The following is a 56261-nucleotide window of genomic DNA, read 5'->3' on the forward strand; positions in this document are numbered from 1 at the left end:
CGGATCGCACCGCTGACGCGCAGGGAGACGGAGATCGCGCACCTTGTCGCCGAGGGACTGAGCAACAAGGACATCGCAGGGAGACTGGTGATCTCTCAGCGCACCGCGGAGGGCCACATCGAGCACATCCTCGACAAGCTCGGGTTCAAGTCGCGCGCCCAGGTCGCCGCCTGGGTGAAGGAACGGCTGAGCGAGCCCGCGGACGGCCGGGTCGCGGACGGCGTGAGCGGCACGAAGAACCGGCCGGTCAGCGGAGGGCGTAAGCCGGCAGCTCGAACCAAGTGATCTTGCCCTGGCGGGTGCGCTCCGCGCCCCAGCAACAGGCCAGCGTGTCGATCAGCCGGAGTCCGCGCCCGTGCTCCTCGCCCGAGGAGGGCGCGGCCATCTCGGGCATCGTGCCGTCGCTGTCCTCCACCTCGCAGCGCAGCAGCCCCTCGACGGCGGACAGCCGTACGACGAGGTCGCCGCAGCAGGTGTGGCAGACCACGTTCGTGACCAGCTCGGTCACGAGGAGCTGGGTCACGTCGGACAGGTTCTCCATGCCCCAGGTGGTGAGGCGCTCGTGGACCAGCCGCCGGGCCAGCCCGGCGGAAGCGGCGTCGGCGGGCAGTCGCCAGGACGCCATCTCCACGTCGGGTTCCTCCACAAGCTGGATCGCGAGGTCGCCGATCCGCTTCCGCAGCGTCTCCCAGCGGTGGCGGATCGCGGAGTGCCGGCGCTGCCGGGCGGCCTGCGTCTCGCCGCTCTGGGCTGACGGTGACACAGATGACAACGAATCGTCCTGAACAGGAATGAGCAGACTCATGCGGCACACCCCAAAGAAGCGCGAGCCGGGATGCTACGGCCGTCCGGCATGAGCTCACCGCTGTCGTCGAAGAGCACAACGCCGTTGCAGAGCAGGCCCCATCCCTGCTCCGGGTGGAAAGCGATCAGACAGGCCGCGTCGCGGTCGGGTGCGTCCGCTGACGGGCACTGCGGGTGGTGCTGGCACATGATCGGTCCCCCTGACTCTCATGCACTCTTTAGGACGTTTTCAGACTGCCTTCTTGCCCCTTGGTGCGAGGAGGGGGAAAACACCCGTATCGATACCTGTTCGAGGCATACGTACGTAGTGGGTGCTGGTCGGGTAGAGGACAGGTAAAGAGCCGCGGGTCCCTCACCCGTCCAGGGAGATCACTTCCTTTGCACGATCAACGGACCGGCTCGGAGGCCCCACGGCCCGGCTCGGGGTCGCCGCCGAGCGCCATCCCGGGCTCGGGACGCTACCCGGCCTTCGCCTCCGGATGGTCACTAAAGTGACGGGCATGAGTGAGCGGAGCGAGCGAATCAATAGGCACAGCGTCTGGCTCATGCCGCTCCGAGCCGGAGGCGAGGAGAGCGCATGAGTGAGCGGAGCGAGCGAATCAAAAGGCACAGCGTCTGGCTCATGCCACTCCGAGCCGGAGGCGAGGAGAGCGCATGAGTGAGCGGAGCGAGCGAATCAATAGGCACAGCGTCTGGCTCATGCCGCTCCGAGCCGGAGGCGAGGAGAGCGCATGAGCCCCAGGATCGCGACCGCAGACAAGGTTTCCCGTGAGGAGTTGCTCGACTTCATCCGTGGTCGCCACCGGGCGATCCTGATCACGACGAGGCGCGACGGCGGCCCCCAGGCGTCCCCGGTGACGTGCGGAGTCGACGCCGAGGGCCGCATCGTCGTGTCCACCTATCCCGAGCGCGCCAAGACCCGCAACGCGCGCCGTGACCCGCGCGCGAGCGTCGTGGTGCTGTCGGACGACTTCGACGGGCCGTGGGTGCAGGTGGACGGCACCGCCGAGGTGCTCGACCTGCCGGAGGCCCTGGAGCCGCTGGTCGAGTATTACCGCTCGATCTCCGGGGAGCACCCCGACTGGGAGGAGTATCGCGCGGCCATGGTCCGCCAGGGCAAGTCGCTGGTGCGGATCACCCCGACGTCCTGGGGACCGGTGGCCACCGGCGGTTTCCCGCCGCGCCTGGCGTGATGGGCCGTTCCCGCACCGGCCCGTGAGCCGCGCGCGCCTGTGGCCCCTGTATGCCGCGGGGTTCACCACCGCCTTCGGCGCGCACGGCATCGCGGCCAATCTCGGCGTGGCCGGCGACGGCGCGGGAGCGTCCCTGCTCCGGCTCGGCCTGCTGCTCGCCCTGTATGACGGCGCCGAGGTCGTGCTCAAACCGGCGTTCGGCACGCTGGCCGACCGGATCGGCCCGCGCCCGGTGCTCGTGGGCGGCCTCGTCGCGTTCGTCCTCGCTTCGGGCGGCTACGTGGTGGCGGCGCGGCTCGATGGTCTTTCGGACACCGGGTGGCTCCTGGCGGCGCGGCTGGGGCAGGGCGCGGCGGCCTCGGCGTTCTCGCCCGCGGCGTCCGCGCTGGTCGCGCGGCTGACACCGGAGACCGCGCGCGGCCGGGCCTTCGGCTCGTACGGCTTCTACAAGAGCATCGGCTACACGCTCGGCCCCTTCCTCGGCGGAGCGGTCGTGGCGGCGGGTGGACTGCGCTCGCTGTTCGCGGTCATGGCCGTGCTGGCCGCCGCGGTGGCCTGCTGGGCGGCCTTCGCGGTGCCCCGGGTGCCGCCGCTGCCGCGCACCAGGCAGACCGTGGGGGACCTCGTCCGGCGTGTCGCCGATCCCGGGTTCCTGAGGCCGGTGACGGCCCTGGCGGCGGGGACGGCGGCGCTGTCGGTGGGGGTCGGCTTCCTGCCGGTGTCCGGCCGGGCGGACGGGCTCGGGCCGATCACGACCGGTGCCGCCGTTTCCGTGCTGGCGGCGTGCGCCGCCGTCGCCCAGCCGCTCGCGGGCTGGGCGCTCGACGCGAGGAGGATCAGCGCGGTCCAGGGCCTGGCCACCGGGCTGCTGCTCTGCGCGGCGGCCTTCGTGATCGCCGCCGTGCCGGGCGTGGTCCCGCTCGTCCTGGCGGCGGCGACGGCGGGCGCGGGGATCGGCCTGGTCACTCCGCTCGGGTTCGCCGTTCTGGCCGAGGCCACGCCTCCCGAGCGCATGGGCCAGACCATGGGAAGCGCCGAGGTGGGCCGGGAGATCGGCGACGCGGGCGGCCCGCTCCTCGTCGGGGCGGTCGCGACCGCGCTGTCCCTGACCTCGGGTTATCTGCTGCTGGCCGGGCTGCTCGCGGGTGCCGCCGCGTATGCGGGCAGGCGCGGGCGCTGGGCGGCGTGAATCAGGCCGCCGCGGCCGCCTGGTAGTTCCCCGGGCTGATGCCGTAACAGCGGACGAACCACCGGGTGAGGTGGCTCTGGTCGGCGAACCCCGCCTCGGCCGCCGCCTCGCTCAGGGAACGGCCCTGCGCGATCAGCCGCCGGGCCGTACGCAACCGGAGCAGACGCTGGTAGTCGCTGGGCGCCATGCCGTACACGGCACGGAAGGCGCGATAGACGGCGAACCTGCTGCGCCCGGTCACGGCGGCGAGGTCGTCGGCGGTGACGTCGGCGAGCGGGGCGTCCTGGAGGTGGCCGCGCACCCGCTCGGCGATGCGGCGGGCGTCCGCGGAGGTGGCCTCCCGCGCCGGCACCGGCCGGCTGGCGGCCCGCCGGACGATCGAGGAGACGACGGCGGTCAGCAACTCGTCCCGGCGGAGGGCGCCGGCGCCGCCGAGCAGGGCCGTGTGCAGTGCCCTGAGCCCGGCCGCGAGCGCCGGGTCGCGTACGACGGGGTGGGGGAACAACGGCGGGCTCGTCTCCCGCCCGGCCACGTCGCCGAGCACGCCGGTGACCAGCTCCGGCGCGATGTGGACGATCCGATAGGTGAACCCGAGGGCGTCGGCGGCGTGCCCGTCGTGCGGGTCGTCCGGGTTGAACGCCATGACCATGCCCGTCACGCTCGTGTGCGCGGCTCCACGGCAGGTGAACGCCTGGTGGCCCTCCTCGGTGACGCCGAAGGAGTAGGTCTCGTGGCTGTGCCGGTGATAGACGTGCTGCGCGAAGTGGGCGTGCATGGCCTCCAGCGACCGGTCGGGAGAGCGCCAGTAGCGGGACCAATCCTGTGCCACCCCACCATTGTGCGGGGGCGCACGAGCGTACAAGACCGCCCGGGTGCGTGCGGGCAGGCTGGAGCGCATGCGTTTCGACACCAAGATCGGGATCGTGGTCCGGGAGGACCTCGCCGTGTGGCAGAAGCTGAACGTGACGGCGTTCCTGGCGAGCGCGGTCGCGGGGGGAGCCCCCGAGGTGATCGGGGAGCGATACGAGGACGGCTCGGGCACCTCCTATCTGCCGATGTTCCGCCAGCCCGTGCTCGTCTACGCCGCGGATCTCGCCGGGCTGGCCCGTGTGCGCGAGCGCGCCGTCGAACGGGGGCTCGCCGTGGCCGTCTACATCGAGGAGATGTTCAAGACCGGCAACGACGTGGACAACCGGGCCGCCGTACGGGCCGTCACGGCCGAGGAGATGCCGCTCGTCGGGCTGGCCGTCTATGGCCCCAAGAACGCGGTGGACAAGACGCTCAAGGGGCTTCCCCTGCATCCGTGATCCCCTCCGTGGCTCCGAACAGGGGGAGGCAGGGTTCGAGGTTGTGGATCTCGAACCCGTCCGGCGTCTTCCACTCCTCGCGTGACAGGCGCACCCGCTGCTGGACGACGGCCTCGCCCCCGCGGTCGAAGACCCCGATCCCGTCCTCCCGATAGCCGAGCTTGCGGGAGACCGCCAGCGAGGCGGCGTTGTCGACGAAGGCGGACGACCGGGCGTACCGCGCGCCGAGCCCGGCGAAGGCGAGGTGCAGGACGGCCGCGCGCATCTCGGTGCCGATGCCCTTGCCGTGGTAGCGCCTGCCGAGCCACGAGCCGGTGGCGACCTCCCGGGTGACGGCGAAGCCGACGGCCCGCATCTCCTGCACGCCGACCACCTGGCCCTCCCACACCGTCACGAACGAGCACGCCCAGTTGCCGGGAGACCAGGTGCCCCACTGCCGGAAGTGCACCTGGACGGTGGCGCGGGCGCGTTCGTGCGGCGGGGCGTCCGTCCACGGCTCGCCGAACGGCATCTCGCCCGAGTCGTGCACCCCCTCGGCGGCCCGGTCGGCGAGCGCGTCCAGGTCGTCGAGGCCGGGCAGGCGCAGCTCCAGCCGGGGGGTCGTCAGTCGCAGTGCCAGGAGCGGCCAGTGTCGCATGGCACGATCGTGGCAAGATCGGCCGCCCGCCGGACAGTGGTTTTTCCCGGAATAATCGGTTTCCGCTGGATCGGGGGTGCGGCTAGCGTCGGGTGCGGCCACGAGCGCCGGAGCCGACGAGCCCGGCGCCGACCAAGAACGCGGACGAAGAACGCGGACAGAGAACGGGGACAAGAAACCGCATGCCCGACCCGCTCACCACGCCGGCCGCCGAGCTTCCCGTACGCCGGCTCGGACCCGGGGACCTGGATCGATGCGTCGCCCTGAGCGAGGACAGGGCCTGGGCCCGGGAGGAGCGCAAGTGGCTGTTCCTCCTGGAGAACGCCGAGGTCTACGCGATCGACGCCCCTTCGGGAGATCTCGCGGGCACGGTCACGCTCACCCGATATGGCACGACCGCGGCGGGCATCGGCATGATGCTCGTCGCCACCCGGTATGGCGGACGCGGGCTGGGCCGCCGGCTGATGACGCACGTGCTCGGCACGGCCGGTGACGCGACCGTCTTCCTTTGGGCCACCGAGTTCGGCAGGCCGCTCTACGAGAAGCTCGGCTTCGAGACCTTGGGCGTGACCGAGGCGCGCGTGGGGCGTCTGCGCGTCGGGGACGATCCCGTCCGGACGAGGCCGGCCGACCTCGACGCCGATCTCGGCGCCCTGCTGGCGCTGGACGGGGAGGTCTTCGGCGCCGACCGGGCCGGGCTGCTGGCGCGGCTGTTCGCCTTCGCCGAGGAGATCAGGGTCACCGAGGACGAGAAGGGGCCGACCGGATACGCCGTGTCGTGGCGCAACGGCGACACCCTGTTCATCGGGCCGGTGGTCGCCGACGACGAGGAGGCCGCCCGCGCGCTCGTGATCGACCTCGCGCGCCGGGCCGAAGGGCTGGTGCGGATCGAGGCCGACCGCGCCCGGCCGAGCCTGCTGGGGTGGCTCGGCGAGCGGGGCCTGTCGCAGGCGTTCTCGACGTCCTTCATGGTGCAGGGCGGCAGGCCGATGCCCGGCGACCGGGCCCGCATGTTCGCCCCGATGATGCTCGCGATGGGCTGAGCTCGGTCGATCCCACCGGGTCGCTCCCACCGCCGTTCCCATTGGGACCGCTCCTGCCGGGCCGCTGGGCCGCTCCTATATCCGGGCCGATCCCGGCGGGGGCTCGCGGGCGCGCGTTCTGACACGGCTCTGATCGGGCTCTGATCCGGCTCTGATCCGGCTCTGATCTGGGCCGCCTACCGTCGCGACAGCCGGTGGGAGACCGGCGCCCGCGCCGCGGCCGGTCGTGTCGTCGCCGCGGGCGGGTGCCTCGCGAGACGAAGGAGCCGGACATGAACGACCCCGTCATCCACGCCACGCACCACGAACGCGCCGTGCCGCACACCCCGCCGCACACCCCGCCAGACACCCCGCCACGCACCACGCCGGACGCCGCGCCGCACACTGCGCTCGAGCCGCACACCGCGCCACACACCGCGCCGCCGGACTCCGGCGGGCCGTACGAGCAGGCCGTGGACGCGTTCCCGCACCTGCTGCTGGAGGCGCTGCGCGGCGCGCCCGGCACCCCCGCGTTCGAGCAGGGCGACAGGATCGTCTCCCGGGGCGAGCTGCTGGAGCTCATCGGGCGCATGGCCGGCGCGATGCGTGAGGCGGGACTCGGCCCCGGCACGGGCGTCGCGATCCGCACCGGGCTGTCGCCGGAGGCGTTCGCCGCCCAGATGGCCGCGCACGTGCTGGGCTGCCGCGTCGTGAGCGTACGGCCCGGGTATACGCCCCGTCAGCTCGCCGACGTCCTCGGCGTGGACGTTGACGCCGTGGTCCTCGACCGGTCGACGGCGACGCCGGACCTGCTCGAGGCCGCCCGACCGGCCACGGTGCTGTCACTTGGGCCCGTTCCCGGCGCAGACGACCTGCTGGCCCATAGTCCCGGCGACGACCGCCTCCCCGACGTGGCGGCACGTCCGGACGACGTGGCCCTGCTGACCTTCACCAGCGGCAGCACGGGCCGGCCGAAGGGCTGCGTGCTCACCTATGGAGCGATGGCGGCGCACTGGTGCAGTTATCGCGGCTGGTCGTCGATCGCGCCCGGCTTCGCGGACTCCTTCGAGCGCTACCTGCTCTTCGGCACCCTGTCGAGCCTGGTGGTGCTGGAGTTCCTGGCGCCGTGCCTGCTCGGCGGCGGCACCGCGGTGATCCCCGAGGAGGACGGCCGTCCCCTGTTCCCGTACGCGATCGAGCGGCACCGGATCACCGGCGCGATCGTGACCGTGCCCCGCGTGTGCCGGATGCTCGACCTGCTTCGCGAGGAGCGGGTCGACGTCGGCAGCCTGCGCGCGCTGACGGTCTCCGGGTCGCCCCTCAGCCCGCATCGGCTGCTGGAGGCGCTCGACCGGCTGGGCCCCGTCCACGTCGCGTACGGCGCGACCGAGGCCGGGATCATCTCCCTGCTCACGCCCGGGGAAGGCCGCGACACGCCCACCTCGGTCGGCCGCCCGCACCCCAGGGTGGAGATCAGCGTGCGCGACGAGGAGGGCCGCCCGGTCGGCACGGGACGCACCGGCGAGATCCACGTGCGCGGTCCCTTCCTGATGGCGGGCTACTGGAACCAGCCGGAGGAGACCGGCGACGTGCTGCGGGACGGCTGGCTGCGCACCCGCGACCTCGGGCACCTCGACGAGACCGGCCTGCTGCACCTGGCCGGCCGTACCAGGGACGTGATCATGGTGAACGCCATCGTCGTCCCCGCAGGTCCCATCGAGCGGACGTTGACCGGTCACCCCGACGTGGCCGAGGCGTACGTGACCGGTGCGCCGGACGAGCGGACCGGGGAGGCCGTCCACGCGTTCGTCGTGCCCGCTCCGGGGCGCACTCCGGACCACGCCGCCCTGACGGAGCTGGTGCGCGCCGAGCTCGGCGCGGACAGCGTGCCCCGGACGATCACGACGGTGTCCTCCGTGCCGGTCGCGCCGAGCGGAAAACCGGACAAGCGTGCCCTGCTGGAACGGCATCTGTCCTCGGTGCTCTGATCCGTCTCTGAGAATCACCCGCCAACACTGGTGAAACTTCAAGCACTCCAGTGAGGGAGGCGTCAGTGCCGGACAACATCCTGGACTACCTGGTGATCGGTGCCGGACCGGCGGGCCTGCAGATGGGCCACTTCCTGCACCGGGCGGGGCGCAGCTACCGGATTCTCGAGGCCGCGCCCGAGCCCGGCGCGTTCTTCCGGACCTTTCCCCGCCATCGCACGCTCATCTCCATCAACAAGAAGTACACCGGATGGGACGACCCGGAGCTCAACCTCCGGATGGACTGGAACTCGCTGCTGTCGGACGACCCCCGTCTCCTGTTCACCCGCTACAGCGACCGTTATTTCCCCGCCGCCGAGGACTTCGTCCGCTATCTGGAGGACTTCGCCGCCTTCCACGGCCTGCACGTCACCTACGACGCGCGGGTCGCGGAGATCGCGCGCCCGGACGCCGCGGGCCCGTTCACGGTGACCGACGAGCGTGGCCGGACCTACCGGGCACGGCAGGTGATCGTCGCGACGGGGGTCACCCGGCCCAACGTCCCGCCCATCCCCGGCATCGAGACGGCCGAGCAGTACAGCACCCACTCGACCGACCCCGCGGACTACACGAACAAGCGGGTGCTCATCATCGGCAAGGCCAACTCGGCCTTCGAGACCGCCGACAACCTCGTCGAGACGGCCGCGGTCATCCACGTGGCCGGGCCGCGCTCGGTGCGCCTGGCCTGGCGGACCCACTTCGTGGGGCACCTGCGCGCCTTCAACGCCAACTTCCTCGACACCTATCAGCTCAAGTTGCAGAACGCCGTGCTGGACGGCGACATCAGGCGCATCGAGCGCCGGGCCGACGGCTCCTACCTGGTCACGGTGGCCTTCGTCCGGGCCGACGAGATCACCAAGGACATCCCGTACGACAAGGTGATCGTCTGCACCGGATTCCGGTTCGACGCCTCCATCTTCTCGCCCGAGTGCCGTCCCGAGCTGACGATCGGGGACAGGTTCCCCGCCCTGACCCCGGCGTACGAGTCGGTCAACGTGCCCGGCCTCCACTTCGCCGGGACGCTCACCCAGTCGCTCGACTTCAAGCGCGGCACCAACGGGTTCATCCACGGTTTCCGCTATGGCGTGCGCGCCCTGCACCGCATGCTGGAGCACAGGCATCACGGCGTCCCCTGGCCGGGCCGCGACCTGCCCGCCGACCCGGACGCGCTCGCGGCGGCCGTGCTCGAACGGGTCAACCGCAGCTCGGCGCTGTGGCAGCAGTTCGGGGTGCTCGCCGACATGATCGTCCCGGACGGGAACGGCGGCATGCGCTACCTGGAGGAGCTGCCGCTCGGCCTGCAGGGCCCGCCGCTCGGCGACGCGGGCCACTACGCGATCACCCTGGAATATGGCCCGCACCACGACCAGATCGACCCCTTCGACATCAGTGTGGGACGGATCAGGCAGAGCGACGCGGAGCGGGCGGACGAGGGCCACTACCTCCACCCGGTCGTACGCCGCTACAGAGGCGGCGTGGTGGAGGCCGTCCACCACGTCACCGAGAACCTGGAGAACGACTGGACCTCCGACGAGGTGCACCTGCGCCCGCTCCGGGACTTCTTCCAGCGCCAGAGCCTCCCGGTGACGGTGTGACGGCCGTGCTGCCGACGATCCGGGACTTCGAGGCGGCGGCCCGCGCCCGGCTCGACCCCGCCCACTACGACTACTTCGCCGGCGGGGCCGGCGACGAGATCACGGTGAAGGCCAACGAGGCGGCGTTCGCGCGGCTCGCGCTGCTGCCGCGGGTCCTGCGCGGCGCGGGGACCCCGAACATCGGGGTCACCCTCCTGGGTGGCCGCGTGGCCATGCCGGTGCTGGTGGCGCCGACCGCGTTCCACCGGCTCGCCGACCCGGAGGGGGAGAAGGCCACGGCCCGCGCGGCGGCCGCCGCCGAAACCGTGATGATCGTGAGCATGGCCGCCACGGTCGCCGTCGAGGACGTCGCGGCCGCGGCGCCGGGCGCCACCCTGTGGTTCCAGCTTTACGTGCAGCCCGACATGGACTTCACCGAGTCGATCGTCCGGCGCGCCGAGAAGGCAGGCTGCGCCGCGCTGGTCGTCACCGCGGACTCGCCCGCCCGGGGACGCCGGGACCAGGACGTGCGCAACGGCTTCGACGACCTGCCCGAGGGCATGTGCTGCGAGAACCTGCGCGACGGCGACGGCGACGGCGACGGTGACGGCGACGGCGACGGTGACGGCGACGGCGACGGCGACCGCGGGCCGGTGCGGCCGATCGTCATGTCACCGGTGATCTCCTGGGAGCACGTCGATCTGCTGCGGCGGATGACCCGGCTGCCGATCGTGCTCAAGGGCGTCACGCACCCCGCCGACGCGCGCCTCGCCCTCGACCACGGCGTCTCGGCGCTGTACGTCTCCAACCACGGCGGACGGCAGCTCGACGGCGTTCCCGCCGCCGTCGACCTGCTGCCGGAGATCGTGGCCGCCGTCGGCGGGGCCATACCGGTGCTGATGGACGGCGGCATCCGGCGCGGCACCGACGTGGTCAAGGCGATGGCGCTGGGCGCGTCCGCCGTCGCGGTCGGCCGTCCGGTGATCTGGGGTCTTGCGGCAGGCGGCGAGCGCGGCGTGGCCCACGTGCTCGAACTGCTGCGCGACGAGGTCGAGCACGCGCTCACGCTGTGCGGCCTCGCCTCGATCCGTGACCTGGAGCCGGGGCTGGTGCGGCGATGCTGACGGCGGTGTGGGTGACGCTGTGGGCGGCCGCGGCCGTCGTCGTGATCAGCCTGCCCCGGTGGCTTCCCGCCCGCGTCGTCGCGCTGCGCGGGTGGGTGTTCACGAGGATCAACGGCGAGGAGAGCATCACGGTGCCCGGCGAGCTCGTCGGCGTGGACCGGTTCAGGGAGGTCTACTCCCATCCGGCGGCCTCCGGCCGGAGCGAGGGCGCCGCCCTGTCGGACCTGTTCTGGTATTGGCTGTCGCCGGGGCCCGAGATGCACCAGGAACACCTGGAGGCCGGGGAGCGGTACGACGCCGTCGCCCTGACCACCCGCCGCATCCTGTCCGTGCCGCGGGCACGGGTGGAGGAGCTCACCCGATCGTGCGTCGTACGGGCACTGGAGGACGGGCACCGGAGCAGGCCCGGGGGCGGACACGGGATCAGGCACGGCGTGGTCCGGCTGCGCGACCTGATGATGCCGGTCTGGGCCGAGTTCTCCTATGAGCTCGTCTTCGGCGAGGCGTGCCCGCCGCACGCACGTGATCTCATCGTCGGCAACGCGGACGACGTCGTGACCGCGCTCAAGTGCTGCGGCCTGCGGCACATGGACCGGCGCGACCGGCTCACCGCCTATCTCGTCGAGTCGCTGCCCCGGGTGAAGCACGAGCTGCCCGCGGGCCTGACCACCCGGGAGCGGGCGCTGTATCTCCAGGGCGCCTTCTTCAACACGGCGGTCGTGCAGATGTCGGAGGCCGCTGCCCACGTGCTGATGGCGCTCGCCCGGCACCCCGGCGTACAGGCCAGGGCGCGCGCCGGAGACGACCGCTACCTCGACCAGGTGATCGCGGAGACGCTGCGGCTCCATCCGCTCTTCGGCATCGCCCACCGCATCACCACGGGCGACATCCCCCTCGGCGAGGGCGTCGTCATCCCGGCCCGCTCTGTGCTGTGCTTCGACTACCCCGCCTTCCACCGCGCGGGCTTCCCCGACCCCGGGCGTTTCGATCCCGGCCGCTTCGCCCCCGGGCACGCCCCGGTCAGGGAGCTCAACCACATCCCGTTCGGCATGCCGGCGAACCGTCCCTGCCCGGCGTGGCGGCTCGCGCCGCTCGCCCTGCGGGTCGCGGTGCGGGAGGTCCTGCGGGCGTACGAGCTCGACTCCACCGCCGCGCACACCCGGTCGCTGCCCAACCGGGGGCCGTGCCTGCTCACCCCGCTTGATCAAGGAGGCTCCGCGGTGGCGCGGCGCGGGCCGGGGCGACGCCTGACGTTGCTGTTCATGCGGCTCAGGGACGGCTGGGAGGACGTCTGGCGCAGCCTGGTCCAGCTCGTCCTCGGCACGTACATGGTGTGGGACGCGCGGCGGCTGCGGCTGTGCGAGCGCCACTTCTCCGGCCACGCCCGCCCCGAGGGCACGTAGACGACCCGCCGATCTCAGGCTCCGACACGAGCCTCGGATTCCGACATGAGTCTCAGGTTCCGGCCACGAGTTTCCGACCACGAGCGGAGGCACTTGCCATGCCCGTTCCGGCCCTTCTCCCCGTTTCCGCCCCTGCTTCTCTGCCCGCCCTCGCCGCCCTTGCCGAGCAGGCCCGAGCGGCCGATCCCAACCTGGAGCTGGCCCTCAGGGTGCTGCCGGCCCTGGCCGTCATCCTGCTGGCCGCCGCGGTGTGCGGCCGGCTGGCCAATCTAGTGATGCAGCCGCGCGTCGTCGGCGAGATGGTCGCCGGCGTCCTGCTCGGGCCCACGCTGCTCGGCGCGGTGTTCCCCGACGCCCAGGAGGCCCTGTTCCCCGACGAGGTCAGGCCGGTCCTGTACGTGCTCAGCACCCTCGGCCTGACGTTGTACATGTTCCTGGTCGGGGCGGGGATCGACCACGACGCCCGGGAGCCGGGCGAGCTGCGCAAGGCGAGCGTGCTCGCGGCGTCGGGCATCCTCTCTCCGCTGGTGCTCGGCGGCGCCGCCGGTCTCGCCCTGTGGGACAGCCTCTCCCGCCCGGACGTCGGCCGGATCGAGTTCGCCCTGTTCCTCGGGGGAGCGCTGTCGCTGACCGCGTTCCCCATGCTCGCCAGGATCCTGTACGAGCGCGGGCTGCAGAACTCCCGCATCGGCCGGGTCGCCCTGCTGGCCGCCTCGATCGACGACGCCGCGGCGTGGTGCCTGCTCGCGGCCCTGTCGGCGGTGCACCTGGGCGGCGGCAGCGGAGACACGCTGCGCACCATCGCCCTGGCGGCGGTGTTCGCGGTGGTGATGCTCGGGGTGGTGGCTCCGCTGCTGCGCCCCCTCGGCCGCCGCGTCGCGCGCACCGGGCACCTCGGCGCCGGCGCCGTGTACGTGATCGTGCTGGTGCCGCTCACGGCCGGATGGATCACCGACGCGATCGGCGTCTACTCGGTCTTCGGCGGATTCGTCGCCGGGTTGTCGATGCCGCGCGATCCGGCGTTCCGGGCCGCCCTGCACGGCCGGATGATGGACGTCATATCGACCCTGCTGCTGCCCGTCTTCTTCGCGTTCTCGGGGCTGAACACCCATCTCGGCGGCATCGCCGGCGGCGCCGCGCTCCTGACGTTCGCGCTGATCCTGGCCCTGGCCTTCTCCGGGAAGTATTTCGGGTGTTCGCTGGCGACGCGGGCGCTGGGATTCGGCTGGCGTGAATCCTGGGCCATGGGCGCGATGATGAACGCCCGCGGACTGATGATCCTCATTTTCATCAACATCGGCCTGGCACAGGGCATGATCACGCAGGAGCTCTTCGCGATGCTCGTCCTCGTGGCGGTGCTCACCACCGCGGGAGCCCTGCCGCTGTACAAGCTCGCGCTGCCCGAGCGCCACGAGCGGGCAGGCGCGGGAACCACGGGGACCGCGACCCCGGTGGGCGCGACCGTCGGCGAAACCGGTTTCAACTAATTTCATGTGTGAATTCGGACATTCGCAGAACAGGGAGGGAGGTTTCGCAGGGAGGCCATTCGAACTCTGGAAATTTCCCAATTGCGGTGCCACGGTGGTCCGGTGGCACGGATATCGGGGACATCCGAACCGCGCTCCATGCGCCTGCTGCTCGTGGAGGACGACCGCGAGCTGGGAGACATGCTGGTCGAGGTGTTCGCCGACCAGGGCTACACGGTCGACCTGGCGCTGGAGGGCCAGCGGGGCCTGCATCTGGCGCTGAGCCGCGGCTACGACGCCATGATCATCGACCGTGGGCTGCCCGTGGTCGACGGGCTCGATCTGCTGCGGCGGCTGCGCAAGCAGGCGGTCACCGCGCCGGTGCTGATGCTCACCGCCTTCGGCGCCCTCGCCGACCGGGTCACCGGACTCGACGCGGGCGCCGAGGACTACCTGGTCAAGCCGTTCGAGATCGAGGAACTGCTGGCCCGGGTGCGCGCCCTGCACCGCAGAAACCTGGACCAGGCCGCGCTGCTGCCGCTCGGCGACGGCTGGCTCGACTCCGCGTCCAGCACCGTACGGCTGCCGTCCGGCGAGCAGGTGACGCTGTCCGGCCGGGAGTGCCGCCTGCTCCACGCGCTGGCCGCCCGGCCCCGGCAGGTGCACACCCGCACCTCGCTGCGGCAACGGATCTTCGACGGCGCCAGGACCGAGGCCATCGTGGACACCTACGTCTACTACCTGCGCGCCAAACTGGGGCCCGGCGTCGTACGGACCGTGCGGGGCGTGGGGTATCGCCTGGGTGAGCTGTGACGGCCATCCGGTCCTACGACCCCGAGCGGCGCCTGCTGACGCGGACCCGCCGGCGGATCACCGCGCAGGTGGCGGCCGTGTTCTCGCTGGCGGTCGCCCTCCTGGGCACGCTGGTCTACTGCGTGGTGGTGGACGAGCAGGACGCCACCGCCAGGCGTGATCTCGCCGTGGCCGCGATGTCGGCCCCGATGGACCACCCGCCGCCCTGCGTATGGCTGTTCGAGCTCCGGGCGGACACCCTGCGGAGCACCCCGCGGGCGCCGGAGAACCTCCCGGTGCGCGAGGAGCTCGACCGGGTCGCCGCCGACGGCCGCACGCGGGTCGAGGTCGCGGAGATCGGCGGCGCCACCTACCTGGTCCGTACGCAGCGGCGCGGCGACGTGCTGCAGCAGGCGGTGATGGACCTGTACTACCCCGTCACGGAGCGGCAGCGGCTGCTGCGCACGCTCTGGGCGGCCGAGATCGCGGCCCTGCTGGCGGCGCTGCTGATCGGCCAGGTCCTCGCCCGCCGGGCGATCGCGCCGCTGGGCGAGGCCCTCGACCGGCAGCGCCGGTTCACCTCCGACGTCAGTCACGAACTGCGCAGCCCGCTTGCCCGGCTGCACGTCCGCGCGCAGCTCGCCGCCCGGCGCCTGCGGCGGGAGCCCGATCCTCATCTCGCCGTGGGCGACGTCGACCGGTTGGTCACCGGCATCGGGCAACTCGGCGAGGTGATCGACGACCTGTTGCTGTCGGCCCAGCTCAGGCAGCGCCGCCGGCCGTTCGGGCCCGTGGACCTGGGCGCGCTGGCCGAGGAGTCGGCCGACGCCGAGGCGGTTCGCGCCGGACAGCGCGGGGTGACGATCGACGTGCGGCGGGATCCGGGTGACCACGTCGTGCGCGGAGCGGCGCCCGCGCTGCGCCGGGTGATCTCCGCGCTCCTCGACAACGCGCTCCGCCACACCTCGGCGGGCGGCCACATCCGGGTGACCGTGTCGTCGGGTGCGCAGACCGTACGGCTCAGCGTCCGGGACGACGGTGTGGGGCTGGACCCGCGTGACGGCGAGCGCCTCTTCGGCAGGCACACCGGCGCGCCCCACGCCGGAGGTCTCGGCATCGGCCTGGCCCTGGTGAGCGAGGTGATGGACGCGCACGGCGGCACGATCGAGGTGGACGGGCGGCCGGGATCCGGGGCCACCTTCACCATCCGTCTCCCCCGGGCGGAGCCGGACCCCGCACCGCGTCCCGCCCGGATCCTCCTGCCCCAGCACGCGGGCGGCGAGACGAACCGAACGCCCGAGGCGACCACCTCCGCCCCCGGCGACGCCTCCCTGTAGCCCGTTGCCTTTTGCAGACCTGTAGTTCTCGGGCATGGGCCGAAACGAACGCGGTCGGCTCCGAGATCCGGCCCGGGATCCGGCCCGAGATCCGGCCCGAGATCCGGCCCGGGATCCGGCCTGTGATCCGGCTCCGAGATCCGGGGCCGGGACGAGTCAGCTGCGGTGACGGGGTCAGCCGCCGGATGGGGCAGACTGGCGGGCGGCCGACAGCAGGGCCAGCGCCGCGGACCGGGCCCGCTCGGCGGGGCCGGTGGCCGTGCCCATGGCGGCGGCGACGATGGCCCCCTCCACCAGCAGCAGGAGCTGGTCGGCGAGCGCGTCCGGGTCGGCGGCGCCGGCCTCCGCCGCGAGCGTGCCCAGCCGTTCCCGCAGCCCGCTCTTGTGCGCCCGCGCCGCCGCGGCCACAGGCGGTGATGTCGGACCGAGCTCGCCGAAGGCGTTGATGAACGAGCAGCCGCGGAAGTCCGCCGTGCCGAACCACTCGGCGAGGAAGCCGAAGACGGCCGTCACCCGGTCGCGGGGTGCGGCGGCGTGGGCGACGTGCTCGTCCAGAGACCGCATCCACCGCCGGTCGCGATGCTCCAGGTATGCCTCCACCAGCGCGTCCTTCGAGGGGTAGCTCTGGTAGAGCCGCTTGAGCGAGACCCCGGCGGCGTCGCGGATCTGGTCCATGCCCACCGCCTGGATGCCCTGGGCGTAGAACAGCCGCTCGGCGGCGTCGAGGATGCGGCGGCGCGCCTCGTCGCCGTCGATCCGCCCGCGCCGAGTGGTGTCCGCGCCGCAGGTGTCCGCGTTGTGGGTGTCGGCGCTGTGGGTGTCCACGGACCCGCGCCGAGTGGTGTCCGCGCTCTGTGTTGCCACCGACCCCTCCTCGCCCGCGAAAACGGTCGTTCTCTAGGATACGAATGGAGAACGATCGTTCTCCGCTTGGGAAGGAGAGCATGATGAGCACACGTCCCCCGCTTCCGCCGTTCACCGAGGAGACCGCCAGGCAGAAGGTGCAGGCCGCCGAGGACGCCTGGAACACCAGAGATCCCGAACGCGTCGCGCTCGCGTACACGGAGGACTCGGTGTGGCGCAACCGCTCGGAGTTCGTGACCGGGCGAGAGGAGATCGTCGCCTTCCTGCGCCGCAAGTGGGAGCGCGAGCGCGACTACGCCCTGCGCAAGGACCTGTGGACCTTCGGCGGCGACCGCATCGCCGTACGGTTCCAGTACGAGTGGCACGACGCCGAGGGCCGGTGGTGGCGCAGCTACGGCAACGAATTGTGGGAGTTCACCGCCGACGGCCTGATGAGCCGCAGGGAGGCGAGCATCAACGACGTGCCGATCGAGGAGAGCGAGCGGCGCATCCACGGCCCGCGCCCCGAATCGGAACGCGGGGCCGGCATCCCGCTCGCTTGACCGGCCGGGAGGCACGGTTCGCCTGAGCGGGGGGCGCGGTCGTCGGATCGGGGCGTTGTCGCGTGATCGGCCAGGGTGGCGCGGTTCTCCTGGCCGAGGCGTGCTCGCCTTGTCGCCGCCGGTTGTCGGCACCGGTTGTCCGCGCCGGTTGTCCGCGCCGGTTGTCCGCGCCGGTTGTCCGCGCCGGTTGTCCGCATCGACCGCTTGGGGCCGTGTCACCCGGCCATGCTGTCGAGGGGCCCTGTGTCGAGGGGCCCTGTGTCGAGAGGTCCGGTGTCGAGAGGTCCGGTGCGGAGCGCGTCCGGCGCGCAGGCCGGGCAGTCCGGCGCAGCCGGATGGCGCGTGTAGACGTGCTGGTCCGGCGCGACGAGGTTGACGCCGGTGACGTAGCTGCCCGAGGTCGCGGGCATCCCGGTCAGGAACGCGATGACGGCCTGGGCGGTCAGGTGACCCGAGACCCCGGCGGAGGGCGCGATGACGTCCGGTCCGCCGAGGTCGAGGGGGATCCCCGGCGCGAGCGGGGCGTCGACGCCCGCCGTCAGGCACTCGTAGCACGGGCCCCCGGGGGTGAACGCCGCCACGCTCACCAGCGGGCCGTTGTAACCGCCGAGCGCCCACGGGATCTTCTCCGCCAGGCAGGCCCGGTTGACCCAGATGCGGATGCCGCCCCGGCCGGCCGGTTCGCCGGCGCACATCGCCACCGCGTCGAACCCGCGTACGAGGTCGAGCATGTCCTCCTCGCACTCGACCGCGCGGGTCTCGCCGGTGACGCGGACGGAGGAGTTGACCTCGGCCAGCCGGGCGACGGCCACGTCCACCTTGGGACTGCCGATGTCGGCCTCCCGATAGAGGGCCTGCCGCGTCAGGTCGGACAGCTCGACCAGATCGCGGTCGACGCAGTGGATCGCCCCGACGCCGCACGCGGCGAGCGCCCAGGCCGTGTGGCTGCCGGTGCCGCCCAGCCCGAGGACGAGCACGCGCGAGCGTTTGAGGCGCACCTGGGCCTCCCAGCCGTGATCGCGAGGCGCGAGGCCGCTGCCGCGGAAGAACGCCGCGTTGCGTGAATAGCGTTCCAGCTCCCGCGGGCTGAGCTCGTCGGGCCGCGAACCGGCGGCGTCCTCCACAAATTCGGAGGTGAGCAGGGGATCGACGACGTCGGCCGCCTCGGTCTCCGTGAGCCGAGGGTACGCGCGGCGCAGCCGGGCGACGATCTCCTGCGGAGTCCTGGTGCCGTCCATCGCGTTCAGGGCCGCCCAGACGTGGCCGTCCGGATCGCTGATCTCCCGGGCGGTGCCGCCGATCCGGATCCGGTCGTTGCCAAACCGGTGGGGGCGGTGCTGGGCTTTCACACGGGGCAACCGCAAGGCGACCTCTCGGCATCGCGACCGGGACAGTAATCGACATGGGGATCTTTCTGGAAGTGTCCATCCATGTCAAGACGATTGCCTGAGCGGCATCACCCCCGCATACGGTGGCGACGAGGGGGATTCGTCCACCCTGAGCAGGTCAGGGCCGGGTGCGGGAGCCGTACTGGAAGGACCCGCCCGGACACTCACGTGACCGCATCGTGCCTGGCAGCGCTGCGAGCGCGGCTAAATGTCGTAGGGCTCGGCTACGTTCCGGATCATGACAGACCGTTCCCCCAACGGCTCCCCCAACGGCGCGTCCGCGTGGGCGCGACACAGCAGGCTGCGGGTGGTGCCGCCGGTCCAGCCACGCAAGCTGGCGAAGGTCCCCTTCGTCGAGCTGGCGGACGGCCGGCTGCAGGGCGTGGTGTCGAGCGGCTCGGACATCGGCCGGGTCTACGTCTCCTCCATCGCCGCCGGCACCCACAACTACAACTGCAGCACCAACAACAACCGCCCCTGCGGCGGCCTGTACGGCTCGCCGTGCAAACACCTGCGGGCCCTGGTCGCCGAGGCCGTCGTGCAGTATGGCGCCGACCGGGTGTCCCGTTATCTGCGGGTCGAGGTCCCCGAGGGCGCGGAACCGGCCGACTGCCTGGGCGGCGTCCACGAGCCCGCCCCCGCCGCGGTCGTGTTCAGCAGGTTCCTGCGCCACCTGGCCTATCTGGAGGTGCCCGACACGACCCTGCCGATCCCGGAGCTGCACTGGTTCCCGGCCACGGGGACGGTGGGCTGATGCTCGCCGTACAGCTCGCCGCCCTGCTCGGCGGCGAATCGGGAAACGCCGGTGCGGGTGCGGAGGAGGCGCTCGCGCTGCTCGACGGCTTCGACGACGCCCTGGTGCACGGCCTCGCCAGGCTCGCCGACGAGCGCGCCGACGCGGTGGCCGCGCTGGCCGCGGCGTTCGCCGCCACGCCTCTCGGTGACCGGCTGGCGGAGGCCGCCGACGCGGTCGTGTCCGGTTCGATCACGCAGGAGCATCTGACGGCGCTGGCGGGCGGCCGGGTCGCGTTGTCCGGCGCGGTGCACGACGCCCTGCTCGAAGGCCTGGACACGGCGCTCGGGCGGGAGCGAGCGGAATGGCCGCCGACGCCCGGCGACCCGCAGACGGCGGGCGGCACCGGTGCCCACCCGGCCGCTCAACCGGCCGCTCAACCGGCCGCTCAACCGGCCGCCCAATTGGACGGTCAGCCGGTCGCCCAGCCGTCCACTCAGCCGTCCACTCAGCCGCCCGCTCAGCCGGCCGGGAACGTGCTCGGCGGCGTCCGCTCCTGGCTGCGCGAGCTGGCCATCACCGGCTGGCGCGGCGTCGACCACGACCTCGTCTCCGCGGCGGACCAGGTGATCGAGGCACTGCTCGCCGTGCCGGAGCTGCGCAGGCTCGCGGTGTTACTCGACGGCTTCGCCGCCGAGCTGCGCGCCTCCTGCCCGATCGGCTCCGTGGAGCACCTGCCGGTGCGACGCTGGGCGGATCTGTGGACCCGCGCCCTGCTGCTGTCGCAGGACGGCGTGCTGACCGGAGATCCGACCGGCGAGCCCCGGCCCGCCGCCATGGTGTCGGGACGGCTGCTGGTGCTCGGCGTCGACGTGCACGAGCACGGCACCGCCGTACAGTTCCAGATGCACGCCGTCCTGGAACCCGCCGACGGCGGCACGTCCCGGCTGGTCCGCACCTCGGTCACGGTCGCGAAGGTCGACACCATCGTCGGGACGGCGCTGTGGAAGCTGCCGCAGCGCCACAAGGTGCTGCTGGCCGCGCTGGCCGACCGCCGCAGCATCGAGATCGCGGACGTGCCCCTGCTCGACAGCGGCGACCTCGTCTGGCACGACGATCGCGCCTTCGTGAGCAAGCCCGCCGACCCGTTGGCGACCGCCCGGCTGTGCCTGCCCGGCGCGCTCGCCCCGGCGGTGCCACCTCTCGATCGCGCTCCGGTGCGGATCGCCGAACCCGTGCTGGTGGAGGGCTACAAGGTCACCAAGGACGGCTCCTTCGACCTGGGGGGCACCCTGCTCGCCGTGGATACGGAACGGCTGCCCGACTGCGGTCCGCTCACGCCCAAGCTGGTGGCGGCCTCTTCGGCGTGCGTGGGACTCATGCGGTGGGACGGCGGCCGATGGACGCTGCAGCCGCTCGCCGTACAGGCCAAGGTCAAGCGCGAGGCGGTCGTGGTCGCCACCGGCGACTGGGCGCTCGGCCCCACCGACCCCAAGGCGGCCAAGGCCGAGGCCAGGGCCGCCGACGCGGTCGCCGTGCTGCAGGAACGAGCCGGACGGTTGCTGCGACGATGAGCGACGACATCCCTGCGACCGGCATCCCTGCGACCGGCATCCCTGCGACCGGTGTCCCTGCGACCGGTGTCCCTGCGACCGGTGTCCCTGCGACCGGTGTCCCTGCGACCGGTGTCCCTGCGACCGGTGAAGATGCTCCGACGAGCGCCGGCCTCCTCGCGGCCGGTTCAGATGAGCTGACGGGCGCCGATCGCAACCGGCGTCAGGTGCTCTACTGGCGGCTGCTCGCCCGGCTGTTCGACCACGAGGAGCAGCCCGCGCTCGAGACCGCCGGTGTCGCGGTCGTCGGCGATCTGGGCCTGCCCGCCGGGTTGCTCGACCCGGCCGTTTCGGTCGACTCGCTGGTGCAGCGCTTCCCCGAACTGGCCGCCGAGTTCGAGACCCTGCTCACGTCCGGCGAGCACATGCCGGGCGGCGAGGTGCGCCGGGCGGCGCTCGTCTCGAAGCTGCTGCTCAACGTCTTCGCCACCGGTTCGGGTGACGTCAGCGCCACCCAGCTCGCGACCTGGCAGCGGGACGCCGCCTGGCTCAAGCAGGCCCTGTGCGCGGGGCAGGCACCCGGATCGGGATCAAGCGCCGGACCGGGCGCCGGCGGCGAATCGGGAGCGGAGGCCGAGACCGGTCCGGGGGCCGAGCCCAAGGCAGGGCACGGGCCGGGCGCCGGGTTCCGGATCGGTGACGACGACCTGGCCAAGGCGCTGGCCGGCATCGAGGCCGAACTGGTCGGCCGCATGCGGCTGCGCGAGGTCCTGGCCGATCCGGCCCTTGCACGGCAGCTCACGCCCAGCATGTCGCTGGTCGAGCAGCTGCTGCGTGACAAGGCCAACCTGTCGGGGGTGGCGCTGGCCAACGCCAAGGCGCTGATCCGCAGGTTCGTCGACGAGGTCGCCGAAGTGCTGCGCACCCAGGTCGAGAAGGCCAGCGTGGGCGCGATCGACCGGTCGGTGCCGCCGAAGCGGGTGTTCCGCAACCTGGACCTCGACCGCACGATCTGGAAGAACCTCACCAACTACAGCCCCGAAGACCAGCGGCTCTACGTCGACCGGCTCTACTACCGGCGCACCGCGAGGCGTACGACGCCGGCCAGGATGATCGTGGTCGTCGACCAGTCGGGTTCGATGGTCGACGCGATGGTCAACTGCACCATCCTGGCGTCCATCTTCGCCGGGCTGCCCAAGGTCGACGTGCACCTGGTCGCGTACGACACCCGCGCGCTCGACCTGACCCCGTGGGTGCACGATCCGTTCGAGGTGCTGCTGCGCACCCAGCTCGGCGGCGGCACCGACGGCACCGCCGCCCTGGCCCTCGCCCAGCCGAAGGTCGCCGACCCCCGCAACACGGTGGTCGTGTGGATCTCCGACTTCTACGAATGGAACAGTCCCGCCGTCTTCGCCGGGATGGAGGCGCTGCACCGGTCCGGCGTACGGCTCATCCCGGTGGGCTCGGTGGACAGCGGCGGCCAGCAGAGCGTCAACCCGTGGTTCCGGCAGAAGCTCAAGGACATGGGCACGCCGGTGATCTCGGGCCACATCCGCAAGCTCGTGTTCGAACTCAAGAACTTCCTCGCCTAGGAGACCCCCTCACATGACCAACGAGATGCTCCGCGCGCCCGCCGAGGCGAAGTACGCCGAGGAGCTCGACTGGCTGGAGTCGATCGACGACGGCCCCAAGCCGTTCTCCTGGCGGCTCAGCCCCCGGATGGTCCGGCTGTTCGTGCTCGGCAGCGAGCGGTCCGACGGCCTGGACCGCGAGATCCCGCAGAAGTGGTTCGGCGACCGGAGCTTCGTCGAGCGCAGCATCGTGACGCTCGCCTCCGACCGCGGCCTGCTGCTGATCGGCGACCCGGGCACCGGCAAGAGCTGGCTGGCCGAGCTGCTGTCCGCCGCCATCTGCCGCGACTCCACCCTGGTCGTGCAGGGAACGGCGGGCACCACCGAAGACCACATCAAGTATTCGTGGAACGTCTCGATGGTGATCGCCAAGGGCCAGTCCCGCGAGTCGATGATCCCGTCGCCGATCATGACGGCCATGGAGCAGGGCATGATCGGCCGGTTCGAGGAGCTGACCCGCGCCACCAGCGACGTGCAGGACGCCCTGATCTCGATCCTGTCGGAGAAGTACGTCTCGATCCCCGAGCTGGACACGGACAACACGGTGTTCGCCAGGCCCGGATTCTCGATCATCGCCACCGCCAACAGCCGCGACCGTGGCGTCAACGACCTGTCCTCGGCGCTGAAACGGCGGTTCAACTTCGTCCGCATCCCGGTGGTGACGAGCAAGGCCAGCGAGGCGGAGATCGTCCGCTTCCGCACCACCGAACTGCTGCGCCGGCACCGCATCGAGCTCGACGTGCCGCCCGCGCTCCTGGACATCCTGCTGCAGAGCTTCGCCGACCTGCGGGCCGCGGCGGCGTCGGCCACGAGCGAGGACGAGAAGCTGGAGTCGGCCCTGTCGACCGCCGAGCAGATCGGTGTGCTGGAGGACGCCATCCTGCACAGCCACTTCTTCGGCGACCGCACGCTGCGCGCCGAGACGCTGGGCGGCGCCCTGGTGGGCTCGCTGGCCAGGCGCGCCCCGGAGGACCTGGCCATCCTCAACAAGTATTGGCACGGCGTGGTCGAACCCCGCAGCAAGAACGACGGAGGCGAGTGGACGCGGTTCCTCGACGGCGGCCGCCAGGCGATCTCGACGCTGTCATGAGGACCTTCGACGCTCTGCGCGAGCAGCTTCTCGACGCCGCGGCGGCGTTCTCCGGCGGCGGGGACGGGCCGCCTGCCCGGACGCTGGCCGGCATCCTGTCCGGCATGGTCGACGACGTCGACCGCATGCTGCGCGAGGAGCTGGAGATCTTCCCGGTGTGCCACCACTCACCGGCCTCCGCCCTGGCCATGACCCGCCGGCTGCGCGACAAGCGGCCCAAGGTCGTCTACCTGGAGCTGTGCGAAGACCTGCGCCCGCTCCTCGACGAGCTGCGCAACTGCCGGCTGCCGGTGGCGCTGCAGGCGTTCGCCACCGATCTCGACGGGTTCCCGCCCGGCTCGGGGCCGCTCAGCGTGATCGCGCCGGTCACCGAGGCGTCGGCGGAGTATCAGGCCATCGCGTACGCGCTCGACACCCCCGGCGTCGAGATCGTGCTGGTCGACCGCTCGGTGGACCACGTCTTCCAGTGGCTGCCCGAAGAGACCGGCGGTTCGGCCCCGCAGCAGGAGGCCGGCGCGGCCGAAGACGGGCAGGGCGACGAGGCGGCGCTGCACGGTGACGCCGTGGGCGTCGAGATCGGCGACCTGCGGCCGCGCTTCGCCGAGCTGGAAAGGCACCTGCTGCACCACGGCAAGGTGCGGCACTGGTCGGAGTGGTGGGACCAGTACGTCGAGCAGCCGCTGACCGGGGCCGACTACGCCACCTACCGCCAGGCGATGGCGCTGGTCGGCAGCCTGTTCCGGCGGCTGCGCCGCGACGGGGACGAGCGCCTGGCCGTCGACGAGGAACGCGAGCGCTACATGTGGACGCGGATCCGCGAGCACCTCGCCGCGTCGGGCGCCGACCCCGCCGACTGCCTGTACGTGTGCGGGGCCTTCCACGCCGTCAGCGACGTCGCCGAGTTCGGCCTGCGCTCCGAGGCGCCGCCGTACGAGATCGGTCCGCGCACGGGCACGCGCTGGCTCTACGGGCTGATCCCCTCCAGCCACTCCGCGATCGAGGCGCAGTTCGGCCTGGCCCAGGGCTCGGTGTCCATCGCCGCCGCCACCTGGGCCAAGGCGGTCAAGCGCGGAGGTCTCTCGCCCCACCGGCTGGCGGGGCAGCAGGACGGACCGGGGAAACGGGCCGCCAAAGCCACCAAGGCCGCCAAAGCCGGTGCCGGAGCCGGCAAAGCGGGTGCCGGGGCCGCTGCCACACCGGCCGTCGCCGAGCCGGCGGCCGACCGGCTGTCGGGGTTCCTCGCCGGCCCGCCCGCACTCGATGGCCTGGACGAGGACGAGCTGCGCGGATGGTGCGTCGACATCGTGCGGCTGGCCCGCCGCAACGGCTATCTGGCCAGCACGGCCGACGCCATCGCCGTGTTCGAGACGTCGATCCTGCTGGCGGGGGTGCGCGGGCGGGCCAGGCCCACGCCGTACGACTTCGCGGACGCGGCCGTCACCTGCATCGAGAAGGACGTCGTGCCGGGCCGCCGGGACGTCCGCCGCCTGTGCGAGATCCTCCTGGGCGGCGACAAGATCGGGATGGTCGGCTACGACGCGCTGCCCCCGCTGGTCCGCGACGTGTACGACCGGCTGGAGCCACTCGGGCTCGACCTGACCAGGCGCACCCAGCAGCGGGTGCTGCTCGACCTCAAGGCGGATCCCGAGCTGGAGCCGTGCTCCGATCTGCTGTGGACACTGCGTTACCTGCTGCCCGAGGGCACGGTGCGGCCGATCATGGGGGCACGCCGCCTCGGTGAGCGGCCGATCCAGGAGAGCTGGGACGTGGCGCTCGGCCGGCACCAGCGGGAGATCATCGAGCTGGGCTACGAGGGCGTCACGGTCGAACAGGTGCTGGAGCAGCGGCTCCGCCGCACGGCATGGGACCCGCAGGCCACGGCGGGGGTGGCGCTCGCGGCCGTCGAGGACGCCATCCTCTATCTGGGCGGCCGACGCCTCGCGGCCGAGCTCGGCGCCCGCGCCGTCGAGCTGCTGGCCGCCGAGCGCACGGTGGACGACGCACCCGAGGTGCTGCGCCGGATCAGGCGGCTGCTGACCTACTACCGGTCGAGCGAACCGGAGCTGCCGGCCTGGTGCGAGCACTTCGTCACGGCCGGATACGCCCACTATTGCACGCTGCTGCCCACCGCCTTCGCCGATGACGACACGGGCGTGCGCCAGGTCGGGGCGATGCTCGGCTTCCTGTTCACGCTGGAGAGCCTCGCGCTGTCGCTCGGCTGCGACCGCGCCCAGCTCGAACTCGCCGTACGGCAGTCGCACCCGCGGGCCCCGGCCAAGGTCGCGCTGCTGTGGGCGGCACAGACCCAGCTCGGCCTGCTCACCAGGGAGGAGCTGCGCGCCCGCTGCGACGAACTGCTGGCCAACCCGCTCGTCGTCCCGGCCTACCCGCTCTATGTGAGCGGGTTCGTCCAGGCGCTCGAACCCGTCCCCGGCCTCGCGCCGTTCGTGGTCGAGGCGCTCTCGAAGGCGTTCGCGCGGCTGCCCGACCCCGTCCTGCTGCCCTGGCTGCCGAAGCTGATCACCACGTTGCGCCGGCACGCACCGGAGCTGGTCCCCGTGCTCGCCCGCGAGGCCGGGCGGACCTTCCCCGGCACGCTGGCCGAGCTGGACGCCTGGACACCGCCCTGGGAACGGCCGGCCACGCCGGCCCGGAGGACCCGGACGGCGCCCGCGCCGAGGGGTCCGGTGTCCGCGCTGCTCACCCGGCATCCGCAGGCGTGCGACGCCATGGCCGCGCTGCTCGGCTGTACGGCGGAGTGGGGGAGCGCCGGGCCGGATCAGGGGCCGGGGCAGGGTCCGGAGCACGGCGAGGTGCGGGCCCTGCTCGCCCGGCACCCCGCGACGACCGGCGCGGTCGCGGCCCTGCTCCGCCGGTGACGCCCGGGATCACCCGGTGGTGGCGTCGGCGAGCAGGGCGGGGACGAGCGAGGCGAGGACGGCCTGGTCCTCCTCACGGCGGGGGGCATACTCGGTGATCCCCAAACCGGCCAGGGGAAAGTGGGCCGTCAGCGCGCGTACGGCGTCTCGCAACGTCGCGACGGACAGGCCGCCGGCCTCGGGGTAGCTGAGCGACCCGAACTCCTCGGGATCGAGCACGTCGAGGTCGATGTGGATATAGACGGCGGTGCCCCCGGCGGCGGCGACGGCCGGGACCAGGACGCCGGGGTCGGCCGTCAGCTCGGGCACGGTGCGCCGGGCGAGGCCCGCGTCGGTGGCGTAGGCCAGCTCCGCCGGATCCAGTGCGCGGACTCCGGCGAGGATCACCTGCCGGGGGCGCAGCGCACGCGGCGGGACCAGATCGGGGTGCCCGTCGCCCAGCAGGGTGCGCAGGACCATGCCGTGGAAGGCGTGCGACGGTGAGGAGCCGGGTGTGTTGAGATCGCCGTGGGCGTCGAACCAGACGACGACGAGACCGTCGCCGTGCCGCGCCAGGGCGGCCGACACCGGCTCCACCTCCACCCCGCAGTCGCCGCCGACCGTGACGACCGTGGCCGCGCCGCACTCGGCGAGCGCGGCACGCGTCCGGGCGGCGACGGCGGTGAGGACGTCCAGGGCGCGGACGCCGTCCCGTTCGGCCCCCGCGGTGTCCGGAACGGGCACCCGCATGGCCCTGACGGACGGCTGGGCGGGTGGCCCTGTATGTGACTCGGGGGACGGCTCGGCGGATGTCAGCAGTGAGGCCAGCCGTTCGGCGCCGAGGGACAGGAGCCGGGCGTCCGCGACGCTCGATCCCTGCCATTGGGGCACTTGCAGAACCGCGGTCGGAAGCACGCTCCGATCATTCCACGGCAATGTCCGGCCGGGCAGAGCGCACATATCCGTCGTGCCCGGGCCTGGAGGTGCGGGGTGTGGTCCTCAGCCCGTGGTTCTGGGGCGCCGGCGCCACCGGCAGGGCGACGGCGTACGCCGATCTTCCAGTGCCTCCAGTGCCTCCAGCACCGCGTCGATCCGCTGCCGGCAGTCGTACGGCTTCGTGTGCCGCAGGCGCCCGTCCCGCCTGCTCCGATTCGCGTCGGCCGGTGCGTCGGTCATCAGGCCCCACTGCCAATACCACTTCTGCACGCCGTGTAACACGCACACATAGAGGGTGCCGATCTCGCCCGAGCGCTGCGCGGCGTACGTCGCGATCTGGTGCCAGTCCGCGACGAGCGGTGTGGTGGTGGTGGATCCTCCGGCGCGGACGTGCGTCACAACGTACAGGCGGGTGTGCTGGTCGAACTCGGCTTCGACGATGTCGCTGAGCAGGCGTGGCTGCCGCAGGATCAGGCGGGTTCGGGGTGGGGGCCAGGACGAGAACGCGAGCAGGCCGAGCAGCGCCACCTCGATGCACCAGTCCAGAGTCATCGGAGGGGTTCCCTTCGTCGGAGGCCGCACCGGCATTCGTCCCCGGGCGAAGCCCGACCGCGGACACCGTCACGCTTCTGTGGTGTCGCGGGATGTCGGAATCGGGACGCGGGTGCGGTCCAGAGGTGAGACGAAACAAGGAGAGCGGCTGCGACGATGCCGGTCGCAGCCGCTCTCTCGCGGCGCGTTTCCATCCGCGGCCCTGCCCCAGGTAGCGGGGCGCGAATGGAAACGATCATCCGGTGCTCCGGATGGCAACTCCGCCGCGAACCGGACGAGGGACGTCCACTAGTAACCCCCACGTCCCTCGTCTTTCTCGGCGGTGGCGCGCACTCGCCGAGAGCATTTCGGTGCTGTCGTCGCCGGCGCGGCGGGATGTCCGTTCACCGCGCCGGCTGACAACCAGGGCCAGCGGTTAGTGCCGCTGCCCGTTGCCGTGGCTCCAGCTACCGGCCCCCGTGCCGTGGCTGGAAGGGCCGGAGCCGCCCTGGTTGCCGTTGCCCCAGCTACCGCCGGAGCCGCCGTGGTTGCCGTTGCCCCAGCCGCCGCGGGGACCACCCTGGTTCGAGCCGCCGTGGTTCGAGCCGCCGGGACCACCGTGGTTGCCCCAGCCACCGCGGGGACCGCCGTGGTTGCCGTTGCCCCAGCCGCCCCAGGTGCCGCGGCCCCAGTGGCCACCCCAGTGGTTGCCGCCCCAGTTGTGGCCCGGGTTCCAGTAGCCGCGGCCGGGCAGGCCGTACCAGCGGCCGGGCAGGCCGAGGGTCGCGTCGCAGCCCCAGCTGCCGGGCAGCGGGACGTAGCGGCCGTCGACGACGTAGACCGGCGTGGTCAGCCCGGCCCCGCAGGACGGCGAGACGTAGATCCCGCCGTTGACCACGGACTGGCAGCTGGGGAGCACGTAGGTCTGGCTGCCCACGACGTACTCGTGGACGCCGGTGCCGAGCTCGTAGCCGGGGAGACCGTACCAGCGGCCGGGCAGGCCGGTGACGATCTGGTCGCGCCAGGTGCCCGGCAGGACGTAGGTGCGGCCGGACACGACGTACACCGGCCGGGTCAGCCCGGCCCCGCAGGACGGCGAGACGAGGATCCCGCCGTTGACGACGTACTGGCAGCTGGGGAGGATGTACGTCTTGCCCTTGAGGATGAACTGGTGGACGCGGATGTCCGAGCGCGGAGCCGGAACGTGCCTGGCGGTGTCGACCGGACGGACAACGCTGCTTGAGGCCTGCGACGCGGTGCTCGCCGCGCTCGCGGCTTCGGCGGCCACCACCATGGGAGTGACCAGGGCAGCGGTGGTGAGTGCCCCCGTGAGGAGGGCCTTCTTCATCGTCAAGAGACGATCCTTTCCTGAGGTGTGCTGCTGTCGGATCGAACGCGCATCCCGCAAGCCGGCGGTGCGGCGACGGCGAGGTGGGATGCGCAGGACCGCAGTCGAGGCGGTTCCGGCCGGACTCGCCGCGAGAGTCTCCGCCGGGATCGGGAGTGATCCCGGGCCGGAAACGCAAGACGCCATTAGGCGCCCTCGCTTGTGTCAGCAGATTTTGACGACACGGAGGGCCGGAACAGGTCGAGAGTCCGCACCCCCGCCGCTGCCGCGATGGCGTCCGCCGTGGTGCGGCGGCATGTGCCTCGCTTGAGCAGACCGTCGATGCACTGCCTGGTAAGGGCTGCCCGGCGAGCGAAATCGGCCACGCTCTCACTGCGACCGACCATCAAGGCGCGCAAGAGCGCCACGCTCCGAAGGTGCATCTGCGGCTTTCCCGCCATTGCGAACCTCTCCGATGGAAACTTCATCATCAGATTCTGCTGACGTCCCGACTGCAGGTCGCACTCTAATCCGGCCGACTGCGGCTGCACGTGAAAACGCAAGGTTTCCGCGAATAAATCTTGTGGGGGCCGGCCTTTTGTGACGCATCTTGTTGACACAACTGGTCCCCGTCTTCGTCGGGGTTTGCTCCCTGTCGTCAGGATCTAGCGGGCATGATGGGGGTGATCGCGGCCAGAAAGAGTCGAGGAGCTGACAACCGAATGCCGTCGCAGCGCGTGACACCCCAGCCCCCCACCCCCCTGAGCGACTGCATCCGCGACTACGTGGCGGACAAGGGGATGAGCATCCGCACGCTCGCTCTGAGGTCGGTGAGCGAAAGCACAGGTCAGAGCCTCACTGCTCAGTGGATTACCGACGTGCTGAGCGGACGGGTGTCGCGGATGCCTGATTTGTGGCGTCTGGAGGCTCTCGCGGCCGGGCTCGAAATGGATCCGGACAGTGTCAAGGCGCTGGCCATCAGTCAGTGGATCGGATGGGACATCGCGGATGTCCGGACCGGTCCCGGAGAACGCCTGATCTTCCGCGTGCCGGCGGGTTATACAACTGAACAGTGCGCACGCCTCGCCGACGAACTCATGCAGGTGATCAATAGCGCGGCTGAGACGGAAAGGGAGGAAAGGTGATTTTCCGGATGCACGGTCGCGTTCGAGGGTGCTGATGCGTCAAACTTTCCTGGCATCGAGCAGCGAAACGATCGGGGACGTGATTGCACAGAAAGGATATGGTGGATGATTCGTGTCATCACCGTCGCAACCATCAGTGGAATTTCGTCGCACCCACTTGCTGCATAGCTCCCCGGTGGTAATCCACCACGCACTTGGCGATAACAGGATCATCGCCTTCGTCGACGAGAGCCAGTTCGCTCCCGAGCTGATCGCCCCCATGGACGAGGTCGGCACGGCGACGCTGAAGCTGCTTCAGCCCGTCGAGGACGCACGCCCGATGCCGGCGCTGCGCGTCCGCATCAGAAGAAGTGGAGACCTCGGCCACGAGCTCGTCGTGGCCGAGTACGCGACAGAGGAACTCACGGTCGCTGTCGAAAAGACCCTCATCACCGAGGAACTGGCCGCCGTCCTGGGGTATGCGGGCACCACGGTCACCCGCGCCTTCGTCCGGCGGACGACGTGAATGTCGTTCTGGAACGTGCCAGAACGACGCGCCGCCGGACGGCGCGGGGATCGCGGGCGGCGTCAGGGAGGGGCGCGGCCCTGCGAGCGGGCCGGGGGATCGATCGGCGGGAGGGGCGGCGGAGGTCAGGGCTCGCGTGGGAGGAGGGTGGCCTCGGTCTGCGGCGCCCATGGTCAGGAGCCGTGCGAGGGGCTTCCGTGCGCGGCCGCTCGCCGCGCCCATGGTCAGGAGTCGTGCGGGGGGGGCGGACCGCCTGTATGCGCGGCCGCTCGCGCTCACGGTCAGGAGCCGTCCGGGGGCTTCCGAGCGCGGCCGCTCGCCGCGCCCATGGTCAGGAGTCGTGCGGGCGGGGGCGGACTGCGGGAGGCCGGGTGCGCTGTGACGGGTGAGCGGGGCCGTGGTGCCGACGGGCCCCGGTCGGCAGGCCCTTCTCGCCACGCTTCGAGCGGGCGCGGTGCTCGGACGGCGATCGCTCGGGCCTCGACGGAGCGGTGCCGGGCTGGACCGTGATGTCAGGGGTCGTGGTGCCGGGAGCCGTCGTGGCCACGGTGCCGGCAGGTGGGTGCGGGCCCGGCATCGGACCGGAGGCGCCGACGCTCGCCCAGATGCCCACCGCGGTCAGGGCCGCGGCCCCGGTCAGGATCGCGGCACGGATCAGCTTCGGCCGCGTCAGGGAGCGATGGCGTCCGGCCTTCGCTATCGGGGAGGGCTCGGGTTCCGGCTCGGATCGGCCCTGAGGCCGGCCGCCGGGGGTGTCGCGCCGCCCGGGGACGGACGCGTACGGCGGCTGCGTGGGCCGCGCCGCACGGGCGGGGGCGTACGGGGCTCGCCCGGTGCGCCGGGGAGAGCGAGGTCTGTCGTGGCCGTTCATGACGCACTCCGGATCGAAGGGTTGTCGTGCCATCACCAAGGGAGAGGGAATGGCTACGAACGGTATCCGAAGATCTGGGGGCTGCGGCCGGCTTTGGCCCCAGGTTGTCAGCAAAATCTGCTGACAACCTGGGGTTTTTAAATCCCTCGTCGAGTCCGTGCTCGATCGAGGGCGGCGCGTCCGATCCTCAGGCGGGATCTCTCATGAGATCCCCGATCGCCGTGGGTCAGCCGCAGGAAGTGGCGGCGACGTTGGCGGCGGCGTCGTCGGCGGCACCGCAGTCGCTGGCGAGACTGCTGTCCACCAGGACCACCGGCGCGGTGACCACCGGCGTGGTGACCACGGGCGTGGTCCAGTAGCCGAGCGGGCGGCTCCAGTAGCCCAGGGGACGGTTCCAGTAGCCGAGGGGGCTGCCCCAGTAGCCACCGTGCCAGGGACGACCCGAGTGGTGACCCCACCCGCCGTTACCCCACCCGTTACCCCACCCGTCGGCCTGTGCGGTTGCGGCCGCCTGCCGCGGGGCCGCCGTCTCCGCCGAGGCGGCGATCGGCGCCATGACGACGATCCCGGCGGCGCAGGCAGCGCCGGCCAGGAGCAGTCGACGGATCATGCGTAACCTCCTGTTTACCTGAAGTCACTGACTGTGACCGCTGTCACGCTACAACTCCTCTGATCACACGGGTGGACGGCGACACTCCAAGGGATGGCAATGTCGCGGGCAGCGCCGCCGCACCGATAAAGCTGCCGCACCAATGAAGCTGCCGCACCAATGAAGCTGCCGCACCAATAGAGCTGGCGCACTGATACGACGGGCGCCGGCCCGGTCTCCGGCCCTTCCGGGCCGTGAACACCACCGCCGGCGCCCGATCCCGCGCGGGATCTACCTCTTCGCCGAGAGGTGCCGAGAGGAGAGGTGCCCGGCGGGCGTCACCAGTCGCCGTCCCCGCCCTCGTCCTCGTCGCCCTCGAAGATCTCTTCGATGATCTCGCCCGCCACCAGGCCGCCGACGACCCCGGCCGCGCCCGCCGCGGCCACCGCACCCCAGCCGGGGCCGTCGTGGTGCCCGTGGTGGCCGCCGTGCCCATAGCCGTGCCCATAGCCGTGGCCGAAGCCGGGGCCGGAGCCCGGCCCGAAGCCGGGGCCGGAGCCCGGCCCGAAACCCTGGTCATGCCCATAGCCGTGGCCGTGGTCTCCGTGGCCATACCCGTGCTCGTAGCCGCCGTACTGGACGAGCCCGCTCAGCCAGCGGTCGATCTCCCAGGGCCAGTCCATGTGCGCCGCGTCCTCGTGGCCGACGCGGAAGCGTCCGATGGCGTCGCCGGAGTAACGGCCGGCTCGCTTGTCGGCCTCCAGGATCACCTCCAGACCCGCGGGGTCGGCCACGAAGGTGAGCTCGACCTCCCCCACCACACCGGCGTGCCGCGGCGGCGGGTAGAACTCGATCTCCTGGTAGAACGGCAGCTCCTGGCGTACGCCGTACAGGTGGCCGGCCTCCAGGTCGGCCGACTTGAAGGCGAAACCGAGCTGGAGGAACGCCTCCAGGATGCGCATCTGCGAGGGAAGCGGCTCGACGGAGATCGGGTCGAGGTCGCCCTTGTCGACGGCCTTCGCGATGGCCACCTCGGTGCGTACGCCGAGTGCCATGCCGGTCAGGCGCTGCCCGTTGATCTCGCTGATCGGGGTCTCCCACGGCACCGGGATCTGGAAGGGGATGCTCCGGTTCTCGCCCTCACGCAGGGTGAACGGACCGGACACCCGGGTGCGGGAGAGCTCGCCGAGCCCCGCGCTCTCGCCGTCGCCGTGCTCGATCTCCACCCCGGCGACCAGGCCGAGCGTGATGTCCTCGATCTCGGCGTCGAAGTCGCCTCCGGACAGTCTCACCTCGCCCGTGAGCACGCCGCCCGGCCGGACTCGCGGGGTGGTCAGTACGGTGTCAACCGAGGGGGCGCCCACCCCGAGAGCGCCCAGCATCCGCTTGAAGACCACGTGTTTCTCCCTGTCGACGGTCGTTGAGGTGTCAGCCGCCCACCTGAACGATCAAGTGGTGTGGCCGGGTTCCGGCCGTCGGTAAAGATCCCCCTGAGATGATCAGGCGCTTGTACGGAGGCTCCGCGAGGGATAAGAGGCCACGCTGCCGCGAATTTGCCGCTCGTTTGCCCAAACCGGCGGTTTGGGATTGTTCTCCCTTTGGCTCACCAACGGACGAGAGGAGGCGGCGAACCGGCGTGGAAACCATCGATACAGAGGTGGCGACCGGCCGCGCGTCCCTGAGCAGGGTCGTCATGTCGATGGTCTCCCTGGCGCTGGCGGCCGTGCTCATCTCGTTTCTCCCGCACCTCACCGGAGTCACGTGGGGGCAGCTCGACGAGCGCCTGGTGCGGGTCGGCTGGGGCGCGATGGCGGTGCTCACGGGGGTGTGGCTGGCCGGGCTGGTGGCGTACTCGAACGTCGTGAGCGAGTCCCTGCCCGGGTTGAGCAGGCGCCGGGCGCTGCTGGTCAACTGCGTCGGCAGCGGCGCCAGCAACGTGCTGCCGTTCGGCGGGGCCGTGGGCGTGGCCATGACCGTCGCCATGATGACCAGGTGGGGCTTCGGACGGCGGCCGGTGGCGGCCTCCGCGGTCGTGACCGGCGTGTGGAACCTGCTGTCCCGCTTCCTGCTCCCCGCCGTCGGACTCGTCTGCCTGCTCGGCGCGGGGTACATGCCGGACCGCCGGCTCGCGGCGGCCGCCGGGGTCGGCGGCGCGCTGCTCATCGGCGTGGTCGTCGCCATGTCTGCCGCTCTCCGCCGGGAGGCGGTGGCCGACCTGCTGGGGCGGGGCCTGGATCGGCTGGCCCGGTTCCTGCCGCTCAGGCGGGAGCCGTGCCTGCGCGACTTCCTGCTCGACCTGCGTCACTCCACCATCGAGATCACTCGTACGCGCTGGCCCCGGCTCACGCTCGGCATGGCCGGCTACATGGCGCTGCAGTGCGTTCTGTTCGTCGGGTGCCTGCACGTGACCGGTGCCGAGGTCGCCGTCCCCGAGGCGGTCGCGGCCTTCGCGATCAACCGGGTGCTGACCACCGCGGTCATCACGCCCGGCGGGTCGGGGATCAGCGAGTCGGCGACCGCGCTGGCGTTGGTCGGTTTCGGCGTCGCACCCGGGGCGGCCGCGGCGGCGGTGCTGCTGTTCTGGTTCTTCGCCCACCTGATCGAGATCCCCGTCGGCTGGTTCGCCTGGGGCATCTGGTCGCTGACCACGCGCGCACGGCCGTGAGCGGGCCACCTCACCGCAGCGCTGCCTATCTCTTCACAGGACGGCCCGCTCTCTTCACAGGGCGGCCCGCATACTCCACGACCGGCGTACGCGGCCGGGTCAGCCGGCGGACACCCAGGACGGCGGCGGCCAGCACGACCAGGCCGCCCGCGACCAGCAGACCGATCCGCCCGGCGATCCGCTCCACCAGCTCGTACGAGCTTCCCGCGGCGTAGCCGAGCCCCACGGTGCCCGCTCCCCAGACCAGCCCGCCGGGCACCGCGTAGGCGAGGAACCGCCCGTGCGGCAGGCGTCCCATGCCGGCCAGCATGGGCACCAGGGCGCGCAACAGGCCGATCCAGCGGCCGACGAGGATGGCAGGCCCGCCGCGCCGCCGCAGGTAGTCCTCGGTGCGGTCCCAGCGCTCCGCGCTCACCCGGCGGCCCAGCCGGCTGTCCCGCACGCGAGGGCCGAGCCGCCTGCCGATCCGGTAGCTGATCACGTCACCGGCGACCGCGCCCACGCCGGCCGCGACCATCGTGAGAGGCAGGCTCACCTGCCCGGTGAAGGCCAGGAAGCCCGCCAGCAGCAGGGTGAGCTCACCCGGCACCACGAGCCCGATGAGCGCCGCCGTCTCCGCGCAGGCCATCAGCCCGACCACCAGATAGGCCCACGGGCCCGTCACCGCCATGAACTGGTGCAGCCCGTGCGTCATCGGATGCCCCCCGCCCCCCCGCGATGGCTGTCCCCCCACCATGCACGTCACAGGGGAAACGCCAATAGCCGGTGGCGGGAAAACCTCGGCAAGCGTCAGAGGGAAACGTCAGATGGCGCCGGAGAACGTGTCGCACCGGGCGGGGGAGCCCGTCTCGTATCCCGTGGTGAACCACTTCACGCGCTGCCGGGAACTCCCGTGCGTCCATCCCTCGGGGTCCACCCTGCCCCGGGTGCGCTCCTGGATTCTGTCGTCGCCCACCGCCGCCGCGGCGTCCAGGGCCTCCTGGATGTCCGCCGCCGTGAACGGGCTCGCGTAGAACCCCGTGTCGACCGCGTTCTTCGCCCACACTCCCGCGTAGCAGTCGGCCTGAAGCTCCAGCCGTACGGAGGCGCTGTCGGCGCCCTGGCTGCCGCCGCCGACCCGCCGTGTGGTGCCGAGGAGGTTCTGCACGTGGTGGCCGTACTCGTGCCCGATCACGTACGCCTGCGCGAACGGCCCGCCCTTGGCGCCGAACTGGCTCTCCAACTCGCCGAAGAAGCCGAGGTCGAGATAGACCTTGCCGTCGGCGGGGCAGTAGAAGGGGCCGACGGCGGAGCTGGCCTGGCCGCAGCCGGTGCTCACGGCGTTGGTGAACAGGACGGTGCGGGCGGTGCGGTACGGCTCCTTGCCCCGCTCGGCGAAGGCGTCCCGCCAGTATTTCTGGACGCTGTTGACCACACCCACGACGCGGCACTTCTCCGACTGGTCCGCGTCGCTGCCCTTCTTGCACTGGGCGGTGAGATCCGACGCCGGGCGCGCGCCCGTCGATCCGCCGGACGAGGAACCTCCACCGCTCAGAAGATCGGCCGGGTTGACGCCCAGGAGCAGGGCGACGACCAGGGCGACGACACCGATGGCGCCCCCGCCGATCGCGAGCCCGCCGCCCGGGAACCCGCCGCCGCCCTCCTCCACCTGAGACGCGTCGAGGTCGACGTCGTCGCGGAAGTCCATAAGCTCGCCTTCCTGCCCCGGGATCTGCCACGTCCTATGATCCCCGACGGCCGCATTCCAGAGGAGCCGCAGATGATGAACGAACGATCCCTCCACGAGACCCGGGAGTTCTTCGCCGCGAAGGCGGCCACCTGGGAGGAGAAGTATCCCGACGACGGCCCGGTCTTCGCCGCCGCGATCGCCGAGATGGCCCTGCCGTCCGGGGGCCTGGTCCTCGACGCCGGATGCGGCACCGGCCGCGCGTTCCCTCTGCTGCGCGACGCCGTCGGGCCCGCCGGGCGGGTGGTGGGCGTGGACGTCACCCCCGAGATGATCCGGTCGGCCCGCGATCGGGGGCGCGCCGACTTCGGCCTGCTGCTGATCGCCGATGCCGGGCGGCTTCCGCTCCGCGACGGCGTGGCCGACGGCGTGCTGGCCTCCGGGCTGATCTCCCACGTTCCGCGGCCGGCGGCCGTACTGGCCGAGCTGGCCCGGGTGACCCGCCCCGGCGGGCGGCTGGCACTGTTCCACCCCGTGGGCCGTGCGGTGCTCGCGGCCCGGCGCGGCCGCACCCTGACCCCCGACGACCTTCGGGCCGAGCGCAACCTCCGTCCCCTGCTGGACGCCGCCGGCTGGACTCTGCTCGCCTTCCACGACACCGACGAGCGTTATCTGGCTCTGGCTCGCAGATGAGATATGAGAAAAGGAAACGGCAGGGTTTCTGCGATCGGGTAGGCGTCAAACAGCACGCAACTGCGGCGTAGGGTGGTGCCCGTGACGACGTTCCGGATCAGCGAAGCGGCCGCGGTGCTCGGCGTCAGCGCCGACACCGTACGGCGTCTCGTCGACGGGGGCCGGCTCGCCGCGCACCGCGACGAGAACGGCCACCGCCTGATCGCCGGCACCGACCTCGCGGCGTACGCGCGGGCGCAGACCGAGGCGGACGAGCGCACCGGCGTCTCCTCGGCGCGCAACCGCTTACGCGGGATCGTGACCGAGGTGATCAGGGACGCGGTGATGGCCCAGGTGGAGATCGCTGCCGGGCCGTTCCGCGTGGTCTCGCTGATGAGCCGCCAGGCGGCCGACGAGCTCGGCCTGGAGCCGGGGGTGATGGCGGTGGCCGTCGTCAAGTCCACCAACGTCGTCGTCGAGATCCCCGGCCACGCGCGCGTCGCGAGTCAGTAGAAGGAGCCGTGATGCTCAGACGTCTCCGCCTGGCCGCCGTCCTCGCCTCGGTGCTGAGCCTGGCGGCGTGCGGCTCGTCCTCATCGGACACCGCCGCTCCCGCCTCCTCCGGCGGTGCCGGGAAAACGCTCACGGTGTTCGCCGCGGCGTCCCTGACCGAGACGTTCACCGAGCTGGGCAGGCGGTTCGAAAGCGCCCACTCCGGCACGAAGGTCACCTTCAACTTCGGGTCCAGCGCGACCCTGGCGCAGCAGATCACGCAGGGGGCCCCCGCCGACGTCTTCGCCGCCGCGAGCCCGGCCACCATGAAGACGGTCACCGACGCCGGGCTGGCCTCGGCGCCCACCGTGTTCGTCAGGAACACGCTCCAGATCGCCGTCCCCGAGGACAACCCGGCCAAGGTCGGGTCGCTCAAGGACCTGACCGACCCGAAGGTCAAGGTCGCCCTGTGCGCCGAGCAGGTGCCCTGCGGCGCGGCGGCGGTCAAGGCGCTGGACGCGGCCGGCCTCAAGGTCACCCCCGTCACCCTGGAGCAGGACGTCAAGGCGACGCTCACCAAGGTGCGGCTCGGCGAGGTCGACGCGGCGCTCGTCTACCGCACCGACGTGATCGCCTCCGGCGGGAGGGTCAGGGGCATCGACTTCCCCGAAGCCGCCCAGGCCGTCAACGACTATCCGATCGCGGCGCTCGCCGAGGCGCCCGCACCCGATCTGGCCGAGCAGTTCGTCGATCTCGTGCTGTCGCAGCAGGGCAGGGACGTGCTGACCAAGGCCGGTTTCCAGGCGCCGTGACCAGGCCCGTACGAGCGAGGGCCCCGCGGGCGCGCATGCCGTGGCCGCTGCTGGTGCCCGCGCTCGCGGGGCTGGCCTTCCTCGTCCTTCCGCTGGCCGGGCTGCTGGTCCGCGCCCCGTGGGCGACTCTGCCGGGGCGGCTGGCCGAGCCGCGGGTGCTGGAGGCCCTGCGGCTCTCCCTGGTGACCGCGACCATCGCGACCGCCGTCTGCCTGCTGCTCGGCGTGCCGCTCGCCTGGCTGCTGGCCCGTACGACGCTGCCGGGGAGGCGGGTGCTGCGCGCGCTGGTCACCGTGCCGCTCGTGCTGCCGCCGGTCGTCGGCGGCGTCGCGCTGCTGCTGGTGCTCGGCCGCCGCGGGCTCATCGGCCAGTGGTTGTACGACGCCTTCGGCGTCTCCCTGCCCTTCACCACCACCGGAGTCGTCGTCGCGGAGGCGTTCGTCGCCATGCCGTTCCTCGTCATCGCCGTGGAGGGGGCGCTGCGCGCGGCCGACCAGCGCTACGAGGAGGCCGCCGCGACGCTGGGGGCCTCCCGCTGGACCGTCTTCCGCCGGGTCACCCTGCCCATGGTCGCCCCCGGCGTGCTGGCGGGCGCCGTCCTGTGCTGGGCCCGCGCGCTCGGCGAGTTCGGGGCGACCATCACCTTCGCCGGGAACTTCCCGGGCCGCACGCAGACCATGCCGCTGGCCGTCTATCTGGCGCTGGAGACCGATCCGGACGCCGCAATCGTGCTCAGCCTGGTGCTGCTCGCGGTCTCGGTGATCGTGCTGGCCGGCCTGCGCGACCGCTGGGTGGGCGCCGCATGAACATGAAGGCCCATCTGGTCGTCGAACGCCCCGCTTTTCGCCTGGACGTCCGGATCAGCGCGGCAGCCGGTGAGGTGGTGGCGCTGCTCGGTCCCAACGGCGCGGGCAAGACGACCGCGCTGCGCGGCCTCGCCGGGCTCACCGCCCTGAACGGCGGGCGCGTCGAGCTGGACGGCGCCGAGGTCCACCACCTGCCGCCCGAACGCCGCGGGATCGGCGTGGTCTTCCAGGACTACCTGCTGTTCCCGCACCTGTCCGCTCTCGACAACGTCGCCTTCGGGCCACGCTGCAAGGGGCTCGGCAAGGCCGCGGCCCGCCGGGCCGCCGCCGAGCTGCTCGACCGCGTCGGACTCGCCGGCCACGCCCACGTCCGTCCCGGGCGTCTGTCCGGAGGCCAGGCGCAGCGCGTCGCCCTCGCCCGCGCCCTCGCCGTACGGCCCCGCCTGCTGCTGCTGGACGAGCCGCTGGCCGCCCTCGACGCGCACACCCGGCTGGAGATCCGCGCCGAGCTGCGCCGCCACCTGGCCGACTTCGACGGCGCGACCATCCTGGTCACCCACGACGCGCTCGACGCGATGGTCCTGGCCCACCGGCTCGTCGTGATCGAGAACGGCGCCGTCGTGCAGACCGGCACGCCGGGCGAGATCGCCCGCCATCCGCGTACGGACTACGTCGCCCGACTCGTCGGCCTCAACCTCTATCGGGGCGAGGCCGACGGCGAGCACGTCGTCGTGGGCGAGGTGCGCTTCAGCAGCGCAGAACGCCTGACCGGGCCCGCCTTCGTCGCCTTCCCGCCGTCGGCCGTCGCCCTCTATAGGAGCCGCCCCGACGGCAGCCCGCGCAACCTGTGGCAGGTCGTCATCGACGGCATCGAACGCCACGGCGACCACGTTCGCGTGCACCTGCGCGGGCCGATCCCGCTGCTCGCCGACGTCACCCCGGCGGCCGCCGCCGACCTCGACCTCACCCCGGGCCAGGACGTCTGGGCCGCCGTCAAGGCCACCGAGACGCACGCCTACCCGGCCTGAACCGGCGACCGTGGGGCGAAACGGTAGATTGCCCGCATGTCCTCCACCCCGGGGGACAAGCGGAACATGATCGTCGCGGTGCCCGGGACGGTGACCATCGCGCTGGTCCTCCTGCAGCTCGTGGCGGCGGTCGTGGCGGCGTGGGTCGCCTGGCCCGCGTTCGCCGCCGTACCGGTGACCGTGCTGGCCGCGGTCACCGTGGTGCTCGAACTGCCCCGCTGGCGGTGGCTCGCCTCCCGGTGAGGCGTGCCGCCCCGGGGCCGGTCACGCGTACGCGCGGTCGCGTCGCAGGAAGACCGCGGCGAGCAGGACGCCCAGCAGGACGAGTACGGCGTTGACGATGACGGCGGTCGTGACGCCGTGCAGGATCGCCCCGGCGGACGCCACACCCCCGGCCGTGGCGGTGGCGATCGCCGACATGATCGGGGTGCCCATGGTGATGCCGACCTGCTGGGACATCGACGCCAGACCGGTGGCAAGGCCCTGCTCGTGGTCGGGGAGGCCGGTGGTGGCGGTGACCATGAAGCCGACGATGACGAGCATGTTGCCCACGCCGCCCAGGAAGGTGGCGGGCAGCAGCAGCCCCATCGAGGCCGGTGTGTCGCCGAGGAAGATCAGGACGGCGGTGAAGACGGCCTGGAGCAGCCCGCCGCCGACCAGGACGGCCGTCGTGGACGTACGGGCGATCGCCTTCGGGGCGAGCACGCCGCCGGTCACGGTCCCGGCTCCCAGGACGCCGAAGGAGAGCCCGGCGGCGAGCGCCGAGAAGCCCAGGGTCTTCTGCATATAGAGGGTGAGCAGATAGACCAGGGACGTCTCGGTGACGAAGGCGAGCAGCCCGAGCACGTTGCCCCAGGCCACCGTGCGCTTGCGCAGTACGCGCACCGGGACCAGGGGCTGGGCGGCCCGGCGCTCGACGAGGTAGAAGACGACCAGCAGGACGGCCCCGGTCAGCAGGCCCGTCAGGGCGAAGGGCTCGGTCCAGCCGTGTTCGCCCGCCCGCGTCAGGCCGTAGACGACGCCGAGCAGTCCGAGGGTGACCGACAGCGCGCCGGGCAGATCGACCGCGGGGCGGGCGGCGGGACGCGACTCGGCGATGACGGCGGGGGCGACGAGCAGCACGGCCACGGCGACGGGGACGTTGACGAAGAAGGCCCAGCGCCACGACAGCAGGTCGGTGAGCACGCCGCCGAGCACCGCACCGGCGGTGAACCCGGCGGACATGAGCGCGCCGTTCAGGCCCAGGGCCTTCTGCCGCAGCGGGCCTTCGGGGAACGACGTGGTGAGCAGGGCGAGCCCGGCCGGGGTGGCGGCGGCGGTGGCGAGCCCCTGGGCGACGCGGGCGACGATGAGCACCCCGGGGCCGGGGGCGAGCCCACCGGCGAGCGAGGCCGCGCCCAGGAGCGCGAGGCTGCCGAGGAAGATGCGCTTGCGGCCGATCAGGTCGCCGATGCGGCCGAAGAAGAGAGTGAAACCGGCCGCGCACAGGGCGAAGGCCGTGGCGACCCACTGCAGATCGGCCAGCGAGAACCCGAGGTCGTCGCCGATCGCGGGCAGCGCCACGTTCAGGATCGAGAAATCGACGGCCAGCATGAACTGGGCGACCAGCAGCACCGCGAGGACGACCTTCAAGCGGCCGGCCAGGCGTGACGCCTCGTGAGCGGCGGCCGGCGGCGATTTCGTGGTGGACATGACGGGGACCCCCTTCAGGGAGGCGACTTAACGGGTCTACCGTCCCATTAGACTGAGGGGGACACTAGCACCACGCGTCGCCTTAAGGGAACGGCGGTCCCGATAGTGACCCTTGGGAAGGAGCCGTCATGGCAGCAACTCCACCGCCCGGTGCCGTCCGCCCAGGTGGACGCACGGCCCGCGTCCGCGAGGCCGTCCTCGAAGCCGCCGCCGACACCCTGGCCGAGAAGGGCTTCGACGGTCTCGACCTCAGTGAGATCGCCCGTATCGCGGGGGTCGGGAAGACGACCCTCTATCGCCGCTGGGGCACGCCCGCCGCGCTCGCCGCCGACCTCCTCCAGGACATGGCCGAGCGGTCCCTGCCCCGCTCGCGCAACGGCGACATCGACCGGGATCTGCGCGACAACGCCCACCTGGTGCTCAAAACCCTCACCGATCCCCGCCAGGGACGGCTGTTCAAGGCGCTGATCGCCGCCTCGCTCTGCAACGACCAGGCCGCGCAGGCGTTGCGCCGCTTCTACGCCGTACGCATCGACGAATGGGCCGGCTGCGTCACCGACGCGATCGAACGCGGCGAGCTGCCCCCCGGCACCGACCCCCGCCGGGTGATCGCCGCCGTCTCCGCGCCTCTCTACTACGCCCTGCTCAACACCGGGGAACCCCTGGACGAGGCGGCGGCCGATCGGGCCGCGGCGGCCGCCCTGGCAGCGGCCCGCGCCGGCGCCCTCACCTGAACAGCACAGGTGGGCACCCGAACTGCCCACCTGTCGGTGCGTACTTTTTTCAGCAGGGCGAGAACGGCCTCAGACGGAGCCCCCGTACAGGCGCCGCATTTGCGCTTCATACTGCGAGAACGGCTCCAGGCCCATTGCGGCGCGGCGGTCGTCCAGGCGATCCGCGTCCTCTATCGGGTGTGGCCTGAAACCGCTGTCGTCCCTGAAGAATTGCGTTCCATAGAGCTGGGGACGGCCGGAACCCACGCGAATTCGATCTTCGAGGTAGGCGAGATGCGCGGGCTTCGCCTCGTTCCGGGAAACGGCGTCGGAAAGCGCTCGGTGGAATTCGCGCTGAACCTCGGGTGAGGCGTCGGCGTGCTGGGCGAGCAGCCATGCCGCCAGCGCCGCTTCCTCTCCTACCTGCGACAACAGCGGCCAGCCGCGCGCGCCGACCACCGATCGCAGCCATGCCGTGTTGTCCCGATCGATGCTCCTCCACTGGGCCATGCGCTCCTGGCTCGGAGGCTCATCGGCCGGCTCGCGGATATCCTGATCGACCTTCATGCGCTTCAGCAGTTCCGCCCGCAGTTCGTCGTCGGTCACGTTCCGAATTTACGCCGCGGGCGACGTCCGGTCACCTTCTCGACGTTGCCCAATCGATTTCGGATGCACGTGATCCGGCCCCGCTTTCGCACGCATTCTCCAGGTCGCCGAAACCGGTCCGTCCGCTGCCGAGCGAACGGCGGCCGAGGCGGGATCGGCCGTACGAGCGGTTGCGCGCACCGCGGATCACAGGCCATCATCAAGGCATGATCTCCAACCGGAAGGGCGGCGACGCCCACGCGCGGTGACCGCGCTCACGCGGCGCTATGCCGCCGCCGAACCTGTGGCCGACGTACGGAGCAAGAGCGCTCACGACCGGTGGCAGGAAGCAGTCAAGATCCGACAGGAGTGGCTGGACCACGGTCTGTCCACACAGCCGGCCGACCGGCGGGCCGTCGAACACAGCCTCACCGTCATCTACGCGAGGATCTCTCGCCCGAAGCCCCGGTTCGAATGGGTCGACTCACCGGCGCAGGCGATCCCGCTCGTCGCCGGTCTGCCCACTCTCGACCGGCTCTACGGGTGGATCCGGGATCCTCATCCGCAGGGGACACCGCCATTGGCCAGTGATCTGGCCATGCTCGAGTCCCAGTTGCGCGGCGCGCTCAGCGCCGGTGTCTCCCACGCCGACCCTGAGCTCTCCCCGACACGAAGGGGCAAACGGGGCGACCCCTGGCCCGAACTGCCACCGCTGAAGGCGCTCGACACCGGCGTTCCCCTAGGTGTCGTGCTGCATCAGGGCATCCGCACCGCACTGCACCGGAGCCTCGCACACGGATATCGCATCCCGATTCGCACCGCCCTGACCGGCGGCGGGCCCTTACCCACCTGCTGGTACGGCCAGCAGGACGCCGCATGGGTCGGCTACTACGACGCCCTGCACCGGCTCGGACTGGCCTCCTACAGGCCGGACGAACTCGAGCACCTCGGCCACTGGGCCGCGCTGGTGCGCTCCGGCGGCTGGTGGTGGCCGGGCGAGGAGGTGTGCGTCGTCGTGGACCGGCCCGAAATGGTCCGCGTCGAACCCGTGCCGGGAACCTGGCACGACGAGGTCCGGTTGCGACGCGGCGGCGTCCGCTACCGCGACGGCTGGCACCCACTGCTCGCCTGACCCACGGGCGGGCCGGGACGACAGGTCGTCCCGGCCCGCCCCGGTCCGCTCCGGCGGCGGCGCAGGATCGCTCCGTCGGCTCGTGCCCGGCTGCCGCCGGTCAGGGCGGTGAGGCGGTGCTCCCGCGTACGACCAGGTGGGTGGCGAGCTCGATGCGGTGCTGTTCGGACGCGTCGCCGGCGCTGACGGCCATGACGAGTTCCCCGGCGGCGGCGCCCATCTTGGCGAGCGGCTGATGGACCGTGGTCATCGGCGGGTCCGTCCACTGGGCGAGCGGCAGGTCGTCGAAGCCGACGACACTGAGGTCGTCGGGCACGCGCAACCCCGCCCGCAGGGCTGCCTGATAGACCCCGAGTGCCTGCAGATCGTTGCCGGCGAAGACGGCGGTGGGCCGGTCGGGGAGGGCCAGCAGCGCCTGCGCTTCGGTGCGGCCGGTCTCCACGTAGAGCGGGCCGGTCCGCAGGAACCGATGGTCGACGGGCACCCCCGCGGTTTCCATGGCCGCGCGGTAGCCGTCGAGCCGGGCACGGCAGCACATCAGGGTCGCCGGACCGTTGATCATGGCGATCCTGCGGTGCCCGAGCTCCAGCAGGTGGCGGGTGGCCGACAGGCCGCCGTTCCAGTTCGTCGCCCCGACAGAGGGGACCCGGTGGCTCGGCTCGCCGTACGGGTCCAGTGCGACGAGCGGGATGGACCTGCTCGCGAGCTGCGCGTGCTCGTGGTCGCTCAGCTCGGCGGAGACGGCGATCACACCGGAGGGGCGCCGGGCCAGGACCTCCTCGATCCACCCGTGATGCGGAGAGTTGCGTCCATGCATGTCGGTGACGGCCACGGTCAGGCCGTAGGACTGGGCGACCTCGTTGACGCCGCGGATGAGCTCCAGCGCCCACAGACTGTCGAGGGCCTGGAAGAGGACCTCGATGACGGCCGCCGACTCGGTCCTCTCCGGCCGGCGCCGCCAACCGTGCTCACGGATCAGCTCCTCGATCCGGCGCCGGGTGGCGACCGACACACCAGGGCGTCCGTTGATCACCTTGGACACGGTCGGCGGGGACACCCCGGCCAGCCTGGCGATCTGCGCGACCGTGATCTCCTGGCGGCGCCGCGGTCCTAGCTCAGCGGGAAGGCTTGTGCCGGTCACCCACGGAAGTTTAGAGAACTCGCGACACCATTCGTGAAAAATTCAGAATCATTCGTCGATCCGGTCCGTTGACCTGCGGCAGCGAAATGCGTTCGGCTCGGGAGTGTCCTCCTGCCACCTCGCGCCTCCATGATGCGGTCACGAAACATAAAGGCCGGAGGTGTTAATCATGAAGAAGCCAGGATGGACGCGTCGCCCCCGGGCGGCGCTGTCCCTGGCGCTTGCCGTCGGCGCGGCGTCGTTCGCCGTCGTGACCGCGACGAGCCCGGTGCACGCCGTCACGCGGCCGCCGCTCGGGCAGAACATCAAGGTCAACCAGGTCGCCTACGCGCCGGGCATGGCCAAGCAGGCGACTGTCGTGAGCTCCTCCACCTCGCCGCTGACGTGGAGTCTGCTCAATGACGCCGACCAGGTGGTGGCGACCGGAACCACGACCGTCTTCGGGCAGGACGCGCCCTCGGGCGACGCCGTTCACAAAATCGACTTCTCGTCGTACACGGGAACGGGTACGAATTTCGTGCTCACCGTGGGCAACGAGTCCAGCCGGCCCTTCGATGTCAGTGTGGGCGCCTGGAAGAAGCTCCCGTACGACGCGCTCGCGTTCTTCTACCACCAGCGGAGCGGAATCGCGATCGAGGGTCAGTACGCGGGCAGCCAGTACGCCCGGCCCGCCGGGCACGTGAACGTCTCGCCCAATCAGGGCGACAACGCCGTGCCCTGCCGCACGAGCTGCGGCTACACCCTGGACGTCCGCGGCGGCTGGTACGACGCCGGCGACCACGGCAAGTACGTGGTCAACGGCGGCATGTCGGCCTGGCAGCTCGTCAACATCTACGAGCGGGCCAAGAACGTCCCCGGCGCCGACCCCGCGGCCTTCGGCGACGGCACCATGGCCATCCCTGAGCGGGGCAACGGCGTGCCCGACATCCTCGACGAGGCCCGCTGGGAGATCGACTTCATGCTGAAGATGCAGGTCCCGGACGGGAGGCCGCTGGCGGGCATGGCACATGCCAAGATCCACGACCAGGCGTGGACCGGCCTGCCGCTGCGGCCCGACCAGGATCCCCAGCCCCGGCTGCTGTCGGCGCCCACCACCGCCGCCACGCTGAACCTCGCCGCGTCGGCCGCGCAGTGCGCCCGCGTGTGGGCCTCCATCGACGCGGCCTTCTCCAGCCGCTGCCTCACCGCCGCCGAGAAGGCGTACGCGGCGGCCAAGGCGAACCCGTCCGTCATCGCCCCGAGCAGCGACGACCAGGGCGGCGGCTCCTACGTCGACACCAAGGTGACCGACGAGTTCTACTGGGCGGCCGCCGAACTGTACGTCACCACGGGCAAGCAGACCTACCGCGACGACCTCACCGGCTCGTCCCTCTACTACGGCAGGAGCTTCACCAACGAAGGCGCCCAGTGGTCGGAGGTCGGCTCACTCGGCGACATCACGCTCGCGCTCGTGCCGAACGGCCTGACCTCCACCATCGGGACGCAGCTGCGGAACCGTTTCGTGAGCAACGGCGACACCTTGCTTACCGCGATGCGCGGCCAGGGCTACCCCGTGCCGTTCGCGCCGCCCGGCGGAGGCTACATCTGGGGCTCGAACAACCTGATCCTCAACAACGCCGCGCTGCTCGCGCTCGCCTACGACTTCAGTGGGCAGGAACGCTTCCGCACCGGGGTGTTCGAGACGATGGCGTACGAATTCGGCCGCAATCCGATGGGCCAGTCGTACGTGACCGGATACGGTGACCAGCCCTCGCGCAACGTCCACCACAGGTTCTGGGCTCACCAGCTCGACTCGTCACTGCCGATCGCGCCGCCCGGGGCGCTGGCCGGCGGCCCGAACAGCGGGCTGCAGGACCCGGTCGCCCAGGAGAGGCTCGGCGGGTGCAGGCCGCAGAAGTGCTACCTGGACGACATCAACGCCTGGTCGGTCAACGAGGTCGCGATCAACTGGAACGCGGTGCTGGCGTGGGTGAGCGCGTGGACCGCGGAGAACGCCGGCACATCCGTGAGCCCGTCGCCCTCACCGTCGGCTTCGCCCAGTCCCAGCCCGTCGCCGTCGCCCTCGCCCTCACCGTCGGCTTCGCCCAGTCCCAGCCCGTCGCCGTCCCCGTCCCCGTCGCCGTCCCCGTCGCCGTCCCCGTCCCCGTCCCCGTCGCGGTCTCCGTCGCCTTCGCCTTCGCCGAGCACGGGTAAGGCCTGCACCGCGACGTACGCCGTGACCAGCCAGTGGCCCGGCGGCTTCGGGGCGACCATCGACGTGAAGAACACCGGGACCGGCACCATCAACGGATGGACGATCGCCTGGACCTTCCCCAACGGCCAGACGATCACCCAGCTCTGGAGCGCCTCATACACGGTGAACGGATCCAACGTTAACGCGACGAACATGTCCTGGAACGGCACGCTCGGCGCCGGCGCGTCCACCTCGTTCGGCTTCAACGGCTCGTGGAACGGCACCAACTCGGCTCCGTCCCAGCTGACCTGCACCCCTGCCTGACACACACGTGGCCCCCGCGCGCGAACCCCGCGCGGGGCCACGTTCGTCCACCCAGGCGGGATCAGGCGTCCAGCACGGCCTGCAGGAAGTCGCGGGTGCGCTGCTGCGCCGGCTCGGTGAAGATCTGCTCGGGCGGCCCCTCCTCGACGATCTGCCCTTGGTCGAACATGAGGACCCGGTGGGAGATGTCTCTGGCGAAGTTCATTTCGTGGGTGACGCACAACAGCGTCAGGTTGCCCTGGTGTGCGATGTCGCGCAGGAGGTTCTGCACGCCGGAGACGAGTTCGGGGTCGAGTGCCGAGGTGACCTCGTCGAGCAGCAGCACCTCGGGTTCCATCGCGAGGGCCCGCGCGATCGCGACCCGCTGCTGCTGCCCGCCGGACAGTTGCGACGGGTGTGCGTGTGCCTTGTCGGCCAGGCCGACCATCTTCAGCAGCTCGTGCGCCTTATCCTCCGCCTGCTCGCGTGGGACGCCGAGGGCGCGGACCGGCGCTTCGGTGATGTTGCGCAGGACGTTCATGTTCGGGAACAGGTTGAACTGCTGGAACACCATGCCGATCTTCTTGCGGACCTGGCGCAGGTGGCGCTCGTCCGCGGGCACCTGCCGGTCGCCGCGCCGCATGTGGGAAAGGCACTGACCGTCGACGTGGATGGTGCCGGAGGTGACCCGTTCGAGGGTCATCAGCAGGCGCAGGATCGTGGTCTTGCCCGACCCGCTCGGGCCGATCAGCGTGACGCGCTCGCCGCGTCCGACGTGGAAGTCCAGCTCGCGCAGGACCGACACGTCACCGAAGCGCTTGCCGACCTTGTCGAACCGGATCATCAAGGGCTCCTCGGCCCCGGCGGGCTGGGTTTCAGGTGTCAAAGCGGCGCTCCATACGGCGGATGAGGATCGACGCGGGGATCGCGATGAGGAGGAAGAACAGGCCGGCGATGGTCATCGGCTCCAGGTAGCGGAAGCGTTCGGAGCCGAGCTCGCGGGCGAGTCCGATGACGTCGACGACGGTGATGATGGACAGCTGCGGCGATTCTTTGAATATCGCGACGAGGTAGTTGCCCAGGGCGGGCAGCGACCGGCGTACGGCCTGGGGGAGGATGACGCTGATCCAGGTCCAGTGGCGCGGCAGATTGAGGGCGATCGCCGCCTCCCACTGACCCTTCGGCACCCCGTCGATGCCCGCCCGGTAGACCTCCGAGGTGTAGGAGGCGTAGTGCACGCCGAGCCCGATGATCCCGGTCGTCAGCGCGGTCATTCTGACCCCGAAGTCCGGCATCACGTAGTAGAGGACGAAAAGCTGCACCAGCAGCGGCGTACTCCGGATGAACTCGCTGATCGCCCCCACCGGGCGGCTGATGTACGACCGGCGCGAGCGGCGCAGCAGCGCCACGAAGAGCCCCAGGACGAAGGCGAGCACCGCCCCGCCGAGCGTCGCCTGGAGGGTGACGAGCAGGCCCTGGGTGAGGAGATCCGGGAGGATCTCCATCGTCCAGTCCCAGTCCCAGATCATCGGGCCGCCTCCACTGTCCGCGCGGCCCGGCGCCGCGGTCTCTCACGGCCCACCACCCGGGCGGCCCGCCTCTCGACGAACCTCATCAGCAACGTGATCAGATAGGAGAGCAGGAAGTAGATCACCAGCAACAGCGCGAAGACGATCAGCTGGTCACTGCCGGAGTTGACGAGCAGCCTGCCCTCGTAGGCCAAGTCGGCCACGGTGATGGCGGACAGCAGCGACGTCGCCTTGAGCAGCTCGATGAGCAGGTTGTTCATCGGGGGGACCATCTCGACGAACGCCTGCGGCAGGACGACGTACCGCATGCGCTGGAACGGCGAGAAGTTGAGCGCGACGGCGGCCTCACGCTGGCCGCGCGGCACGGCGCGCACCGCGCCCCGCACGACCTCCGAACCGTACGCGCCGAGGTTGAGCCCGAGCGCGAGGACGCCGGCGAAGATCTTGTCCAGCTGGAAGCCGGTGAGGAGCGGCATCGCGTAGAACAACCAGAACAGCTGCACCAGCACCGACGTGCCACGGAAGAACTCCATGTAGACACGGGCGACGGCCCGCGCGCGCCGGTGGCGCGAGGTCGCCATCAGCCCCACGGGCAGGGCGATGGCGATGGCGATCACGGAGCCACCGATGGCGCTCTGCAGCGTGATCACGGTCCCGTCGCACAGGAAGGGCATCGTCTCGCCGAGGGCGCCGGGCAACTCCGCGCTGCACGGATTGATAGTGATCATTTTCGTGTCAGGAACCCGCGCACAGTTGTTGTGCGGTGAGCGTGGCGGCGTTGTCGACCTCGGTCTGGGTGAAGCCGAACTTCTCGATGATCGGCAGCACGCCCTTTGCGTCCTGCAGCTTCTTCAGCTCGGCGTTGAACGCCTGCAGCAGCGCGGTGTCGTTCTTGCGGAAGCCGTACCCGCCGGCGCCGACCTGCTCCTTGCCGTCGACAACCGGGACGAACGACTCGGTCACCTCCAGCGGCTCGTCCGCGTACTGCTGCTGGAGGGTCCAGCGCAGCGAGACGGCGGTCAGTGCGATGGCGTCCACCCGGCCGGCGAGAATGCCCTTGAACGCGGCGTTCTGGTTGGGGAAGACCTTGATCTGGTCGCCCTTGACGCCGCCGCTCTCCGCGTACCCCTTCTCCACGGCGCCTTCGAGCACGCCGACCTTGGTGTCGCCCTTGGCGATGTCCTCGAAGCTCGTGATGTTCTTGGGGTTGCCCTTGGCCACCAGGAACGCGTTGGCGGCGGCGTAGTCGGGGTTGGAGAAGGCGATCTGCGCGCACCGCTCGGGGGTGATGAACATGCCGGCGGCGATGAAGTCGTACTGCCCGGACTGCAGCCCGGGAATCAGGGAGCCGAAGGAGTCGACGATCTGCGCCTCCAGCTTGTCCACGCCGAGCGCCTTGAAGATCACGCGGGCCACTTCAGGGGCCTCGCCGGTCAGGTTGCCGTCCTTGTCGCGGTAGCCGTACGGCTGCTCGTTGGCGATGCCGACCTTGATGGTGCCGGCCTGTTTGAACTTGGCCAGCGGGTCGGTCTCGGCGCTGGCACCCGTACTGCCGCCGTTGTCGACGCGGCTACAGCCGGAGATCAGGGCGGGGGCGCCGGCGAGCGCCGCCACGGTCAGCCCAGAGGTCTTGAAGAAATCCCGACGTGTCGAGCGGTGGGCCGTCACGTTTCGCTCCCGTTCGTCCCGTTGTCGTCACCATGCTTGTCCGAGCGGATCTTCAGCAACGGGCGGACCTTGCCGTTCCGCGCGTTCATCGGACCGGCGATGTGTTTCGCCAACATGGCCCCCGAACGTAGCGGACTGCCTTGTACGCCCCTTCTGCGTGATTCGAGGGCGAAGTGTTTGACAGCGTGGGCGACCGGGTAGGGCCGCAGGTTTTCCGCTTCTCGAGCCGTCGGAGCGCCGTTCGCTCCTGTCATCGTTCAGGCCACTAACCTTTGACCAGTGCAAACGTCCTCACTGCACGCATGTGGTCGCCGTGCGGAACGGCTTGCGGGGTCGTCACGGAACGGTCGCGATCCGGGCACGGCGCGCTTCCACCTGCGAACAATCTTGTGATTTTGCTCGCGGGACATTGATGTCAACCTGTGACCTGGGCAAACCCCGAGATTCTGGTCTGCCACGCCGCAGGGAAGGCCATAACCAGGGAGTCAGTGATCACCCCGGAGCCGTTCTGCCACGTGGCCGTGGCCAGGTGCGGTCTCCGCACCGTGCGGCCGGTGCGGTGGAGTCGCATCGGCGCCGTCGGGGTGTTGGCGTGACCGGGAAGTCGGCCTGAAATTTACAGCGGTGCCCATGGCGGACCAGCGGTTCGAGCGCGTCGTCTCCCTTTCTGTTGACGCACTCCCGCCTCCTCTCTAGCGTGAGGCCTCTGTGGTGATGTTATCGCTAACAGTGTGCGCAGGTGAAAGTTCGGCCCAGCAATTCGGATCTCGTGATGGGACATTTCATGGCACTGAGTATGGCGTCTGATGATTACTCATCAGTGCGGACCATCCGATCGTTGCGCCGATTGCTGATCGCTCTTGTGGTGACCGTGCTCGCCGCAGTGGCAGCCCTCGTCCCCGCGCCGTCGGCCAATGCCGCCACCAGCCAATTCCGAGGCATGAACTGGGCCGTGCTGGGTGACAACTTCAGCACCGGCACGCTCGTCCTGCAGGGCCTGAGCCAGTCCGACAGCAACGCGACAGTACGAGCCAAGGCCAACGCGCTCTACGACTACATGGAATACACCATGGGGGTCAACACTGTCCGGTTGCCTATCAACACTCACACTGTGGCCAACACGAACTGGTGGAATTCCTATCGCGGCGCCATCGACGCCGCCACCGACCGTGGATTCAAGGTCATCCTGGCCTATTGGGAGGACGGCGCGGCCTCCGGCGGAAGGATCACGAACCTCGCCGCGTGGAACTCGATGTGGTCCACCGTGACCAACACGTACGGCTCCAACAGCAACGTCTACTTCGAGCCCATGAACGAGCCGCACGGCTACTCGTCGGCGGACTGGCGCAACGTGGCAGCGAACTGGCTCAGCACTCACACCTCGGCGGTGCCCGGCCGGGTGCTCATCGGCGGCACCGGATTCAGCCAGGACCTCCGGGACATCTGCAACGACAGCCGCTTCAACTCGACGCTGCTGTCCTTCCACTACTACGCCTTCTTCTACAGCGCGATGACCTACGACGCTTTCCGGAGTCACATCCAGACGCTTCTGGGCAACTGCGCCTCCCGTGCGATCGCGACGGAATTCGGCGCGCCGATGTCCACCGGCCTCAACTACGCCGACGCGAACAGCACCGACAACTTCGTGCGCTACCTCCGCGCCGTCGCGCAGGTCATGCGTGACAACCAGATGGGCGGCACCTACTGGCCCGCCCTCGGCGGCAAGCCGGGCGACATCGGCTACGACTGGTACTCGATGTACGCCCTCGGCGGCAGTGGCACCAATCTCACCTTGAGCATCCGCAACCAATCCGGCGCCGACCGGATCCGCTACGCCTGGGGTGACACCATCGGCGGCTCCACCCCCTCACCTTCACCCTCGTCTTCGTCTTCGCCGCAGACCGAACCCTTCTACCGGATCGACGTACGCCACAGCGGCAAGACCATGGACGTCCTGCAAGCGAGCACCGCCAACGGCGCGCGCGTCGGCCAGTACCCCTACGGCGGCAACCCGTGGCAGCAATGGCGGTTCCAGGACGCCGGCAGTGGCTACTGGCGCATCGTCAGCCGCCACAGCGGAAAGTGCCTCGACGTGACGGGCGCTTCAACCGCCGACGGTGCCGAGCTCATCCAGTACACCTGTGGCACCGGCACCAATCAGCAGTTCCAGATGGTCGCCGACGGTGGCTACTTCCAGCTCCGCGCACGACACAGCGGCAAATGCGTGGACGTACCGTCCGCCTCCACCGCGGACGGCGTGATCCTCAAGCAGTACTCGTGCAACACCGGCGCCAATCAGCAGTGGTCGCGCACGGCCGTCTAACGGTCGTCTCGACGTGACCGCGGGTCCGCGGTACGTCCCCCTCCCCGGTGCCGATCTCGTGCTGTGCGCTCGGTGCCGGGATCCGGACAGCGGCATCCTGCGGTCCCCTCGACGAACAGCGCTGTGAGCAGGTCGGACAACGCCTGGATCCGCACCTAACCGAGTGCCGGCGGGTGCTCGGCTGGACCGGCGTCCCCAGGCCGAGATCAGCGGCGCGAGTGTCAGGCCGAGTTCGCCCGCGTGGATGGCGGCCACGTGCGCGTCGATCTCGGCGTCGTCGGAGATCCTGGCCCGCCGGGCCGTACGGGCCGCCGTGACCCGTGGGCCAAACCGGATCAGGAACCCCGTCGGATCACGGCAGGGGAGGCGGGGCGCTCAGCCCGGCCAGGGTGACGGCGACCAGGCGATGGATCGCGTCATGGCTGTCGGCCGCGCCGGCCGCGGTGAGGGCGTGCAGGCAGTAGTCGGCCAGTTCCCCGGCCGCCACGTCGTCACGGAGATCCCCGTCCTGCGCGGCCTCGGTGATCAGGTTCGCCACGAACTCCCGTAGCCGATGCCGCGCACGCCCGACGTGCTCACCGCGATGCAGCAGCGCGGCGAGCTCACCGCCGTGATGACGCGCCGAGTGGTACTGGATCTCGGCGAAGGTTCGCAGCGCGGCCCGCAGGCGTACGATGGCCGGCTCGGCCGGGTCGGCCGCGGTGGTGAGCCGGTCGAGATGTTCGGTGATTTGGCGTTCGTGCCACGCGGTGAGGACGGCCTGGGCGTCGGGAAAGTACTTGTACAGCGTCGCGCGCCCGACACCGGCGCGTTCGGCTATCTGCGACATCGTCAGCGCGACCAGTCCGCGCTCGGCCACCAGCGCCGCCATGGCGTTCAGGGCGGCATCCCGAACCGCCGCGCGATGCGCGTCGATCGTCTCGGTCCACAGCTTGGGCACGCCCAGATCATACAGACCGTCCCCTTGCGCGACATTGCGTCATTGCCCTAGACACTATGTATCGATAAATTCGATCGCCCCGGACAACCGCCGGCGGCTGCCCCCAAGGAACGGACACCTCTGTCCACGTCGTCAACGACGAACAGGATCGCGTCGCCTGATTCCCGCCGTCGCGACCGCCGCCGAATCCCTCCACCAGAGACGAGTCCCCGATGCCGATCCTGAACGCTCGCTTCCAGACCGAACGGGCCGGGCGCTACCTCGCCCAGTTCTGCAAGCACGCGGCCGCCATGGGCGGCGGCGGCCACACCGCCCGGCTCCACCCGCACGGACCGGCCGCCCGCCGCGAGGTGCGGGTGACCGCCGAGTGGTCGGACACCAGCGGAACCGTCACCTTCACCCCTTGGGGTGAATGCACGCTGACCGCCGACACCGGCGTCCTCGTGGTTCGAATCGACGCACCGGACGAGGAGGGCCTGGACCGGATACGCGACATCGTCACCCGCGACTTCGAGCGGTTCAGCCGTCGCGAGTCGCTGACCGTGGCCTGGCAGCGCCAGGAACCCCCAGACGCCTCCGTCAGCGGTGCGACCCCGGCCACGCCACGGCGGAGGTTTCCCCGGCCGCGCCTGCGGACCGTCCTCCTGGCGCCGGCCCTCCTCCTCGTCATCGGCCTGCACGTCCGCCTGGCAGGCACGGTCATAGCGGAATCACACTGGACCGCCGCTGCCGCCGACATCGTCATCGTGCTCGTCGTGGTGAAGATCGCACTGATCACGTGGGCCCGCTTCCGCAAGCGCAGGTCACCGCACCGGTCGCATACCTAGGGACGCCGCCCGACACGTGCCTACCGGCTCAGCACGAGGCGCGCAGTCCCACCTTCTTGATCAGCGGGTAGAGGCCGCGGTCGAACGTACCGTAGGCGAACCAGCGCTGCCGGTCACGGTGGTTGGGCAGGTTCTTGACGAACTTGGTGCTGTCGCCGGGGACCGGGTCGTCGTTGAAGACGGATCCGAGCACGGCCCCGTCGCGATCCTTGAGCGTCAGCCACATGAGCCAGGCGTCGTGGTCGTCACCGCTGGTGACCACACCCTCGAATCTGGCCTTTCCATCCGAGGTCAGAACCAGCTTGGTCTGCTGGAACAGCGTGCAGTCGCCCCGGCGGATGTCGTGGTCCCAGACGAACGTCTTGGACGCGCTCGCGGACGCGCTGGCCGCTCCAGCGGCCGGCAGTGTCACACCCACGGCCAGGGTGGCGAGAACCGAGACCGCGCCCATCGTCCGGCGAATCCTGTTCATGGAAATCTCGTCCTTCCTTTTCTTTTTCCGGTGATTCCGGTGATTCCTTCCGACGTTTAAAAAGATAAGGACGGACGGGTTTGCGGGTCGATGATGGCAGCTTGAGGATCATGGGGGTGCCAGCACCCCTCCACGTTCCGGGATATCGCCGTTGCGCCACCGGCACGGCCTGCGCTCCCGGCGA

General features: G+C 71.1%; 55 protein-coding genes (1 of these 55 cut by a window edge). 33 read left to right on the plus strand and 22 right to left on the minus strand.

Annotation, left to right across the window (positions count from 1 at the left end):
• On the plus strand, window positions 1-285 hold the 3' end of the coding sequence (locus tag FLX08_RS00490) for an ATP-binding protein (protein ID WP_142615986.1). 2124 nt of this gene lie to the left of the window's left edge; the window shows 285 of its 2409 coding nt (coding positions 2125-2409); its start codon lies beyond the left edge, outside the window; its stop codon occupies window positions 283-285.
• On the opposite strand, the gene FLX08_RS00495 is transcribed toward FLX08_RS00490, so the two are convergent.
• Window positions 248-763, minus strand: coding sequence for an ATP-binding protein (locus tag FLX08_RS00495; RefSeq protein WP_142615987.1), 516 nt, complete (start codon window positions 761-763; stop codon window positions 248-250). The two genes, FLX08_RS00490 and FLX08_RS00495, sit on opposite strands and share 38 nt — an antisense overlap.
• A 38-nt stretch (window positions 764-801) precedes the next feature.
• On the minus strand, window positions 802-993 hold the full coding sequence (locus FLX08_RS41820) for a DUF5999 family protein (RefSeq protein WP_142615988.1): 192 nt from the start codon (window positions 991-993) through the stop codon (window positions 802-804).
• A 542-nt stretch (window positions 994-1535) separates the two neighbouring features.
• Here FLX08_RS41820 and FLX08_RS00505 point away from each other — a divergent pair.
• Together FLX08_RS00505 and FLX08_RS00510 are read left to right on the plus strand one after the other, a co-directional pair.
• Window positions 1536-1997: a PPOX class F420-dependent oxidoreductase gene (locus FLX08_RS00505; protein ID WP_142615989.1), complete on the plus strand. Its 462-nt coding sequence runs from the start codon at window positions 1536-1538 to the stop codon at window positions 1995-1997.
• Between the two features lie 22 nt (window positions 1998-2019).
• Window positions 2020-3186, plus strand: a complete 1167-nt coding sequence (locus FLX08_RS00510; protein WP_208761194.1) for an MFS transporter — start codon at window positions 2020-2022, stop codon at window positions 3184-3186.
• Between the two features lies 1 nt (window position 3187).
• Here the strand turns inward: FLX08_RS00510 and FLX08_RS00515 are convergent, their stop codons facing one another.
• Entirely contained in the window at window positions 3188-4015 is an 828-nt protein-coding gene (locus FLX08_RS00515) for an AraC family transcriptional regulator (protein ID WP_244312165.1), read from the minus strand.
• A 67-nt stretch (window positions 4016-4082) separates the two neighbouring features.
• Between FLX08_RS00515 and FLX08_RS00520 the strand changes: the two genes are divergently transcribed.
• The gene (locus tag FLX08_RS00520) at window positions 4083-4493 is read left to right on the plus strand and encodes a DUF2000 domain-containing protein (RefSeq protein ID WP_142615993.1); all 411 of its coding nucleotides are present in this window, start codon (window positions 4083-4085) and stop codon (window positions 4491-4493) included.
• Here the strand turns inward: FLX08_RS00520 and FLX08_RS00525 are convergent.
• A complete protein-coding gene (locus FLX08_RS00525) occupies window positions 4468-5130 on the minus strand; it encodes a GNAT family N-acetyltransferase (protein WP_142615995.1) in 663 nt (220 codons plus the stop codon). The genes FLX08_RS00520 and FLX08_RS00525 overlap by 26 nt on opposite strands.
• Before the next feature lie 182 nt (window positions 5131-5312).
• Here FLX08_RS00525 and FLX08_RS00530 point away from each other — a divergent pair, with 182 nt between their 5' ends.
• The 8 genes from FLX08_RS00530 (at window position 5313) to FLX08_RS00565 (ending at window position 15875) form a co-directional block, all read left to right on the plus strand.
• Window positions 5313-6173, plus strand: coding sequence for a GNAT family N-acetyltransferase (locus FLX08_RS00530; RefSeq protein ID WP_142615997.1), 861 nt, complete (start codon window positions 5313-5315; stop codon window positions 6171-6173).
• 272 nt (window positions 6174-6445) lie between these two features.
• On the plus strand, window positions 6446-8140 hold the full coding sequence (locus tag FLX08_RS00535; protein WP_142615999.1) for a class I adenylate-forming enzyme family protein: 1695 nt from the start codon (window positions 6446-6448) through the stop codon (window positions 8138-8140).
• A gap of 65 nt (window positions 8141-8205) precedes the next feature.
• On the plus strand, window positions 8206-9774 hold the full coding sequence (locus tag FLX08_RS00540; protein ID WP_244312166.1) for an NAD(P)-binding domain-containing protein: 1569 nt from the start codon (window positions 8206-8208) through the stop codon (window positions 9772-9774).
• Entirely contained in the window at window positions 9771-10877 is a 1107-nt protein-coding gene (locus FLX08_RS00545) for an alpha-hydroxy acid oxidase (protein WP_208761195.1), read from the plus strand. The genes FLX08_RS00540 and FLX08_RS00545 overlap by 4 nt, the downstream gene beginning before the upstream one ends.
• Complete coding sequence (locus tag FLX08_RS00550) at window positions 10871-12280, plus strand: cytochrome P450 (RefSeq protein WP_142616000.1); 1410 nt, start codon at window positions 10871-10873, stop codon at window positions 12278-12280. The genes FLX08_RS00545 and FLX08_RS00550 overlap by 7 nt, the downstream gene beginning before the upstream one ends.
• A gap of 98 nt (window positions 12281-12378) precedes the next feature.
• The gene (locus FLX08_RS00555) at window positions 12379-13767 is read left to right on the plus strand and encodes a cation:proton antiporter domain-containing protein (RefSeq protein ID WP_142616002.1); all 1389 of its coding nucleotides are present in this window, start codon (window positions 12379-12381) and stop codon (window positions 13765-13767) included.
• A gap of 138 nt (window positions 13768-13905) precedes the next feature.
• On the plus strand, window positions 13906-14559 hold the full coding sequence (locus FLX08_RS00560) for a response regulator transcription factor (RefSeq protein WP_208761196.1): 654 nt from the start codon (window positions 13906-13908) through the stop codon (window positions 14557-14559).
• Window positions 14556-15875 (plus strand): sensor histidine kinase, encoded by a 1320-nt coding sequence (locus FLX08_RS00565; protein ID WP_142616004.1) that lies wholly within the window; start codon window positions 14556-14558, stop codon window positions 15873-15875. The genes FLX08_RS00560 and FLX08_RS00565 overlap by 4 nt, the downstream gene beginning before the upstream one ends.
• 174 nt (window positions 15876-16049) lie before the next feature.
• On the opposite strand, the gene FLX08_RS00570 is transcribed toward FLX08_RS00565, so the two are convergent.
• Window positions 16050-16739 carry a TetR/AcrR family transcriptional regulator gene (locus FLX08_RS00570; RefSeq protein WP_244312167.1) on the minus strand — a complete coding sequence of 230 codons (690 nt, stop codon included), beginning with the start codon at window positions 16737-16739 and terminating at the stop codon, window positions 16050-16052.
• 80 nt (window positions 16740-16819) lie between these two features.
• Here FLX08_RS00570 and FLX08_RS00575 point away from each other — a divergent pair, with 80 nt between their 5' ends.
• The gene (locus FLX08_RS00575) at window positions 16820-17281 is read left to right on the plus strand and encodes a nuclear transport factor 2 family protein (protein WP_208761197.1); all 462 of its coding nucleotides are present in this window, start codon (window positions 16820-16822) and stop codon (window positions 17279-17281) included.
• A gap of 215 nt (window positions 17282-17496) precedes the next feature.
• Here the strand turns inward: FLX08_RS00575 and FLX08_RS00580 are convergent, their stop codons facing one another.
• Window positions 17497-18630: a HesA/MoeB/ThiF family protein gene (locus FLX08_RS00580; protein WP_208761198.1), complete on the minus strand. Its 1134-nt coding sequence runs from the start codon at window positions 18628-18630 to the stop codon at window positions 17497-17499.
• 277 nt (window positions 18631-18907) lie between these two features.
• On the opposite strand from FLX08_RS00580, the gene FLX08_RS00585 reads away from it, so the two are divergent.
• The 5 genes from FLX08_RS00585 to FLX08_RS00605 are packed head-to-tail and all read left to right on the plus strand — an operon-like array spanning window position 18908 to window position 26555.
• Window positions 18908-19423 carry a hypothetical protein gene (locus tag FLX08_RS00585; RefSeq protein WP_244312168.1) on the plus strand — a complete coding sequence of 172 codons (516 nt, stop codon included), beginning with the start codon at window positions 18908-18910 and terminating at the stop codon, window positions 19421-19423.
• Window positions 19423-20976 carry a hypothetical protein gene (locus FLX08_RS00590; protein ID WP_142616010.1) on the plus strand — a complete coding sequence of 518 codons (1554 nt, stop codon included), beginning with the start codon at window positions 19423-19425 and terminating at the stop codon, window positions 20974-20976. Before FLX08_RS00585 ends, FLX08_RS00590 begins: the two co-directional genes overlap by 1 nt.
• Window positions 20973-22547 carry a VWA domain-containing protein gene (locus FLX08_RS00595; protein WP_244312169.1) on the plus strand — a complete coding sequence of 525 codons (1575 nt, stop codon included), beginning with the start codon at window positions 20973-20975 and terminating at the stop codon, window positions 22545-22547. Before FLX08_RS00590 ends, FLX08_RS00595 begins: the two co-directional genes overlap by 4 nt.
• Before the next feature lie 13 nt (window positions 22548-22560).
• A complete protein-coding gene (locus FLX08_RS00600) occupies window positions 22561-23676 on the plus strand; it encodes an ATP-binding protein (RefSeq protein ID WP_142616012.1) in 1116 nt (371 codons plus the stop codon).
• Window positions 23673-26555: a DUF5682 family protein gene (locus FLX08_RS00605; protein WP_142616014.1), complete on the plus strand. Its 2883-nt coding sequence runs from the start codon at window positions 23673-23675 to the stop codon at window positions 26553-26555. Before FLX08_RS00600 ends, FLX08_RS00605 begins: the two co-directional genes overlap by 4 nt.
• Before the next feature lie 9 nt (window positions 26556-26564).
• Here the strand turns inward: FLX08_RS00605 and FLX08_RS00610 are convergent, their stop codons facing one another.
• The 3 genes from FLX08_RS00610 to FLX08_RS41165 form a co-directional block, all read right to left on the minus strand.
• Window positions 26565-27425: an arginase family protein gene (locus FLX08_RS00610; RefSeq protein WP_208761199.1), complete on the minus strand. Its 861-nt coding sequence runs from the start codon at window positions 27423-27425 to the stop codon at window positions 26565-26567.
• Window positions 27426-27533: 108 nt separating this feature from the next.
• Window positions 27534-28022 carry a hypothetical protein gene (locus FLX08_RS00615; RefSeq protein WP_142616017.1) on the minus strand — a complete coding sequence of 163 codons (489 nt, stop codon included), beginning with the start codon at window positions 28020-28022 and terminating at the stop codon, window positions 27534-27536.
• Between the two features lie 415 nt (window positions 28023-28437).
• On the minus strand, window positions 28438-29355 hold the full coding sequence (locus tag FLX08_RS41165) for a hypothetical protein (RefSeq protein ID WP_208761200.1): 918 nt from the start codon (window positions 29353-29355) through the stop codon (window positions 28438-28440).
• A gap of 647 nt (window positions 29356-30002) precedes the next feature.
• Between FLX08_RS41165 and FLX08_RS00625 the strand changes: the two genes are divergently transcribed.
• The 3 genes from FLX08_RS00625 (at window position 30003) to FLX08_RS00635 (ending at window position 31715) form a co-directional block, all read left to right on the plus strand.
• On the plus strand, window positions 30003-30473 hold the full coding sequence (locus FLX08_RS00625) for a hypothetical protein (RefSeq protein WP_142616019.1): 471 nt from the start codon (window positions 30003-30005) through the stop codon (window positions 30471-30473).
• A gap of 175 nt (window positions 30474-30648) precedes the next feature.
• Window positions 30649-30978, plus strand: coding sequence for a hypothetical protein (locus FLX08_RS00630; protein WP_142616021.1), 330 nt, complete (start codon window positions 30649-30651; stop codon window positions 30976-30978).
• Between the two features lie 491 nt (window positions 30979-31469).
• Window positions 31470-31715: a hypothetical protein gene (locus tag FLX08_RS00635; protein WP_142616023.1), complete on the plus strand. Its 246-nt coding sequence runs from the start codon at window positions 31470-31472 to the stop codon at window positions 31713-31715.
• A gap of 360 nt (window positions 31716-32075) precedes the next feature.
• Here the strand turns inward: FLX08_RS00635 and FLX08_RS00640 are convergent, their stop codons facing one another.
• Together FLX08_RS00640 and FLX08_RS00645 are read right to left on the minus strand one after the other, a co-directional pair.
• Window positions 32076-32459 carry a hypothetical protein gene (locus tag FLX08_RS00640; RefSeq protein ID WP_142616025.1) on the minus strand — a complete coding sequence of 128 codons (384 nt, stop codon included), beginning with the start codon at window positions 32457-32459 and terminating at the stop codon, window positions 32076-32078.
• Window positions 32460-32776: 317 nt separating this feature from the next.
• Entirely contained in the window at window positions 32777-33835 is a 1059-nt protein-coding gene (locus FLX08_RS00645) for a sporulation protein (protein ID WP_142616027.1), read from the minus strand.
• Window positions 33836-34074: 239 nt separating this feature from the next.
• Here FLX08_RS00645 and FLX08_RS00650 point away from each other — a divergent pair, with 239 nt between their 5' ends.
• Entirely contained in the window at window positions 34075-35103 is a 1029-nt protein-coding gene (locus tag FLX08_RS00650) for a lysylphosphatidylglycerol synthase transmembrane domain-containing protein (protein ID WP_244312170.1), read from the plus strand.
• Between the two features lie 25 nt (window positions 35104-35128).
• On the opposite strand, the gene FLX08_RS00655 is transcribed toward FLX08_RS00650, so the two are convergent.
• Entirely contained in the window at window positions 35129-35797 is a 669-nt protein-coding gene (locus FLX08_RS00655) for a DedA family protein (RefSeq protein ID WP_167530228.1), read from the minus strand.
• A gap of 108 nt (window positions 35798-35905) precedes the next feature.
• Window positions 35906-36790, minus strand: coding sequence for a KPN_02809 family neutral zinc metallopeptidase (ypfJ, locus tag FLX08_RS00660; protein ID WP_142616031.1), 885 nt, complete (start codon window positions 36788-36790; stop codon window positions 35906-35908).
• Window positions 36791-36862: 72 nt separating this feature from the next.
• Between ypfJ and FLX08_RS00665 the strand changes: the two genes are divergently transcribed.
• The 6 genes from FLX08_RS00665 to FLX08_RS00690 all read left to right on the plus strand — a co-directional run bounded on the left by FLX08_RS00665 (window position 36863) and on the right by FLX08_RS00690 (window position 40822).
• Window positions 36863-37462 carry a class I SAM-dependent methyltransferase gene (locus FLX08_RS00665; RefSeq protein WP_208761201.1) on the plus strand — a complete coding sequence of 200 codons (600 nt, stop codon included), beginning with the start codon at window positions 36863-36865 and terminating at the stop codon, window positions 37460-37462.
• Window positions 37463-37543: 81 nt separating this feature from the next.
• On the plus strand, window positions 37544-37954 hold the full coding sequence (locus FLX08_RS00670; protein WP_142616033.1) for a TOBE domain-containing protein: 411 nt from the start codon (window positions 37544-37546) through the stop codon (window positions 37952-37954).
• Between the two features lie 11 nt (window positions 37955-37965).
• Window positions 37966-38745 (plus strand): molybdate ABC transporter substrate-binding protein, encoded by a 780-nt coding sequence (modA, locus tag FLX08_RS00675; RefSeq protein WP_142616035.1) that lies wholly within the window; start codon window positions 37966-37968, stop codon window positions 38743-38745.
• A gap of 35 nt (window positions 38746-38780) precedes the next feature.
• Window positions 38781-39551, plus strand: coding sequence for a molybdate ABC transporter permease subunit (gene modB / locus FLX08_RS00680; protein WP_142616037.1), 771 nt, complete (start codon window positions 38781-38783; stop codon window positions 39549-39551).
• The gene (locus FLX08_RS00685; RefSeq protein WP_142616039.1) at window positions 39548-40579 is read left to right on the plus strand and encodes an ABC transporter ATP-binding protein; all 1032 of its coding nucleotides are present in this window, start codon (window positions 39548-39550) and stop codon (window positions 40577-40579) included. Before modB ends, FLX08_RS00685 begins: the two co-directional genes overlap by 4 nt.
• 36 nt (window positions 40580-40615) lie before the next feature.
• Entirely contained in the window at window positions 40616-40822 is a 207-nt protein-coding gene (locus tag FLX08_RS00690) for a hypothetical protein (RefSeq protein ID WP_142616041.1), read from the plus strand.
• 21 nt (window positions 40823-40843) lie between these two features.
• On the opposite strand, the gene FLX08_RS00695 is transcribed toward FLX08_RS00690, so the two are convergent.
• Window positions 40844-42271: an MFS transporter gene (locus FLX08_RS00695; protein ID WP_142616043.1), complete on the minus strand. Its 1428-nt coding sequence runs from the start codon at window positions 42269-42271 to the stop codon at window positions 40844-40846.
• A gap of 128 nt (window positions 42272-42399) precedes the next feature.
• Between FLX08_RS00695 and FLX08_RS00700 the strand changes: the two genes are divergently transcribed.
• The gene (locus FLX08_RS00700; RefSeq protein WP_142616045.1) at window positions 42400-43005 is read left to right on the plus strand and encodes a TetR/AcrR family transcriptional regulator; all 606 of its coding nucleotides are present in this window, start codon (window positions 42400-42402) and stop codon (window positions 43003-43005) included.
• Between the two features lie 69 nt (window positions 43006-43074).
• On the opposite strand, the gene FLX08_RS00705 is transcribed toward FLX08_RS00700, so the two are convergent.
• Window positions 43075-43590: a DUF6624 domain-containing protein gene (locus tag FLX08_RS00705; RefSeq protein ID WP_208761202.1), complete on the minus strand. Its 516-nt coding sequence runs from the start codon at window positions 43588-43590 to the stop codon at window positions 43075-43077.
• Window positions 43591-43834: 244 nt separating this feature from the next.
• Between FLX08_RS00705 and FLX08_RS00710 the strand changes: the two genes are divergently transcribed.
• Window positions 43835-44701 carry a hypothetical protein gene (locus FLX08_RS00710; RefSeq protein WP_208761203.1) on the plus strand — a complete coding sequence of 289 codons (867 nt, stop codon included), beginning with the start codon at window positions 43835-43837 and terminating at the stop codon, window positions 44699-44701.
• A gap of 100 nt (window positions 44702-44801) precedes the next feature.
• On the opposite strand, the gene FLX08_RS00715 is transcribed toward FLX08_RS00710, so the two are convergent.
• Entirely contained in the window at window positions 44802-45842 is a 1041-nt protein-coding gene (locus FLX08_RS00715) for a LacI family DNA-binding transcriptional regulator (RefSeq protein ID WP_142616047.1), read from the minus strand.
• A gap of 169 nt (window positions 45843-46011) precedes the next feature.
• On the opposite strand from FLX08_RS00715, the gene FLX08_RS00720 reads away from it, so the two are divergent.
• Window positions 46012-48339, plus strand: a complete 2328-nt coding sequence (locus FLX08_RS00720; RefSeq protein WP_142616050.1) for a glycoside hydrolase family 9 protein — start codon at window positions 46012-46014, stop codon at window positions 48337-48339.
• 61 nt (window positions 48340-48400) lie between these two features.
• Here FLX08_RS00720 and ehuA read toward each other — a convergent pair whose 3' ends face one another.
• Genes ehuA through ehuB form a run of 4 tightly spaced genes read right to left on the minus strand, consistent with a single transcriptional unit; the run spans window position 48401 to window position 51515 of the window.
• A complete protein-coding gene (gene ehuA, locus FLX08_RS00725; protein WP_142616052.1) occupies window positions 48401-49162 on the minus strand; it encodes an ectoine/hydroxyectoine ABC transporter ATP-binding protein EhuA in 762 nt (253 codons plus the stop codon).
• A gap of 31 nt (window positions 49163-49193) precedes the next feature.
• Complete coding sequence (ehuD, locus tag FLX08_RS00730) at window positions 49194-49847, minus strand: ectoine/hydroxyectoine ABC transporter permease subunit EhuD (RefSeq protein ID WP_142616054.1); 654 nt, start codon at window positions 49845-49847, stop codon at window positions 49194-49196.
• Window positions 49844-50575, minus strand: coding sequence for an ectoine/hydroxyectoine ABC transporter permease subunit EhuC (ehuC, locus tag FLX08_RS00735; RefSeq protein ID WP_244312171.1), 732 nt, complete (start codon window positions 50573-50575; stop codon window positions 49844-49846). The genes ehuD and ehuC overlap by 4 nt, the downstream gene beginning before the upstream one ends.
• 7 nt (window positions 50576-50582) lie before the next feature.
• Window positions 50583-51515 carry an ectoine/hydroxyectoine ABC transporter substrate-binding protein EhuB gene (gene ehuB / locus FLX08_RS00740; RefSeq protein ID WP_142616056.1) on the minus strand — a complete coding sequence of 311 codons (933 nt, stop codon included), beginning with the start codon at window positions 51513-51515 and terminating at the stop codon, window positions 50583-50585.
• An 838-nt stretch (window positions 51516-52353) separates the two neighbouring features.
• Here ehuB and FLX08_RS00745 point away from each other — a divergent pair.
• Window positions 52354-53838, plus strand: coding sequence for an RICIN domain-containing protein (locus tag FLX08_RS00745; protein ID WP_208761204.1), 1485 nt, complete (start codon window positions 52354-52356; stop codon window positions 53836-53838).
• 352 nt (window positions 53839-54190) lie between these two features.
• Here FLX08_RS00745 and FLX08_RS00755 read toward each other — a convergent pair whose 3' ends face one another.
• The gene (locus tag FLX08_RS00755; RefSeq protein ID WP_142616058.1) at window positions 54191-54778 is read right to left on the minus strand and encodes a TetR/AcrR family transcriptional regulator; all 588 of its coding nucleotides are present in this window, start codon (window positions 54776-54778) and stop codon (window positions 54191-54193) included.
• A gap of 212 nt (window positions 54779-54990) precedes the next feature.
• Between FLX08_RS00755 and FLX08_RS00760 the strand changes: the two genes are divergently transcribed.
• Window positions 54991-55605, plus strand: coding sequence for a DUF2218 domain-containing protein (locus FLX08_RS00760; RefSeq protein ID WP_142616059.1), 615 nt, complete (start codon window positions 54991-54993; stop codon window positions 55603-55605).
• 28 nt (window positions 55606-55633) lie between these two features.
• Here the strand turns inward: FLX08_RS00760 and FLX08_RS00765 are convergent, their stop codons facing one another.
• On the minus strand, window positions 55634-56077 hold the full coding sequence (locus FLX08_RS00765; RefSeq protein WP_142616062.1) for a DUF6294 family protein: 444 nt from the start codon (window positions 56075-56077) through the stop codon (window positions 55634-55636).
• Window positions 56078-56261: the final 184 nt, after the last annotated feature.

The organism is Microbispora hainanensis (assembly GCF_006874475.1).
GTDB lineage: Bacteria > Actinomycetota > Actinomycetes > Streptosporangiales > Streptosporangiaceae > Microbispora > Microbispora hainanensis.

What these genes read in the sequence shown, in the direction of transcription:
- FLX08_RS41820 (WP_142615988.1), bottom strand. Translation starts at nt 993, where the DNA reads ATGTGCCAGCACCACCCGCAGTGCCCGTCAGCGGACGCACCCGACCGC.
- FLX08_RS00505 (WP_142615989.1), top strand. Translation starts at nt 1,536, where the DNA reads ATGAGCCCCAGGATCGCGACCGCAGACAAGGTTTCCCGTGAGGAGTTG.
- FLX08_RS00520 (WP_142615993.1), top strand. Translation starts at nt 4,083, where the DNA reads ATGCGTTTCGACACCAAGATCGGGATCGTGGTCCGGGAGGACCTCGCC.
- FLX08_RS00525 (WP_142615995.1), bottom strand. Translation starts at nt 5,130, where the DNA reads ATGCGACACTGGCCGCTCCTGGCACTGCGACTGACGACCCCCCGGCTG.
- FLX08_RS00530 (WP_142615997.1), top strand. Translation starts at nt 5,313, where the DNA reads ATGCCCGACCCGCTCACCACGCCGGCCGCCGAGCTTCCCGTACGCCGG.
- FLX08_RS00535 (WP_142615999.1), top strand. Translation starts at nt 6,446, where the DNA reads ATGAACGACCCCGTCATCCACGCCACGCACCACGAACGCGCCGTGCCG.
- FLX08_RS00550 (WP_142616000.1), top strand. Translation starts at nt 10,871, where the DNA reads ATGCTGACGGCGGTGTGGGTGACGCTGTGGGCGGCCGCGGCCGTCGTC.
- FLX08_RS00555 (WP_142616002.1), top strand. Translation starts at nt 12,379, where the DNA reads ATGCCCGTTCCGGCCCTTCTCCCCGTTTCCGCCCCTGCTTCTCTGCCC.
- FLX08_RS00560 (WP_208761196.1), top strand. Translation starts at nt 13,906, where the DNA reads ATGCGCCTGCTGCTCGTGGAGGACGACCGCGAGCTGGGAGACATGCTG.
- FLX08_RS00575 (WP_208761197.1), top strand. Translation starts at nt 16,820, where the DNA reads ATGATGAGCACACGTCCCCCGCTTCCGCCGTTCACCGAGGAGACCGCC.
- FLX08_RS00585 (WP_244312168.1), top strand. Translation starts at nt 18,908, where the DNA reads ATGACAGACCGTTCCCCCAACGGCTCCCCCAACGGCGCGTCCGCGTGG.
- FLX08_RS00590 (WP_142616010.1), top strand. Translation starts at nt 19,423, where the DNA reads ATGCTCGCCGTACAGCTCGCCGCCCTGCTCGGCGGCGAATCGGGAAAC.
- FLX08_RS00595 (WP_244312169.1), top strand. Translation starts at nt 20,973, where the DNA reads ATGAGCGACGACATCCCTGCGACCGGCATCCCTGCGACCGGCATCCCT.
- FLX08_RS00600 (WP_142616012.1), top strand. Translation starts at nt 22,561, where the DNA reads ATGACCAACGAGATGCTCCGCGCGCCCGCCGAGGCGAAGTACGCCGAG.
- FLX08_RS00605 (WP_142616014.1), top strand. Translation starts at nt 23,673, where the DNA reads ATGAGGACCTTCGACGCTCTGCGCGAGCAGCTTCTCGACGCCGCGGCG.
- FLX08_RS00615 (WP_142616017.1), bottom strand. Translation starts at nt 28,022, where the DNA reads ATGACTCTGGACTGGTGCATCGAGGTGGCGCTGCTCGGCCTGCTCGCG.
- FLX08_RS00625 (WP_142616019.1), top strand. Translation starts at nt 30,003, where the DNA reads ATGATGGGGGTGATCGCGGCCAGAAAGAGTCGAGGAGCTGACAACCGA.
- FLX08_RS00640 (WP_142616025.1), bottom strand. Translation starts at nt 32,459, where the DNA reads ATGATCCGTCGACTGCTCCTGGCCGGCGCTGCCTGCGCCGCCGGGATC.
- FLX08_RS00655 (WP_167530228.1), bottom strand. Translation starts at nt 35,797, where the DNA reads ATGACGCACGGGCTGCACCAGTTCATGGCGGTGACGGGCCCGTGGGCC.
- ypfJ (WP_142616031.1), bottom strand. Translation starts at nt 36,790, where the DNA reads ATGGACTTCCGCGACGACGTCGACCTCGACGCGTCTCAGGTGGAGGAG.
- FLX08_RS00665 (WP_208761201.1), top strand. Translation starts at nt 36,863, where the DNA reads ATGATGAACGAACGATCCCTCCACGAGACCCGGGAGTTCTTCGCCGCG.
- modA (WP_142616035.1), top strand. Translation starts at nt 37,966, where the DNA reads ATGCTCAGACGTCTCCGCCTGGCCGCCGTCCTCGCCTCGGTGCTGAGC.
- modB (WP_142616037.1), top strand. Translation starts at nt 38,781, where the DNA reads ATGCCGTGGCCGCTGCTGGTGCCCGCGCTCGCGGGGCTGGCCTTCCTC.
- FLX08_RS00685 (WP_142616039.1), top strand. Translation starts at nt 39,548, where the DNA reads ATGAACATGAAGGCCCATCTGGTCGTCGAACGCCCCGCTTTTCGCCTG.
- FLX08_RS00690 (WP_142616041.1), top strand. Translation starts at nt 40,616, where the DNA reads ATGTCCTCCACCCCGGGGGACAAGCGGAACATGATCGTCGCGGTGCCC.
- FLX08_RS00695 (WP_142616043.1), bottom strand. Translation starts at nt 42,271, where the DNA reads ATGTCCACCACGAAATCGCCGCCGGCCGCCGCTCACGAGGCGTCACGC.
- FLX08_RS00700 (WP_142616045.1), top strand. Translation starts at nt 42,400, where the DNA reads ATGGCAGCAACTCCACCGCCCGGTGCCGTCCGCCCAGGTGGACGCACG.
- FLX08_RS00720 (WP_142616050.1), top strand. Translation starts at nt 46,012, where the DNA reads ATGAAGAAGCCAGGATGGACGCGTCGCCCCCGGGCGGCGCTGTCCCTG.
- ehuA (WP_142616052.1), bottom strand. Translation starts at nt 49,162, where the DNA reads ATGATCCGGTTCGACAAGGTCGGCAAGCGCTTCGGTGACGTGTCGGTC.
- ehuD (WP_142616054.1), bottom strand. Translation starts at nt 49,847, where the DNA reads ATGATCTGGGACTGGGACTGGACGATGGAGATCCTCCCGGATCTCCTC.
- ehuC (WP_244312171.1), bottom strand. Translation starts at nt 50,575, where the DNA reads ATGATCACTATCAATCCGTGCAGCGCGGAGTTGCCCGGCGCCCTCGGC.
- FLX08_RS00760 (WP_142616059.1), top strand. Translation starts at nt 54,991, where the DNA reads ATGCCGATCCTGAACGCTCGCTTCCAGACCGAACGGGCCGGGCGCTAC.
- FLX08_RS00765 (WP_142616062.1), bottom strand. Translation starts at nt 56,077, where the DNA reads ATGAACAGGATTCGCCGGACGATGGGCGCGGTCTCGGTTCTCGCCACC.